Source organism: Streptomyces sp. NPDC051776 (assembly GCF_040681345.1).
GTDB lineage: Bacteria > Actinomycetota > Actinomycetes > Streptomycetales > Streptomycetaceae > Streptomyces.
Genome location: NZ_JBFAYQ010000001.1, coordinates 1 through 56,853, shown reverse-complemented (window position 1 = coordinate 56,853; position 56,853 = coordinate 1). Strand labels below are relative to the sequence as shown.

The following is a 56,853-nucleotide window of genomic DNA, read 5'->3' as shown; positions in this document are numbered from 1 at the left end:
GCCCGAGGTGGGTGGGGATCTCGCTGAAGGTCACGGCGCGGACGCCCCGCGACGCGTTGCGGCGGATCTCGGCGACGGCGAGGTCGATGTCCCAGAGCGGGATGAGGCAGAGCGGGATGAGTCGCCCGCCGCTGTCACCGCACCACTCCTCCACCATCCAGTCGTTGTAGGCGCGCACGCAGGCGAGCGCGACGTCCTTGTCGCCCGCCTCGGCGAAGGTCTGCCCGCAGAAGCGGGGGAAGGTGGGGAAGCAGAGCGAGGCCTCTACGTGGTTGAGGTCCATGTCCGCGAGGCGCGCCTTCGGGTCCCAGCAGCCGCGCCGCATCTCCTCGCGGGTGATGCCATCGAGCGTCATCTCGTCACGGTCGAAGCCGACGGCGGCGATGTTGCGCTTGTACGGGAACTTGAGGTCCTCGTAGATCCACCAGTCGGTCGGTGGCCCTTCCGGGTCCATCGTGATGACGTACTTGCCGCCGATGTACGCCAGTTCGCCGATCCCGGCCGTCAGCGGCTTCGGCCCGCGGTCGCGGTACCGGGCCGGGAGCCAGGTCTCGAAGAGGTGCGTGGGCTCGATCACATGGTCGTCGACGCTGACGATCCGCGGTAGCTCCATCGACCGTCTCCCCTCGTTTCCGGTTGCCCGTTCAGGTCGGCCGTTTCCGGTTGGCCGTTTCCGATCACTGTTTCCGACAAGTATTTCTGATGGTCCGTCAGAAAATGAGGCTAGCCGCGGACCCCTGGACCGACAAGGCGCGTACCCGTACGCTTCCGGGCAAGTGATCTGACGGTTCATCAGATCTGGGGAGTGTCCATGGACGACGCCACGGCCACCGCACGCGAACGCGCCACCTCCGCACCACGCGCCGCAGCCACCGCCACCGCGGCTGCCACCGCACACGAACTGGCCGCGTCCGCGACCCTGTGGGAGCTGGTCGACCGCCGCGCCGGCCTCACCCCAGACGCCCCCGCCCTCCTCCAGGCCGGCGCGTCGGCGGAGGAGGACCGGCGACTCACCTTCGGCGGACTGCGGGACCGGGCGGAGCGGGTGGCCGCCGGGCTGTACGAGCTGGGCGTACGTCCCGGCACACCGTTCGCCTGGCAGCTCCCCACCCGCATCGAGACCGTCGTGCTCTCCCTGGCACTGGCGCGCCTCGGCGCCGTCCAGAGTCCGGTCATCCCCGTCTACCGCGACCGCGAGGTGGGGTTCGCCCTGCGGACGGCCGAGGCGGAGTTCTTCGCGGTGCCGGGCACCTGGCGTGGCTTCGACTACGCGGAGATGGCCCGCCGCCTCCCGTACCCGCCCCGCATCCTCGAGGCGTACGACGCGCTGCCCGAGGCCGGACCCAGGCTGCTCCCCCCGCCCCCGGCCTCCGGCACCGACGTCCGCTGGATCTACTGGACGTCGGGCACCACATCCGACCCCAAAGGCGTTCTGCACACCGACCGCAGCCTGATCGCCGGGGGCTCCTGCCTCGCCCACGCCCTGCGGCTGCGCCCCACGGACGTCGGTTCGATCGCATTCCCGTACGCGCACATCGGCGGGCCCGACTACCTGGTGATGATGCTGCTGTACGGCTTCCCGGCCGTCCTGCTGGAGCAGTTCGCGCTCCCGGCGTCACTGGACGCCTACCGGCGCCACGGCGTGACGGTCGCCGGCGGATCCACGGCCTTCTACTCGATGTTCCTCGCCGAGCAGCGCAAGGACCCCTCGCGCCGGCTCATCCCGTCGCTGCGCCTGCTGGCGGGCGGCGGGGCACCGAAGCCGCCGGAGCTGTACCACGAGGTGGTCGCCGAATTGGGCTGCCGGCTGACCCACGGCTACGGCATGACCGAGGCGCCGATGATCACCATGGGGTCGCCGGACGACACCGACGAGCAACTCGCGCACACGGAGGGGCGTCCGCCCGCAGCGATGGAGATCCGCATCGCCGACGGTGAGGTCCGGCTGCGCGGGGAGGCGGTCTGCCGCGGCTACACCGACCCGGTCCAGACCGCGGCCGCGTTCGACGCGGACGGCTTCTTCATCACGGGCGACCTGGGACACGTACGGGAGGACGGCCATCTCGTCCTCACCGGACGGCTGAAGGACGTCATCATCCGCAAGGGCGAGAACATCTCGGCCAAGGAGATCGAGGAACTCCTCTACCAGCACCCGGCCGTGGGTGACGTGGCCGTCATCGGCCTGCCGGACCCGGCCCGCGGGGAGCGGGTGTGCGCGGTGGTCGAGCAGCCGAGGAACACGGAGCCGCTGACGCTGGAGGCCGTCACCACCTATCTGGGGGACCACGGGCTGTCCGTGCACAAGCTCCCGGAACAGCTCGAGATCGTGGACGCGCTGCCCCGCAACGAGGCGTTGCGCAAGGTGCTCAAGTACCGGCTGCGGGACCGCTTTTCGGCGATGTGACGCCCGGCGGGAGCCGGCGGTCCGCGAACGCGCGGCCGCGCGGGAGTTCCGCGAAGGAGTTCCCCGAAGGGAGTCCTGCGAACGAGTACCGCGAAGGAACTCCCCGAAGGAGTTCTTCGTCACGCAACGGGAACCAGCAGAACCGCGGTCCGGGACTCCCCACCCCCGGACGCGGCCTCGCGAGGGTCCCGAACAGCACGCTTGGTGGCCCCGTCCGCACCCCCGCACCGCACACCACGGCTCTGGACCTGCGGGCAGGTCTGGGGCCGTGGCCGAGCGCGCGAGCGACCCGGTAGCGTGAACCGACGCTTCCGTAAGCACGTTCCGCATCAGGCATGAGGAGTCCCGGTGACGCACAGCGGACAGGGGAACGAGTCGCAGCTCCCTGCGACCCGGCACGCCCATGAGGGCGTCGTGCTGCCCGCAAACGGCGATCCATGGGTGCCCGAGCAGCAGGCCGCCCCTGCGGCCGGTCAGCCATGGGACCGGCCCTGGGGCCCGGATTCGGCTGAGACACCGCCCGCACCGCCGGCCGGGCCCGCCTCGCAGGAGTTGCAGGACCCGGCCGCACCGCAGTCCAACGCCTGGGCGCCGCAGTCCAACGCCTGGGCGCCGCATTCCAGCGCATGGGCGCCGCAGCCCGATACGCAGGCATCCGCGGGCTTGCACGGCGCGCCACAGCAGCCCGCGCAGCTCGACCCGTCCATGCGGCCCGACCCGTCCACGCAGCCCGCCCCGCCCCCGTACCCCGGCTCCTGGGCCCAGGCGACACCGCCGCCCGACCTGCCCGCCGAATCCGGCCCGCCCGCCGAATCCGGCCCGCCCGCGGGGCCCGGGTATCAGGCGCAGCCCACGCAGCCGCTCCCGCTGCCCCCCGAAGGGACGCCCCTCCCCCCGCAACAGACGCCGCAGGCACAGCAGACGCCGCCTCGGCCGGACGCCGGTGCGACGTCCCCCACCGACGCGACCCAGTACATAGCGCCCATAACCGGCGGAGACGCGCTGACTCCCGAGGCCCCTTCCGAGTCCACGACATTCCTCGGCCGCAGACCGCTCCAGCAGCAGGGGGACGGCAATCCCGACGCCGAGGCCACGCAGTACATCCCCCCGGTCCCCGGCGCCTCCGGCCCCGTCCCGCAGCAGCCCAATCCGCAAGGGCAGCCTCCGCGCGACCCCGCCGCGGGTGCCCTGGCCCCGCCCGCGAGCACCCCGTTCGGCATCCGCCCCGGCATGCCCGGCGACCGGCAGCCGCTCGCCGACTTCGACGGCCTGTTCCGGGCAGAGTCCCCGGCCGTGGCGAACACCGAGCCGCCCGGCGCCACCCAGCACCTGCCGCGCTTCACGGAGACTCCGCAGAACGCGCAGCAGCACAGCGTCCACCCGCCGTACGCGACCCAGCAGGGTCACGGCGGCGCCCAGGGTTACGGCAACCAGCCGCCCCCGCACGACTCGTACGAGCCGGAGGCCCGCCGCCGGCGCCTCTCCCCGCTCGCCCTGATCGGCATCGTCATCGCGGGCTGCACCGTCGCGGGGCTCGCGGCCGGTGCCGCGCTGAGCGGTGGTGGTGACGACACGGACACCACCGAGAAGACCGCGCAGGCGAAGGACGCCGGTGCCGGGGACGGCAACAAGTCCTCACCGGCCGCGGATCCGGCCGAGTCCCAGGCCAAGGAGCTCGACGGGCTCCTCGCCGACAGCAACAACAGCCGCGCCACGGTGATCAGGTCCGTCGAGAACATCAAGTCCTGCCGGAACCTCAACCAGGCCGCGCAGGACCTCCGCTCCGCCGCGGGCCAGCGCAACAGCCTCGTGACCCGCCTGGGCAAGATCTCCGTCGACAAGCTCCCCGACCACCGGTCGCTCACGTCCTCGCTCACGAGCGCCTGGAAGGCATCCGCCGCCGCCGACAACCACTACGCGGCCTGGGCGGACCAGGTCGCCAAGGGGCGCAAGAAGTCCTGCCCGGGCGGCAAGGCGCGGGTGACGGGTCAGACGGCCGCCGGCAACCGGGCCAGCGGGAACGCCACCACCGCGAAGAGGCAGGCGTCCCAGCTCTGGAACACGATCGCCGAGAAGTACGCCCTCACCAAGCGCCAGGTCACCCAACTCTGAGGTACGTCCCAGTCCCCCGTACCCGCAGGCTCAGCCCCCGTACCCGCAGGCTCAGCCCCCGTACTCGCCGACTTCGGCCCGCTCCTCCAGCGTCCTCGCGACGTCCACCGAACCGCTTCCGACGGGCACCAGGCGTCCGTCGCGCACGACTTGGTAGGTCACCCGCGCATTCGTGATCCGCGGGAAGCCCCGTACCGCGAGCATGTCCTCGTACCGCCAGCTCAGCTTGGGCGTCAGCCCGCCCGTGTCCACCCCGCCGGTCCCGAGACCGCCGTCCAGCGCCCTGCGCACGGACCTGGCCGTGACCTCGCCGCCGTCCAGCGATTCGATCGCGGACCGCAGCACCGTGTAGGCGATCCAGGTCGTCTGCACACCCGGATCGGCCGGGTCGATGCGGTTGTCGCCGAAGGCGTGCTCGTTGATGACCTTGCGCATCGGCGCCCAGCGCGGGTCGCTCGCCGCCGGGTACCACCCGGTGACGTACGCGCCCTCCAGCGGGCTGGACTTGCCGCCGGTCCGTGTCACCAGCGACTGCTGCACGCTGCCGAGCACCGAGGCGATCGTGACCTTCTCCTTGTCCCCCTGGATGCGGCGGAACGAGTCGAAGAAGCTGTCGGTGCGGTCGCCGAGCGCCGCGGTGACGCAGGCACCGCCGGACGTCGCGGTGTACTCCGCGGTCCCCAGGAGGGCGGGGTCGGCACCCGCGCGCGACAGGGCGCGCTCGGCCTGCGGGGTGTAATCGGTGGCGTCCTCGGGCGCCCGGACGTCGTGGGCGGCCTTCCGGTGGGCCTGCTCCAGACCCGCGTTCATCAGGGAGGGCATCTGGTCGCCGGCGATCGTGTCGGGCCGGACGAGCGAGACCTGGTCACAACTCTTCGCGAGCTGCCGCCCGTTGCCCGCGAGGAGGGTGGCGACGCCCCCGTTGACGGGGTACGACAGCGGGCTGTTGAACTCCTCGTCCGCTATGCCGTATCCGCCGATGTACGGAATCCCCGATGCTTCGAGCTGCGGCATGAAGGAACGGCCGTGTTGGCTGTACGAGCCGACGACCGCGACGACGTTCTCCGCGACGGCCCGCCGCGCACAGCGGCCCGCGTTCACCGACTCGTTGCGGTCGTTGCAGCGGATGACCCTGAGCTCGCGGCCGCCGAGTCCTCCCCGGCTGTTGATCCAGCGGGCGTATGCCTGCGCCATGGCGGGCATGCCTGGCATGTTGGTGGCCTTGGTCCCCTCCGGGGCCATTGTCATGACGACGATCGGATCGGCCGTGCGCGCGGCGCCGGAGAGCGAGCCGCAGCCGGCGAGCACCGCCGCACCCGCCGCCAGCACGGCGACCGATGTGATCGCGGCAGCTTTGACGGATTTGACGGAGTGAGAGGGACGTAGGGGGCTGGAGGGACGAATGGGGCGCGAAGAAGAGGAGTGTCGCCGTCCGGTCATACCGCATAACCCTTCCGTCGGCCCCATAACGGAAGAGTGACGTCCGGCCAACGGCGCGTAGCCCACGAGTGAACAGCAAGGGTCCGCGCACGGGCCACTTGTGAAGAACGTACGATCGGGAGCTGTGCAAGGTAAGGAGAGGTCTTCCCGTCGCGGCCGTCGCTCGACCACCATGGGCGGCATGCCACTCAACGACATGCCGTGGTGGCGCTGGCGCAGCAATGTGCGCTCCGCGCTGCACATGCTCTCGGACCCCGTGTTCCAGAAGGAGTGCTGGCTCGCCGGCCGCGAAGGCTACGGCGACGTCACCGACGCCGTCTACCGGCTCGTCGAGGACACCTGGCTGGACAACTGGTCCGCCGAGAAGTACGTCGGCACGATCTTCCGCGACTCGCAAGAGGCAGCGCTCGTGGACGTCGCCGTGCTGCGCGTGCTGCGGATCATGCACCGGGTGGGCCCGGACGCGCCCGTGACGGCCTATCTGGAGCACCACGGGTGGAGCGAGGCCGTGCGGGCCGCCCGCGAGGCGCACGTACGGCTCGCCGCCAACGACGGCGAGGACCCGGACGCCGCGCCGGTCTCGCTCGACGTACTCGCGATCATGAAGCGGGAGATCGCTTCCGACGCCGTCTGATTCCCGTCTGCACCGCGGCGCCGTTGGGGACGGTCCCCGGTGATGTGACCGTCTCCGACCACCCGCCGGAACCGTCGGCCCGGAAGCGGGCCCGGTGGGGACGGGCGGACTCGGTCGGGGCTCCGCCGGGGCCACGGTTCGGGGCCGTCGGGGCTCCGCCGGGGCCACGGTTCGGGTCGGTCGGAGTTCGGTCGGGGCCACGATTCGGGCTCGGTGCGGGTGAGCCGCGCAGTTGTGCAACGCTATGGGGTCATGAACGAGTCCCCGTCCGCCGCCCCGCACGACCCCGAGCAGTACGTCCTCACGCTCTCCTGCCCGGACAAGCAGGGCATTGTGCACGCCGTGTCCAGCTACCTCTTCATGACCGGCTGCAACATCGAGGACAGCCAGCAGTTCGGCGACCACGACACGGGACTGTTCTTCATGCGGGTGCACTTTTCCGCCGAGCAGCCCGTGACGCTGGAGAAGCTGCGGGCCAGTTTCGCCGCGATCGGCGACCGCTTCGGAATGGACTGGCAGATCCACCGGCCCGAGGAGAAGATGCGGGTCGTCCTCATGGTCAGCAAGTTCGGTCACTGCCTGAACGATCTGCTGTTCCGTACGCGGATCGGCGCCCTGCCGGTGGAGATCGCGGCCGTGGTCTCCAACCACACCGACTTCGCCGAACTCGTCGCCGGATACGACATCCCCTTCCACCACATTCCGGTGACCAAGGAGAACAAGCAGGAGGCCGAGGCGCAGTTGCTGAGGATCGTCGAGAACGAGAGCGTCGAGCTGGTCGTGCTCGCCCGCTACATGCAGGTGCTCTCGGACGATCTGTGCAAGGCCCTGTCGGGGCGGATCATCAACATCCACCACTCGTTCCTGCCGAGTTTCAAGGGCGCGAAGCCGTACCACCAGGCGCACGCCCGTGGTGTGAAGCTGATCGGCGCCACTGCGCACTACGTGACCGCGGACCTCGACGAGGGCCCGATCATCGAGCAGGAGGTCGAGCGCGTGGGGCACTGGGTCACACCGGACCAGCTCGTCGCGATCGGCCGCGATGTGGAGTGCCAGGCACTGGCCCGCGCTGTGAAGTGGCACAGCGAGCACCGTGTCCTTCTCAACGGCAGCCGCACGGTCGTCTTCGCCTGACGCACCCCCGGGCCCGGCGCACCGCGACACTCCGGGGCAGTACGGCACCGGCGGGGCCCGACGTCAGAGGCGCGAAAGCGCGGCGGCCGCGGAGAGAACCTCGCGGATCGCCTCCCGGTCGCCCTCCTGCCCCGCCGCCGCGTCCTCCGGCAGGATGTGCCCGGCCGCGAGCTGGCAGAACTCGGTGGCGTCCAGCGCCACCCGCGCCACTTCCTCCTCCGGGGTCGCCACAGCGCCCGGCGAGTCCAGCGGGATGTACCAGTGGCCGCCGCCCTTGCCCTCCACCTCCAAGTGCAGGGTGCGGCCCGGCTTTCCGGCCGCGCCGAGGCGGCGCACCGGCCCGGCGAGCCCGGCCCTGCGCCGCCCGGCGAGCGCCTCCGGCAGCAGCCGCACGGCAAGGTCGATCATCAGGTGCAGATGCGGGGCCGCCGGGGGCCCGTACGGATAGTCCACGGCCTCGGCTATGTCCCAGGCGTGCATCCAGCACTCGAAGGCCCGGTCCAGGAAGGAGTCGCGCAGGGGCAGCCCGAACTCCCCGTACGGTACGTGCTGTTCGGCGGCCGGGCCGCCCGCGAAGCCGACCGTGCGGACCATCGAGCGGGCCTGGTCGCGCCACAGGTCGCGCACCGAGCCCGGTGGCTCCGGCATCTGCGACCGCCAGTACGCCTCGGTGCGGGAGGCCGGTGACTCCGGCGGGGTGCCGGGCCCGGCGAATTCCCCGAGCCCGGCCAGTGGATCCGGCAGTCCCAGCGCCACGGCCGCCGTGCCGTCGACCGCCATCAGATGCCCCAGCACCCCGGCGACGGTGGCCTCGCGCTCGACGCCGCGGCTCCCCTCGTACCAGCGCAGCCGGACCGGAGTGCGCCACTCCGACTCGCCCATGTCGTTGAGCAGCGCGTCCAGCCGCGCTGTCTCCGCGTCGTACGGCGCAGCCCACTCGGGCACCGGGATACGCGCCGGGCGCCGCTCCAGGCACCCGGCCAGCGTGCGGGAGCGCAGCATGGGATCGAGATCGAGGTTGTCCTCCTTGTGCAGGAGGCCGACCGCATCACGCAGCCGTACGGCTTCGTCCGCGCACATCGCGCAGTCGGTCAGATGCGCCTCGACGGCCGCGGTCTCCTCGACGGAGCAGGCCGACAGGGCCCACGCACCCAACAGTGATTTCAGGACCTTGTGGTTGAGCGGAATCACCGGAGGGCCAGTCCGAACAGGCGCCTCCGGCTCAGGCGGAACCGGCTGCGGGGTCTGCCCCGGAACGGGTTCCGCGGGCGGTGGCATCGCCGGCTCCGGGTCCGGCAGCGGGCCGCGGTCCTCGGCCGCGGCCCGCGGGGGAGGTATGCGCGGGCGCTCCTCCGCCGGGCCGTTGTCCGGCCCTCCGGGCAGGTCGGGTCCGAACGGGCCGTTCACAACGCACGTCCCGGACCGGCGTGCGGCAGCGGCGCGGACTGCCCCGGCACCTGGTGCGCCGTGGACAGCAACTGCAGGCCGAGCCGCAGCCGGCGCCGGGCCTCGTCCTCGGTGACGCCCAGGTCGGCGGCGGTCTGCCGGTAGTCCAGGTGCTTGAAGTACGCCAGCTCCAGCGCGGCGCGGAGCGACGCGGGCATGGAGTTCCTGATGTAGTCGGCCCGAGCCGCGGCGGATGCCGCCCTGACCTTCTTCTCTATGCGTTCGGGCGCCGCGTCCTCGCCGAGGAACTGCGCCTCGCTCTCGCGCAGCCGCCGCACCGCCTGCCGGTGGGCGATCGAGGCGATCCAGGAGCGCAGCGGGCCCTGGTTGGCGTCGTACGCCTCCGGGTGCTCCCAGATCTGCACGAAGATGTCCCGCGTGACGCGGTCGGCGGCCTCCTCGTCGTCGAGCACGCGGTGGGCGAGACCGTGAACGAGGGAAGCGAACCGGTCGTACAGCTCACCGAGCGCGGCTGCCTCGCCGCGCACCAGCCTCTGCTGCATCTTCCGGTCCCAGCGGGGAGATGCGTCGTTCGCCATCCGGCCCCCATCCCTCTGCCGTCGTTCCCATCGAATGTAGTGGGCTCTACGCATATCGCACTCCCTTTGGGCAATGTGCACCCCGGAAGCGATCGGAGCTGATATAGATCCGGTCACTTTGCCGGTCGCTCCTGAGACTGGTGTTCCCGAATGCGCATAGGGTCGTCATGAGCGACGACCGAGTCGCGTGTTTCAAGGGGGGACGGTCGGGCAGCCGCAGCCGGAAGGGCTGCTTCCGTATAAGCGATCGCAAGCGAAGGGACGTCGGGCGCGTGACATTGAAGGTGATGGAAGCCGAGCAGGGCGACTGGGCGGTGCTACGGATCTCCGGCGAAATGGACCTGGTGACCTCCCCCGCCGTGCGCCAGCACGTGCACGAGGCGGTGGCCGACGGCCGCCGCAGCCTTGTGCTCGACCTCTCCGGAGTACGCTTCTGCGACTCCAGCGGGGTCGGGGTGCTCATCGCCTCCCGCAGACTGATGCGCTCCTGCCAGGGCCGGCTGCGGCTGATCCTTCCCGCGCGCGGGGCCGAGGACGGTTCGCATGTGAACCGCGTCCTCGCCGCCCTCGGCGTCCGCCGCCTCTTCGAGGTCTACTCGGACGTCGCCTCGGCGCTCGACGAGTCGGCGCGCCCGCTTTCCGCGTAATCCTCCGTCGCCGGGAACTCGCACCAGACCACCTTCCCGCGCACCGGTCGCTCGTAGCAGCCCCAGCCCTTCCCCAGCGCAGCCACGATCGCCAGGCCCCGACCGCCGCAGCTCTCCGTGTCCGGTACGCCCGGCAAGCCTTCCGGCCACCGCGGCGGCGTCCGCGCCGGATCCCCGACCTCCACCCGCAGCCGCCCGTCCCCCGACCACAGCGCCAGCGCGATCACGCCGCGTGTGCAGCCGCACGGGCACACGGCGTGCCGTACGGCGTTCGTGACCAGCTCGCTCGCCACGAGCTCCACCGACTCGGCCAGTTCGCCGCCGCCGAACCCCCAGGTCGCGAGCACGTCCCGGACGTGACGGCGTGCCTGGGCGGCGGCCAGCGGACTGTGCGGCAGAGGCAACCTGCTGATGTGCAGGCCACGTTCGGTTTCGTGATTCACATCACCACTGTCACCCCGGATGGCTACTCTCGGCTACAGGGTGGTTGCTGACAGCGGCCACTGTTGCAGTGCCGTACGTCCAGGGGGCCCGCTCATGCCGAACACGACCGACCTCGATCCGTCCAAGTCACCTCTCGCGTTCTTCGGCTCCGAGGTGCGCCGCCACCGCGAGAAGACGGACATGACCCAGAAGGACCTCGGCAAGAAGCTGTACTGCTCGGGCGCGCTGGTGGGGTACATCGAGACGGCGAAGCGCTTCCCGACTGACGAGTTCGCCGAGGGTTGCGACAAGATCTTCGAGACGGACGGCTCGTTCGGGCGGCTCTGGCCCCTGGTGGCCAGGTTGGCGCTCCCGTCCTGGTTTCGGGAGTACACGGAGTTCGAGGCCGCGGCGACATCGATCCGTACGTACCAGGCGCAGACGCTCTACGGCCTTCTGCAGACAGAGGACTACGCCCGCGCCGTTATGCGCACAAGCCGTCATCACGATCTGGACGGCCTGGTAGCGGCACGCATGGACCGTCAGCGCATCCTGACGCGGGCGAATCCACCCCGGATCTGGGTGGTTCTTGACGAGGCGGCACTGCGCAGGCGCACGGCCGACGAGGACGTCATGCGCGCTCAACTCCAACGGCTGTTGAGTTACCGCTACGACCCCAACATGATCATCCAAGTCCTTCCTTTCAGCGCAGGATTTCCGGCCTCGTTGGACGGTTCGTTCACGCTTCTCGACATGGACGAGGGCGCAGACTTCGTCTACAGCGAGGGCGTGGCTACTGCTCATGTAATGGCTCATCCGGACGAGTTCAGGCAGGCAGCGTTCCGATACGATCTTCTGCGGACCGCCGCGCTGTCCGCGGAGGACTCGGCGGAGCTGATCGCTTCACTCCTGGAGGAGCTATGAGCACCAATTGGCGGAAGTCGAGCTACAGCAGCGGCCAGGGCGGGGACTGCGTCGAATGCGCCCCGCTCGGAGTCTCCGAGTGGCGTAAGTCCAGTTACAGCAGCGGCCAGGGTGGCGAGTGTGTCGAGATGACCCGGCTCGCCGGCGCAGCCGTAGCCGTGCGTGACTCCAAGGATCCGGACGGTCCGCGACTCCACTTTTCGGCTGATGCATGGCACACGTTTCTGAACTTCGCCTCCGGCCAGGACGTACGTACTATCTGACCCCGGTACCCGACGCAAACGTGAGGCCGACCGTGGATCCCGCTGAATACCAAGCAAAGATCGCCCGCCGCTTCGCCACCTTCGACCAGGACGGCAACGGCTATATCTCCCGCGAGGACTTCAACGCCGCCGCTGCCGCCGTACTGGCGGAGTTCGACGTGACGGCCCGCTCGATGAAGGGGCAGTCCCTCTACGAGGGTGCCGAGGCGTTCTGGCAGGGGATGGCAGCGATCGCCGACACGGACGGCGATCAGCACGTCACGCGGGAGGAGTTCGTCAACGGTGCCGTGAAGCGGCTCAGCGACAACGCGAAGCGGTTCGCCGAGATCGCGAGACCCTTTCTGCGATCGGTGATCCGGATCGCCGACACCGACGGCGACGGTGTGATCACCCCCGGGGAGGCCGAGCGCGTGGTGCGAGCGCTCGGGGTCCCGCCCGACGCGTGCGCCCGGGTCGCCGCCGCGCTCGACGACAACAAGGACGGCAGGATCACCGAGGAGGAGATCATCGCCGCCTTCGCGCTCTACTACACCACGCCCGAGCCGACCGTCTGAGCGCCCGTACCCGACCGCCTGAGCCCCTACTCGTAGTCGGCGCCTGAGCCCGTGCTCGTACGGGCCCGGCCCGTCCGCGCATGGCTCCGCCCACCCGCCCCTGTGAAGGGCGGGTGGGCGGACGTCTTTGCGGTGGGCGGTGGGCGGTGGGCGCCCGGTCTCAGGCCGCGACCGTGTCCAGGCGTGCCCCGAATTCCCGTACCACCGGCTCGTCCTTGAAAGGTGCAAGCCGCTGCTGCAGATCCTCCAGGTACTCCGTGCCGCGGTTGGAGCGCAGCCCGGTGAGGAGTTCGAGGGCCCGCGTGCCCGTCGCGCACGCCAACTCGATCTCCCTCTGCTGCACTTGGGCCGAGGCGAGCAGCGCCAGCCCGATGGCGCGCCGCCGCGCCCGTGACTCCGGGTGCCCGGCGAGCGCTTCCTCCGCCCACCGCCCAGCGGCCTCGGCCTGTCCCAGATCACGGTGGCAGTGCGCCAACTCGTCTGCCAGATAGGCACGGTCGTAGTGCGCGATCCACGTCGGGTCGTCGCCCGTGCCGTCCGGTGACGAGCCGTCAGCCTTCTCCATCGCGGACTCGGCCCGCGCCGCCACGGTCTGGAACGCGCCTCCGTCCCCGAGGAGGGCGTGCCCGCGCGCCTCCGCAGCGAGGAACATGGCCTGGGCCCGCGGCGTGACCTGACCGCGCGAACCCTCCTGGGCGGCGCGGGCGAGTTGGGCGATCTCGCGGGGGTTGCCGAGCGCCGCCGCGAGATGGCTCATGCTCGCCGCGAGCACATAGCCGCCGTAACCCCGGTCGCCGGCCGCCTGGGCCAGGCGCAGCGCCTGGATGTAGTAGCGCTGGGCGAGGCCGGGCTGGCCCGTGTCGACGGCCATGTAGCCGGCGAGTTCGGTGAGGCGGGCGACGGCCGCGAAGAGATCGCGGCCGACGGCCTCCCGGTAGGAGCCGCCGAGCAGTCCGGCCACGACGCTGTTGAGGTAGTGCACGACCACCGGCCGTACGTGGCCGCTGCCGAACCGGTGGTCGAGGTCGACGAGCGCCTGGGTCATGGAGCGTACGGCGTCCACGTCGGTCCGCCCGACACGCGCCCCCGCGGTGCGCGCCACGTGCGGGTCCGTCTCCGTGATGAGCCAGTCGCGGCTGGGCTCGACGAGCGCCGAGGCGGCGACCGAGGAGCCGGCGAGGAAGTCACGGCGCCCGACGTCGCTCCGCCACAACTCGCAGACCTGCTCGATCGCACCCGCGACCGTGGGCGAGAACTGCAGCCCGACACCGGAGGCGAGGTTCTTGCCGTTGGCCATGCCGATCTCGTCGATCGTGACCGTGCGTCCGAGCTTCCGGCCGAGCGCCTCGGCGATGATGGCGGGGGCGCGGCCCCGTGGTTGCTGACCACGCAGCCAGCGTGCGACGGACGTCTTGTCGTAGCGCAGGTCGAGGCCGTGCTCGGCGCCGCACATGTTGACCCTGCGTGCCAGGCCGGCGTTGGAGCAGGCGGCCTCCTGGATCAGCGCCTGGAGTCGTTCGTTGGGCTGACGCGCTACGAGTGGCCTGGCGGCCATGGCACTACCCCCTTCATCGACGCTACCGATCTCTTCCCTGTCGTTATCTTGTAAATTCGTGATATTTCTGCCGTTCAGTTCTCCAAACGGACTCTCAGGAACCGAGCGGGCCTTCCGGATGTCTGGTGCGCAAAGCGCCGCACTACCCAGTACCCGCTCTTCGCGGACCCCTCTCGCGCGCGCCCCCGTCCGTGCTTCTGTGCGCCCCGCCCGCGGAAACGATGCTGCCGGTCAACCTCCCGGAGGCCCGTAACCCTTGGGCACAGCGGGAGTTGTCATGAACGTGGACGAGACCATGGGAGTCACCGGAACGGGCAGCGGCCGCGTGACCGGCATCGGCGTGGGCGTGGGCGCGGGCGTGAGTGTGGACGCGGGCGTGAGTGTGGACGCGGGCGTGAGTGTGGGCGCGGGTACGGACCCGGGAGCGGTTACTGTCACCGGCGCCGCGGCGGTCGCAGACGTCGCGGCGGACGCGCACGACAGCACGCCCCGCTTCCCCCGGCAGCGCGGCGATGCGCTCGTCGACGTCGCGGCGGCCTACGTGAAAGAGCGGCAGTGGGACGTGTTCCCCGGCACGTGGCTCGAGATCGTCCGGGGAGCGGAGCGCTGCTCGTGCGCGGACGTCAACTGCCCTTCGCCGGGCGGGCATCCGGCACGGCCCGACTGGGCGGCGCAGGCCACGGGCAGCGCGGTCGTGGCGCGGCGGCTCTGGTCGAAGCAGCCGATGGCGTCGATCCTGCTGCCGACGGGCCGTACGTTCGACGCTCTGGACGTGCCCGAGGCGTCGGGCTGCCTGGCGCTGGCCCGGATGGAGCGCCTGGAGCTGTCGCTCGGGCCGGTGGCATCGACCCCGGACGGGCGGATGCTGTTCTTCGTGCAGCCGGGCGCGGCGGCCAAAGTCCCGGATCTCGTACGTCAATTGGGCTGGACCCCGAGCACGCTCGATCTCGCCGCACGGGGTGTGGGCGGGTACGTGGCGGCGCCGCCGACGCGGATCGGGGGGCGCGGTCCGGTGCAGTGGGTGCGGCGCCCGACGGCAGTGAACCTCTGGCTTCCGGATGCGGAGGAGCTGATCTGCCCGCTGGCGTACGCGTGCGGGCGCGACGCCGCCGCCGTCCGCCTGCGCAGGGCCGGGGTCTGAAGCTCGGCGCGCGGGCAGAGCGCGTGATGCGGGCACGGCACGCGGACGTGGCCGAGGCGGGGGAGCTCCGACGGCGGCTGGAGCGGCCGATCCGCACCTACCACGCCGCGGCTGAGCGGCGGGGGAAGCAATTCCCCTGCTGATAAGGGCGGTTCAGGGGCTGTCCCGGGTGCGGTGACCGTCCTCTCCGGGGGTGAAGCGCTCCCATGTGCCGTCGGGCAGTCCGGGCCCGGACCTTCGCCCGGTAGGTGGTGCCCGGCCCCTCCGCCACAGAGAACCGACCCCTCCGCCACGGAGAAGCTGTGGCGGACCGTGCCCTTGGGCAGGGCCGCGCCCCACGTGAGCGTGGTGGCGAACGCACCGTTGATGTGGATCTCGTACGCCGGGACATCTCCGCCCGTCCTCGGCGGGACCCAGAACAGTTCGAGCGGGTTCGCGCCCGCAGCCGTGGAACGGGCGCGCGCCCGGAAGTCCGGTGGGCGCCGTGGCGGTCGGGTTCGCGCCCGCCGCCGTGGTACAGGCGCGCGCCCGGAAGCCAGCCGAAAGCTCCGCAGACGGGGGCGACCGTGGAGCAGAGGGGGAGGCAGACCGCCCGGCGAACGGGGCGGCGGCGTGGCGAGGGTGGTAATGGTCCGGGGGGGGCGGTCGCCTCACGGTCCTGCCTTCCACTCGGGGGCCTCGGCGAGAGCGACCCCTAGGGAACGACCTGGACGATTGGTCTGGACATATACGGCACAGGAGGCCGTTCCCATCGACGGCCCAGTGCGCGAACACGACGCCCACGACGGCTCGGGGGCGCCTCCGGTACGGCTCAACGCACCGCGTGTGCAAGGGCTCCCGTGCTGCCGGGGCGTGGGCCCGTGGGATGCCGGCGCCTGGACTCGGACCAGGGCTCGTACGGCTGGTCAGGGGCAGGAGGAGTCGGCACGGCCCCTGCCCGCCTCGATCCACCCCCCCGTATCGTGGGCCGCGGAGCGGGAGCCGACGCCCGGCCCCGACGGGGACACCGAAAGGCACCACACGTGGCACGGGAGCCAGAGCACACCGACCGGGCACCGACGTCGACGGCAGCGGTGGACGCGCCGCCCGCTGTCCGTATCGAGGGCCTGTGGAAGCGGTTCGGAGAGCAGATCGCGGTCGCCGGGATCGATCTCGAACTGCCCGCCGGCAAGTTCATCGGGCTCGTCGGCCCGAACGGCGCGGGCAAGACGACCACACTGTCGATGGTCACCGGTCTGCTCCGGCCCGACTCCGGCCGCGTCGAGATAGGCGGCCACGACGTCTGGCAGGATCCGGTCGCCGTCAAGAGCCGGATCGGTGTCCTGCCCGAAGGGCTGCGGCTCTTCGAGCGCCTGTCCGGCCGCGAGCTCCTCGCCTACACGGGGCGGCTGCGCGGCCTGCCGGGCGAGGAGGTGGACCGGCGCGCGACCCAGCTCCTGGACGTCCTCGATCTGGCCGGCGCCCAGAACAAACTGGTCGTCGACTACTCGACCGGCATGCGGAAGAAGATCGGCCTCGCGGTCGCGCTCCTCCACAACCCTCAAGTCCTCTTCCTCGACGAGCCGTTCGAGGGCGTCGACCCGGTATCGGCGCAGACCATCCGCGGTGTGCTGGAGCGATACACCGGCTCCGGCGCGACCGTCGTCTTCTCCAGCCATGTGATGGAGCTGGTGGAGAGCCTGTGCGACTGGGTCGCGGTGATGGCCGCCGGGCGCATCCGGTCGCAGGGGGCTCTGGCGGACGTACGGGGCGACGCGCCGTCGCTCCAGGCGGCGTTCCTGGAACTGGTCGGCGCGAACGGCCGCCCCTCCGGCGAGAGCCTCGAATGGCTGGGCGGCGGCGCCCGATGACCACCGCCTCCGCATCCGCCACCGCTCCGTCCGGCCCCGCGGCCGCCGCGCCACCGCCCCCGCCGCTGTCCACGGTCACGCCCGTCTTCGTACGGCTGAAGCTCACGCTGCTGCGGAACGGGCTGCGGCAGTCATCGGGCCGTAGGGCGGCGTTCGTCGCATCCGTCATCGTCACCCTGCTGTTCGCCGCCGGGCAGCTGCTGGGCCTGATCGCACTGCGCGGCAACGCCCACGCCCCCGCGCTGGTCGTGACGGTCATCGCCCTCATCGCGGTCGGCTGGGCCGTCATGCCGCTGTTCTTCCCCAGCGGCGACGAGACACTGGATCCCACGCGGCTGGTGATGCTGCCGCTGCATCCGCGCCCGATCGTCGTCTCCCTGCTCGTCTCATCGCTCATCGGCGTCGGGCCGCTGTTCACCCTCACCCTCGCGCTCGGCTCGGTGATCGCGGTCGCGCACGGCGGAGCGGCCGTCGCGCTGGGCATGATCGCCGTGCCGCTGGTGATGCTGGTCTGCGTGACGCTCTCGCGAGCGGTCGCGGCCGGCAACATCCGGCTGCTCACCAGCCGCAAGGGCCGCGATCTCGCGGTGCTCAGCGGCCTGGTCATCGCGGTGGGCGCCCAGTTCGTCAACCTCGGCGCGCAGAAACTGGCGCGCCCGGACGGCCTGAGCGTTCTGGAGCCCGTGGCCGATGTGGTGCGCTGGGTGCCACCGGCCTCGGCCGTGGACGCGGTACAGGCGGCGGGCGAGGGCGCGTACGCCCGGGCCGCGGTCCAGCTGCTGGCCAATGCAGCCGCGCTGGTGCTGCTCCTCCGCTGGTGGCAGCACAGCCTCAACCTCCTGATGACCGCCCCCGACGGCTCGACCCTGCAGGCGTCAACCGGCACCGAGGAGAAGGCGACGGGCCGCTCCGCAGGCCTCACCCGCCTGCTCCCGCCCGGCCGCACGGGCACGGTCATGCTGCGCACCCTGCGCTACGCCTGGCGCGACCCGAAGGTGAAGGCGGCCTGGGCGACATCGCTGGCGATCGGACTGATGCTGCCCATCGTCACGGCGGTGCAGGGCGGCGGCAGCGTCTACACGGCGTGCTGGTCGGCCGGGCTGCTCGGCATGCAGATGTACAACCAGTTCGGGCAGGACGCCTCCGCGTTCTGGATCGTCGCCCAGACGATCTCCTCACCACGCGACGCCTACCTCGAACTCCGCGGCCGCGCCCTGGCGCTCGGCGCAGTGGCAGTGCCGTACGTGACGCTGGTCGTCCTGGGCACGGCGGCCTTCCTGGACCAGTGGAACGCCTTCCCCGAAGCGCTCGGCATCTCGCTGGGCCTCCTCGGCGCGCTGCTGGCCACCGGCTCGACGGCCTCGGCTCTGTTCCCGTACTCCACCCCCCAGGACAGCGGCTACAAGAACGTCGCAGCGGGGCAGGTCGGGCTCGCCTGGCTCAGCATCATGGGCGGCATGATCGTCGGCGGGCTGCTGTGCGCGCCGCTGCTGGGCCTGACGATCTGGCTCCATATGACGGGCGGCCACGCCTGGCTGTGGCTGGTCCTCCCCCTGGGCGCGGCCTACGGCCTCACGCTCTCCGCCCTGGGCCTCCGCTTCGCCGCCCCCCGCACGGCGGCCCGCTTGCCGGAGATCCTGACGGCGGTGAGCAGGGGCTGAGGGACGGAGCTTGGGGGGCGCGCTTCGCCATGTACGAACCATGCCCGCAGCCGCGGCGCCGGACACGGTGTACACCGCCGCACAAGGGCCGTTGAGGGCGAGCCGGCATCGCAGTTCGTCGGAGCCGCAGACCGAAGAGGATCTGCGGTCGGCCGCCGAACGACATCAGGACGACCGCGGCGTTCGGGCCCACCACCGTCATACGGAGATGGGCCCCCAATGCGAGCCGGATACGGCTCAGTTCGCCGCCGCCTCCCTCGTGCGCCACGTCGGGAGCAGTTCGTCGAGCAGCGCTTCCGTGCGGGGCGGGAGACCGCGGGTGCCGCCGCTGATCGCGCGGCTGCGTTCGATCAGCGCGTCCGCCGTGGAGGCCAGGAGCACCGTGTCGCCGGTGGCGTGGACCGCGCGCAGCAGCTCGTTCCAGAGGCGCTCGTCGGACGGGGCCGACACCAGCGAGGTGTTGAGTGCCTCGATGGCCGCCGAGGGGTTCTCCGCCTCCAGGTGGTGGGCCGACAGCGCCAGCGCGACGTCCGCGACCAGCAACGGGAGCTGGGCCTCGATGATCTCGTGGGACAGCCAGCCGTAACGCCCCTCCGGGCGGTCCGCCAGCAGCGGGCCGCGGGCGAGCGCGAGGGCGTCGGTGAGGAGCCGCTCGCGTACGGATGCGCGCCGCGCGCCGCGGCCGGCCGTGGCCTCGTGGTGCAGCGTGCGCAGCACATCCAGGTCCGAGACGACGGACGGGGCCAGGGTCAGCCGCCCGGTGTCGTCGGCGCGCAGACGCGGCGCACCATCCTGGTCCTGGCCCAGCCAGGTGCGCAGACGCTCGATCAGCGCGTCCCGCACGTCCTCCGTCGCGCCCCGCGGCCACAGGCCGGACGACAGGACGCGCGGATGCACTCCCTCGCGGTGCAGCAGCAGCATGGCGAGGGCCTCGTGGAGCAGCGGGCTGCGCTCGCCGTCGGGGTCGTCGAGGCCCATGACCTCGTACGGACCGACCAGTCGCGCGTACACCGCGGGCCGGCCGCGCTCGGTGATGTCCACCAGGAACGGCAGCCTGGACGGGTCCGCGGGCGCACCCTCGCCCCCGCCCTCGCCCTCGCTCTCCGGGTCGAAGTCGGCGGAGCTGAAGAGCTCGACCACGGCGGCGTGCAGCTCCTGCGGGAGCCGCTGGGCGGTGAGTTCGAGGCCGAGCAGCGGCGCGAGCAGGCGGCCGTCGGCGGTGATCTCCAGCTCCCACGTGGCGCCGGGGATGCCGTCGTCGGTGGCGCCGACGAGGTAGCCGATGCCCAACCGGCCGGAGTCAGCGGCGAGTTCGGCTATGCGTACGGCCTGCTCGTCGGTCGGTTCGGCGGCCATCAGCACCAGATGAGGCGCCCACTGGGTGTGCCGGGCCTGGCCGGTGCGGCCGGTGAGCACCGAGTCGTGGCCGGCGTTTCCGAGGGCGCGGCGCCGCTGGCCGGTCTCGGCCTCCATGGTCTCCAGCAGGGCGTCGACGTCCTCGACGTGCCGTATGCGGGTGGGGGCCAGGGCGCCCAGTTCGGCGCCGAAGCCGACGAGCGTCACGGTCAGGCGGTCCGACCAGCCATTGGTGGCGAGTTCGGCGGCGACGGACGCGAAGACCGCCGCACGGTCCGCTGCCGCACCGGACAGCGAGACGATACCGGGGACGGCCTCCAGATTGAGCAGCAGGCGGGCGTCGTCGAGCGTGCCGAGGCTGACGAGGCCGGGGTACGGCGCCGCCGCGTCCTCCACGCCCTCCAGAGCCCGTACGTCCGCGCGCGGCACTCGCCAGAACGTCTGGTCCTGCCCCAACTGCCAGGGCGCGGGCGGCTGTCCGGAGGGTTGGGCGAGCTGCAGGTGCAACTCGGTGTCGGTGAGCCAGGCGGCGTAGACGGTCGGCAGCGTCTTGGACTCGGCGCCCAGGGCAGCGGCCAGCCCGCGCAGCGCGCGGTCCAGGTCGCGTACGGCGTCGGGGTCGGCGCCGACGAACAGCGAATCCTGGACGTCGGCGGCGGCACCGGTCGGCGTGGCCAGGTCGGGCGTACGGCCACCGACGGCCCGCATCGCCGACTGCCACAGCGTGGCGCGGCGGCGCCGGCCGAGCGCGGCGAGCAGGCCGGCGGCGAGCAGCGGGGCACCCATGAGGGCGTCGGAGAGGCCGAACGAGGAGCCGGACTGGGCGGTGGGCGCGGCGTGCTCCCCCGACTGCGAGGGGCCGGGGTCCGCCGGAGCCTGCTCGGGGGTGCTCGGGGCCTCGGGCGTGCTCGGGGCCTCCGGCGTGACGGCGATGGGCTGCGTCACATGGTCACCGACCTGCTGCTGAGCGTTGGGGCCCGACTTGCCGTAATCGGCGATCTGGTCGCGGACGTTGTCCGGGACCTTCGGCGACTCGTCTGGCATCTCGACGAGTTCACCGCCGTGCGCGTCCGCGGGCATCTCCATGATCCAGCCGGGCCGGATGAGGCTGGCCTGCGAGAGCCGCGAGCCATCGGGCTGCACACGGTCCTTGTTGAGCTCGAAGATCTCCTTGTAGCGCCGGCCGTCGTCGAGATGGCGCTCGGCGATCTCCCAGAGCGAGTCGTGGTGGCGGCCCTCCGGTGGGTGGATGCGGTAGTACTTCGTACCGCCCTGCTCCATACGCGCCTTCTGCCCGCCCTGCACCTCCGTGTTGTCCATCTGCTCGGCCGCCTGCTGGGCGGCCGCCTCTGCCTGCTGGGCCGCGAACTGGCCGGGCGTCTGCTGGGCGGCGGCCACGGTCGGGCGCTGGTTGTTCTCCAGGCTCTGGCCGAGCTGGGACAGGCCGGGTGTCAGGCTCGCGGCGGTCGCGCCGACGAGCAGCAGCGCGGCGACGAGCTGACGGGCAAGCATCTGGCTCGGCCCCGCGCCCGGGATGCGCGCGGGCACGCCCACGCCGGACAGCTCGGCCTTGGCCTCGACGAGCACGCACGCGGTGAACTGCGCCCACGCAACCCACACGACGACCGTCAGCACCTTGACGAAGACGGTCGTGGTGATCTCTTGCTGCAGGGTGTCGAGCGACGGCATGGTGCGCGGCAACGGCCAGCCGACCAGCGACGCCAGCGCAACCGGCACGCCGACCAGCAGCACGGACAGCGCAATGAACGCGAAGAACGCCTTGACGAAGTCACCGGCGGTGCGCCGGCGTCCGATCCGGACGGGAGTTGGGTTGCTGGACGCCATGGGCGGGGTTCCTATGCCTTCGTTGGGTGGCAGTTGGGGGGCGGCTGAGTGTCGTGGGATGAGCCTAGTCAGCGGGTGTCACGGCAGTCGACGTGCCAAGGGTTCATCCTGGTTTCAGAGGCTACGAGACTACGCTGGGCATGATCAGCAGCTGCCTCCTGTCTTTGACGGTCCCGGACGCTCTGTGCCACATGGTTGCGCGCGCAACGCGCCAACGCTTCCATGACGATGGGCTTTTGCGGGAAGGCGTTAGTGGTCAATTGTGGGCACGTCGGACTCGTACACCGGCTTCCCGGAGAGCGTCAATGATGGACTGCGGCTCGGTGGAGCGGATCTGCAAGGCTTGGCCATCGCACTGGAGTAGCTCTATGTCGTGACGTGGCACGCGCAGGACCACCGCGCCGAGAAGGTCCGAGAAAGGGACCTCGTGTGACGCACCATCGGTTCGACACAGAAGAAGTGAGTCTTCTCCAAGAACCAATCCGGATACCCTCGGCGGACCGAAGTCCCAGCTCTCCAGGCCTCTGTTCGGCACGAGGTTCTCGGGCTGAAGGCCATGCCGGACAGGGAACACCTCACCTGGGCAATGGGCCGCAATGGAGGTGGCCACCACCCTGAACTGCCGCTGCTCACGGAAGCGCGAACTCGAGATCACGACTACCCCGAGGGCAAGGACGATACCCGATACCGAAGCAGCTACGGCATAGCCGGTTGCGTCGTCAGGTCTATTGGTGATGTACCCAACTCCGACGACTATCAATGGAAGGGCGAACCACACGATCTCTGATGGAAACCGCTTCGCGGGGACGGAAATCTCATCCGAAGCATGACCCGCCAGCAACGCCGCGCTACGCTCCATGCGGGATTCCTCGAGGCGTCGCAACCTGCGCTCATCGCTACACCAACCACTTCGCGTCCCCACCTTGTTCACGACACTGCCCATGCAAAGTGCGAACACGCCGAGTGCCACAGCGAGGCCGATGCGGGGAGGGTCCTTGATGCCCTCGACGGCGATGACGACAATAACGAGCATCACGCTCGTCACACACAACACAACGGCGGTCAGCCATCGGATGTGCGGGAACTGGCCCGAACCGTACTCCTCCGGCACTTCAACACCCTTCGTTGGGGTGCCCTCTCGAACGTTGCCCTGCCGCAGGTCATAGGGCAAGGCAAGCGACTCGGGGATGTTGCCTGCTGGTAGAGCGCGAGCCTCCGGATGACGGTCCAACACAACCCAGCGCTGGATGGCAGACCAGCGGTGCCGACTCCGGCCGCGCATGCGATGCAGAGTCAGAGCCGGTATCACCCCGAAAACCCCCAATGCAGTGGCGGTCAGGGTGAATGCAACAGCAAGTTCCGTGGCCGTGGAGTCATCTCCCGCAATCGCATCGACGAACAAGCCCGGAGCGAGTACGGGAAAGCAGGACATCGCGACCGCGCAGAGCAGAAAGAGAAGGGCACGCGGACGCGAGAGATCGGCCCTGATCAGTACCCTGAGCGAGTCGGCACGATCGCGGAGGAGGGCCGCACGGTCCGGGTACGAGGACACGGGCCGCAGCTCGGCGGAAGGGAGGCGATATGTCATGATGCGCGTTCCTTGACGGCTTCGGTCGGCTGATTTGCGGCTGGATCATTGAAGGTTGATCGACCCGCGATGGCAGAGACCAGGCCGGCCAGCTGCCATACCTGTTCAGCCGCGAGGCTGATCCCTATGACAAGGATTCCCTTGTCGCCGCCCGGTGGACAAGAGAGTGCGCCCACAAGGCCGATCTGCGTCTCAGATGCGTAGCTTTCACCGTCGCCCGGAACGGGGACGGTGGGCTGGGAGATGAACCCGAACCCGATACCCATGTCAGTGGTAAATGATTCCTGATATGTCGCCCCGTTCTGTCGCTCGCCAAAAGTCTTGGCGAGCAGGGCCCCGAGGTCCACTTCGGCCAATCCTGGGGAGACATCTACCACGCCTGCGAGAACCTGCCAGTGCGCAGTTTCCGTGGTGTCCTGTGACAGTGGGGAAGAGACGATTCCGTAGAGCAGCAACCCACTCTTGAGCAGTTGCTCGTACCAGGCCATCAGGGCGCCGGTAATTTCGTTGCGCCGAGGTTGCGACATCCTCGGATACGTCAGCCGCACGATCTCGGTGCACCGATTCCGGGTCGCCTCCCTGTTGGGCCCGTCTTCCAGCAGGTCGAACCAATCCTGCGGGACGAAGAGGTTGATCGTTCCCAAGGGGGCGGCGTTCGTCATTTGTCCCCCCTAGGCTCTTGGGTGAGAGGGCCGAATTTTGCTCCGGTGAAGAGTACGTTCCCGGTCTCGATCAGGCCATCGGTGCCCATAGCCGTGAGGACATTGCCCGTCCAAGTTGTAAAGAATTGAGCACCGCGCCAGGCCATATCCGTGTTGGTCACGTTGTACGACAGATTGCGACCCAGTTGGAAATAGCCCATAGGCAGCTCTTCCACCGCGTTGATGCCGAGGCGGGAGACTCCTCGCAAATTCGCCAAACCCATTGTCTGCTGTGCAACGCTCCTCACAGCCCCGGCAGCGCGTGCTTGCTTCATCACCATTTCTCCCACCTTGAGTGCGCCCACTCCCACAGCCAAGCCAGCCGCATCGAGTATGACGTCCTTGTCGGTGAGAGCCTTGAGGAAACTTCCGGTCTTTCCCACAGCGGAGAGATAGTGCGCAACTAGCGCAATGCCTGCCAAGGCCAGCGATATTCCGCCCAGCCACTGGAGTCCCGGAATCAGTGCCATGAGACCAAGGATCGGGCTGATGAACCCAGCGATGTCGCCAATAACCTTCAGCAGCGGCGCGATCTTGGACAGAAGCTCCGTGGGGTTGGTGACCGCCCATGCGATGTCCTCCATCGCATCACCGATCGCATCACCAAGTTCTTCCCAAAAACCGGGCTCATTCGGAGCGATTTCGCTCGCATGCTGCAAGCGTCTGGCTATGCGCCCGCCTTCCTCCTCGTACTGGCTACGGAGGGAACGAGCGTGCTTCCGTATCTCCTCGACTGCATTCGCATCCTCGCCGCACGACGCTTCCTTACTGCCACCCTTCCCGTGGCCATCCTCGGCGTTCTTCTTGGAGTCGCTCTTTTGCGCCTCGGCAGCTTGCCGTTCCAGTTCGCGAGCCTTCTTCTGATGGGTGAGCATGTACGCAGCCCAGTCAGTGAGGGCCTTCTTGGCCTGAGTGAAAGATTTGTACGCGTCGTCGACCTTGGGTCGGAAGTCGTCGGCGAGGAGATCTCGGAAGGCTTCGGCCGTCTTGCCGCGCCAATCACCCTTGGCGGCACCGCGGAGCACTCGACTGATCTCACCCAATGCTTCCGTGGTGTCTTTCAAAACATAGACTACGTCGGTCACCGTGGTGTGGTCTCCGGGGCAAGGAACGAAGCCGAGGACGGGAAAGTTCTCGACCGTCGGTGCGGTCACTTCCTCTTCGCCGCCTTACTGAGAGCCTCCGCCAGGTCTTTTTCGAGGACCTTGAAGCCATTCTCGATCTCGCCGAGGGCTTTCACAGCCTCCTTCGAGAACTTCTTCAACTGCCCAATGCCGTACTCCCACTCATCACCAAACGAATCCATGCGCTTCTCAAGCTCCGAAACCCCCATTGCTTTGGCGTCGACCCGGCCCATCGCCCGGGAGGGCTTCTCCAGAAGTTCCCCGATTTTCGCTAGGTTGCTGCGAACGCGCTCCAGCATTGCACCGTCTATATACAAGTCGCTCATGTATCCCCGCCTCCACGATTCACCTACACAGTTTGGGTAATCCTCGCCACTTAAGTTCTCACCCCCAGGAAGGTAACGAGACTTTCGTATGCGCAGCCGAAATCTTCACTAAGCTGTGACGCGTGAGGAATGGTCAACATTCCTGGGTACGTGCGTGGCACCGCGAGCCACGGCCATGGGCGGTCTAAGAGTTAGAACATGCCGAAAGGCGGCCGTTGGTCTGGGAAGGGCGGAGGCCCTGTACACCGCCTGACCGAAGTGCCGGTGCGCCCGATGTGGAAGAGGAAGTGCCGAAGACCGCGCAATACGTGCGTATCGCCGCCGACTGTCCCCCATCTAGCTCCTCTCCCGACAGGCAACACGACCTGAGCAAGTGCTGACTTGCCGACCTCGCCTGGTTCTGTCCTCGGCACTTGACGCCCACGGTGACTGAGAGGCCGACGAACTCATCGACGATAGCCCGTCGTTCATCCAGACGCTAACCTGTCAACGACGACACATCGGCCTCATAGCAGAGCCGCTCGTCGCGGGTCCCTGTGTCCGTGCTCGCCGGCGCGGCTCGCGTGGGCCGAGGAGTCATCGGAAAGCCTCGAAGCGGCTGACAGCATCGGAAATGCCGGAGGCTGTACGGTCCTCTGCCCCGTCCACGACCGTTGGGGCAAGAGAGCGGGTACATCGCCTATCCGTATGCTGGCTGAGTGGTCCTGGATAGGTCTGGTCCCAACAACTGCTCATCGCCGAACGACCGAGCTTCTCGGCACGGACGGCGATCCTGGATGCCAGACAGCAAGCCTCATGACCGCCACGGGGTGGAAGATCATCCGAGCAAGGAAGACAGCAGGAGCACCGGGAGAGCAGGGCAGGAGCAACATCGACTGAGGGATCGATCCCATCGGTTGTGCGCCCATTCCTGTCCCCTTGGTGTGTGGTCTCGTTGAAACACCGCCAGGAGAATGTGCGCCTCATTGGCGCGCCGTAGAGACGTCCAGGAGCCGATGAGTCATGACCCAATCCGCCAAAGAGGAGCGTCAACGGCGGCGCGACCGACTGAAATCCGCGGAGCCTGGCATTACCGTACGTCCGGGCACCAACGTGTTTCTCTTCTACGCAATCTGCTCGGGTAGCGCGGTTGCGGTGGCCTTGGCCTACTTCATCCTGCAGCCGAATGGGATGCCTGAAGTCGGTGTCGCAGCCGCCATCGCATCTGTGGTCGCGCCGCTACCCCTGCAATTTATGCTCGTGAACCGCTGGCGTGCCCGATCGCTCCTCCGACGCGTAGGGAAGGCGGTCGGACGCGACCTCGCGGGCCAGGGCCATCCCGTGCGCTACGGCCTCAACGCCGGGCAGTCCACGTTCTCCCCCTGGGACGACGGTCCCCAACGCACCGGAGTACTGATCGTGACCAGCGAAGGCATCCGACTGTTCGGCACGGATAGCACCACCCTGGACCTACCTCTCAATGGTGTCCTTGGGGCTGTACTCCTGCCGGGCCGAAGTCCCGTGTCTTCGTCCGTGATAGATGTGCACCTTTGTTCCGGCGAGGCAATTGAAATCGGAACAACACAGCTCAAAGAGCTGGGAATTGCCTTGTCCGGAGCAGGGGTACGACTGCTGCAAGACGTCTGACCTCCAACCGAGCCAACTCAAGCTACCGCCCGGCATCGCTGTCCCGCCCGCCGACCTCAGCAACTGCCGCGTTCAGTGGTTGATGGACTGGACCTCTTGGACAACCAAATCCTGAGTGGTGCCGAAGGTGCCGTCAGGAAGGGCGCCACCAGCCCCGCCGGTGCCTGTCCAGTTGATCTTCCAACTGATCGTGGCCTTGAACTCGTACGTGCGGCTGCTGCCAGAGGCACGGAGGTACGTCAGGCCGCAAGGCGGCGTCTGGTCACCTGAACCCTTGGTGTAGGGGGTGCCGATGCTGCCGTCCTTGTTGATGGGGCATTCGCCGGAGGCCGGGTGGAGTTCGGCATCTTCGGTACCGGGCTCCAACTTGAGAGAAACCGGCCGGGCCGTCGCCGTTGCCTCGATGCCGAGAACGGGGACGGAGGCCGTAACGGAGACGGGTTTGAACTCTGCCTTATCGAGCCAGGCCCAAGTGGGCAGGTTGACCGTCTGCTTCCGGGCCGGAGACATGTCGACTTCGGTATCCGGGACGCGGATCTCGGCATACGCGAGCTGGGCAAGGATCTTTGGGGTGACAGCCTCGGGAACGTCAGCCGGTGGCGGATCACCCTTGTCCACCCAGAATATCGGCTTGTCACAGGATGTTGCCCCGGGTTCGCCGATACGCGTCTCGTTGACGTGGGAATCCCACCAGTAGCCTTTGCCAGCCTTGCCGAGGTTGAAGTTCTTGTAGGGCTCGCCGCCGACGTACCGCTTACGCTGCTGCGCGTCCCACTGATACCCGGTGGACTCGGACTCCCAGATCGGCTCGACGTGCTTCTTAAACTGCACCGGAGAGTACTTGGGCGCGTACCAACACGCGGGCGGCGCCCAATTACTGGGCGGCGCCAGTGCCCCAGCCGCACTTCCCGAGCCATTCTTGGAATGGTCGAAGACAACACTGCCCGCATGCGCGGCTAGAGTAGGACCCTTGGCTTCTGCCCCGGTGTCGATTTCGGTCTCCGATTCACCGGGCCCCTTCGCTGAAGCGACGCCAGGGGTCAGAGAGAAGATGATCGCGAAAATGCCGACGACCACGATACGTCCGGACCGGATTATGACGCGCAAGATTTGTCCCCCCTCTTCGACAAGACCTTCGTGGTCTGCCAGACGCCCTTATCGCTCTTTTCAAGGCGTGTGTTGTAGAGCACGTACGGATTCTCACCGGAAGGCGACTTATCGACCTTGCGGGTCTTGCGATTCTTATCGTAGGCTTTGCTCTCATCAGCACAGTACACGACGCTTGCCGATGTCTTGCCCGACATTTGGATCTTGGGAGCGTAATAGCGCGTGATACCTGTGAATGTGAGGTCCTCGTCCAGCCACGCCTGGATCCATTTGGAGGCGCTGGCGGCGGCTTCCCCTTTGCGGTAGTAAGAGACCGCAGGTGAGTCAACGTCGCCACGAAGAATCGCATCGTCAACGGCGTTTACGGTTCGCGAGACGTCGGCCAGGACCGCATCCTTCGTCGGCTCCCCTGTCTCCCAGCCTTCGAAGACGTTCCTAACGTCCTTGGGGAACGTGATTGTGGGGCGGTTGGCCGTACCCGATGGACCGGTTTTCGGCGACTCAGTCGCTTTGTGACCCTTGTCGGCACCAGCGATCTTGTCGTCCTTCTGCTCGCTCTCACCACCGCAGGCGGTCAGCAAGAGACCGGCGGTAGCAGCGACGGCCATAGCAGCCACGCGCAGACTCCGGGCTTTCAAAGCATCCCCTTTCAGTACGCCAACACTCGTAGTGCTATGCTACTGCACACGCCTGTCATTTCAGCAACGATATCTGTACAAGTCGTGGCGTTTTCTAGGGACTTGACCCCATCCTCATGTTTACGGAGCCACGCCTTCCGAGTTCGGGGCCGAGACACCCGACCATCCCTCGGAGTGCTCGATCAAACGGAAGCATCTCTCCGCCATCGCTCAGCCACAGATGCGGCACAGATGAATCGTGGCCGACAAGCCGACCTCTACGCGCTTGATGTCACCAGAGCTGTAGATGCTCTTGGGGCCGAACTGCGTTCTCCGGCTCCCCCCTCTTCTTCAGATCACCTCGTCGACGAGCTTCTGCCATGAACTCGCAGGAACTCGTGCGTTCCGAGAGGCGGGTGGGGGCTAATTTCCGGCCGGGGTGATGGCACCCGTCCCTGAGCCCGAACCGTTCTTCGAACGATCGAAAACCACGCCGCCAGCGGTGGCAGAGAGCGTGCCATCGTCCTCGGCGTTGCCCGAGGTGTTGGTGTCGGAGGACCCGTTCGCACTGCCTCCGTGCCCATTGTCAGCCCATGCTGATCCAGCTATGAGCAGCAATGAAGCCGCAGCCATGGCGCCGACTACGAGAGTTCTTTCCCGGGTTACCGCTGACATGCGGCGCTCCCCCTCTGAGACGTCAGCTCCTCGGTGACCCAGATGCCGTCCTTGTTTGTGCGAAGCCGACTGCTATAGACAACGAAGCTGTTCTTGGTGACAGACGTCTTGTCAACTTTGCCCGTCTTGAGGCTCTTGTTGTACGACCTGCTCTGGTCTTCGCAGTAGACGAGGGACGCCGTTCCGTCACGCTTGATCCCCACGCGCGGTCCGTAGAACCGCTTGCTCCCGGTGATCGTGTCCTTGTAATCGACGAACTCCTGGATGAACTTCTCACTCCCGGCTGCTGCTTCGCCTTCGGAGTAGAAGCGGTACGCCTTGTGAAGGGGGTTCTGCTCGACAATGGCCAGATCAACGGCTTTGACGAATTGCTCCGTGTCGTGGAGAACGGCGTCCTTGTCCTTGTCGCCGGTCTTGGCCCATTCGAAGTCGTACTTCAGGTCGGACGGCAAGTCGATCCTTGGGCGACCGGCGGCAGGTGAACTGGACACCTTCGGCGACTCGGAGGCCTTGTCCCCGTTGCCCTGCTCGGCGCCAGCGATCTTTTCGTCCTTAGGCTCGCTCTCCCCGCCGCACGCGGTCAGCAAGATGCTGGCAACAACCCCAAGGGCCGTAGCAGTTACGCGCAGACTCCGGGCAGTCACAGTCGCCCCTCCAATACTCGGTACACGAAGTGCCCACGCTACTGCACGCACTTGTCGGTCCAGCAACAGGCCGCCGGATCCGCTGTCGCTGCCGCTGCGGGATTCCGGCTATCGCCGCTGGTTTGGATCTGCAGTTCCTCTAGCATGACCGGCCATTGAGTCCGCCGCCATGGCGGTCTGCAAGCGGAATCACCATCGCGGAGGTCACGAGAACGGAGCTCGCGCGGCGGCCCATCAGGCGTCGTTCTGGCATGACTTGCTCCCCTCAAGACGCTGCTCATCGATGACTGTCCAGGCACCCGTGCCGCTCTTCTTCAGCTGCGCACGAAGCTCGAAGAAAGACTTCAGGCTCGGCTTGGTCTTCTCGACCTTGCCGGTTTTCACGATCTTGTCGAATGTCCGGCGCTGGTCCTCGCAGAAGGTGACCAGAGCCTTCCCGCCCTCCACGGACTTGACTTCACGGCCGTAGAAGCGGTCCGTTCCGGTAATCGTGGCGCCGTCTCTCTCGTAGAGTTTGAAGTTCGCCGCGTACTCGGCATGGGCTTCTTCTGCCCAGTAGCGGTTGAAGTTGTTCGTCGCCTTGGCCTTGGCGAAGGACTCCTCCATCGCCATCAGCGCATAGCCGTGATCTTTGAGGACCTCGTCCTTCGCCTTGTCACCGGTCTTGTCGTCGTCGATGACGACCTTGACGTCCGGCGGCAGATTGAACTTCGGTGCAGCTTTCTTTGCGGGCGACGGGGAAGTCGACCGCTGTTCGTCCTTCTTCCCCGCGCCCGCGTTCTCGTCTCCGGCCTTGCTTCCGCCTCCGCCGTCGTCGCTCCCGCATGCAGTCAGCAGCAGAATTCCGGCCGTTGCCACGGCCGCGGCGCCTGCGAATCGGATCCTCATCGGGTAATGGCTCCCGTTGCGTTCATGGTCGGTTCGGCGATGACACTGCTGGACCGCACAACGCTGACTCGGCCGCCGAGTGCTCGGCCTCATCGCGTAGGTCGCGAGCCCGGAACTGTCAGCGGACGATCGCCTGAACCTCCTTGACGGTGACGTCCTGCTCATTCGTCGACAGTCCGTCCGGCAGCGCAGGCGCTTGAGGGGCGCCGTCGGGGTCGGCCGATGCGGTCCAGTGGACATCCCAGACGAGCTCGCTCGTGAGGGTGTACGTGCCGTCCCCCGAGGACTTCTTGTACTCGATGTTGCAGTCCGAGCCCCTGCTGTCGACCTCGTAGCCGCCCTTGCCCTTCACCAGGTCGTACTCACAGGTCTGCGGATCGGCGTACTCCGTACCGGCGTTGATCCGCAGCTTGCTGGGAGTGGCGACGGTCGTCGCGGCGATGTGCAGGTCCGCTTGGTCGTTGTCCAGGCTCGCAGTGACCCACACGCGGTTCAGCGGCTCGGCGAACTTGACCTGGGTGCCGAGGTTGACGATCTGCTTCTCCGGGCCGGGACGCAGCTGCACTGGCGGTGCCGGCAGCTCCGTGCGCTTGTACGCGAGACCGGCGAGGATCTCGGGGTCGATCGCTTCCGCGGGGGCGGGTTTCTGGGGCTCGACCCAGACCCAGAGCTCACCGATTTCGCAGGACCGGGGCGACATGACCGGGGTGCGCTCGTACCACATCCCCTTCTTGCCCTTGTACGCGTCCGTCTCCTCTTTCCGACGCTCCGCCGTGTCGTGGTCGATGCCCTCGAACGGGCCCTTGTCCTCGAGTTCCTTGTTGTGCTTGGCGAGTTCCTCGTTGGTGTATCGCGGCTCGAACCAGCACACCGGCGGGGACCAGGAGGAGCTTGAGCTGGTCATCGGCTTGCCGCTGCCGTTGTTCGTCACCTTGTACTGAACCTGCGAGCCGATGTCACCGCCGCCGGATTGCGGAGCGCTCTGCTGGTTGGGGTCCGGCGTCCCCGTGCCCTTGCCCCGGCCCGCCATGGCGTCCGCCGCCATGGCGGTCTGCAGCCCCACCACCATCGCGGAAGCCACGAGAACCGAGGCCGCGCGGCGGCCCCTCAGGCGTCCTTCTGGCATGACTTACTCCCCCTCTGCCCCAAGTATTCGGTGATTTTCCAGTCCCCGGCGCTGCCCTTCTCGAGTACAGTCCGAATCTCGATGAAGGAATCCAGGCTGGGCTCGTCCCGACTGACCTTTTTGCTCTTCACGTCCTTGTCGAACGCCTTGCGCTGGTCCTCGCAGAAGGTGACGAGCGCTTTCTTACGCTCGTGCGACATCACGGCCCGACCGTAGAACCGGTCGGTTCCGGTGATCGTCGTGCCGCCCTTTCGGTATCCGTCGAAGACCGCCCGGAACTTGGAGGCGGCCTCTCCCTGCCAGTAGCGGTCGAAGTTGCCGGTGGCCTTCGCCTTCGCGTAGGCCTCCTGCATCGCCATCAGCGCGTATCCGTGGTCCTTCAGGACCTCGTCCTTGGCCTTGTCGCCGGTCTTGTCGTCGTCGATGACGACCTTGACATCCGACGGGAGGTCGAACTTCGGAGCACCCTTCTCCTCAGGGGACGCGGAAGCCGACGGCTCCTTGTCCTTCTTCTCCGCGCCCGCGATCTCGTCTCCGGCCTTGCTGCCGTCGTCGTCGCTCCCGCACGCGGTCAGCAGTAGAATTCCGGCCGTTGCCACGGCCGCGGCGCCTGCGAATCGGATCCTCATCGAGTAAGTGCTCCCCTTGCGTTCGTGGTCGGTTGGAAGGTGACTCTTGTGGACTGCACAACGCTTACTCGGCCGCGGAGTGTTCGTCCCGGACCCGCCAGGTCGAGGTCACGAAGGCGGCGGTGGATTGCCGTCATGGACACCCCCCTCAGCCCGTACGGACTTCGGCGCGGGCCTGACCGCGGACCGTGAGGGAGCCGTTGTAGAAAAGGCCCGTCAGGACGGGCTGATACGTCAACTGCACCTCGACCTCGACGAATTCGGGCGAACCGTCCAAGCACCTGGCAGCCCCCACGTCGTTGCCCGAGAGGCCCTCCTCCCGGACGAACGCCTGCACGCGCGCGCCGCAGTTCTGGTAGTTGATCGGGGCCGCCTCGTCTGAGTTCTCGCGCAGCGCCTCCTCGTCGAGGTCCTGGGCGGCGTAGCGGGCGGCCTGTTCCGCGATGTCCGCCGCGCGCTCGCGCTGGGAGATCGACAGGCCGCCGTCGACGACGAACGCGGCGAGGGTCAGGAACAGGACCGCGAAGATGATGACGGCTGCCGCGCCCGAGCCGCGGTCGTCCATGCGGCCCCGCGGATCCAGCCGCTCCCACGCGGCGCGCAGGGGTCGGTGGGCGCATGGGCGGCCCAGTACGGGCGGCCGGGCCGCGGTCACCGCGGGCGGTACGGCCGGAGCGGGCGGTGCGGCCGGAGCGGCCCCCCGGGCGCCCGTACGCCCCTGAGGGCCCGTGCTCGCGGGACCCGGCGGATTCGGCGCGGCCGTACGGCAGTCGGGACGGTTCACGCTGCCCTCCGGTACGGGTCGAGGGGCGATGTGGAGCGACCTGTCAGCTCGGTCGGGATGTCCAGGCCGAGCATGCTGAGGCCGCGGATCTGACAGCTCACCTCCACCGTGAAGAGCCCGCCGGGTTTGAAGCCCGCGCTGGTCTTCCTGACGTCGACGCCGCCCACGCACACATCGGTGAGCCCCGCCTCCGCCGCCTTGCGCCCCTCGGCCATGGCTGTCGGCAGTTCCTTCTGAATCGAACCCGCACGCGCGGCGTCGCGGGCCGCGCCGTCCACCGCACCGCGGCCGTCGACGAGTTGGCCGAAGGCCACCAGCACCAGGATGAACATGATCATCACCGGGGCGAGGATGACGACCTCGACCGTCGACAGACCCGAGTCCCGGCCGCGGGTGGGACGTTGGCCCGGCCACTCGGCCGACTCGCCCCGCCCAACCGGCACCTCGACCGTCGACAGACCCGAGTCCCGGCCGCGGGTGGGACGTTGGCCCGGCCACTCGGCCGGCTCGCCCCGCCCAACCGACTCGCCCCGCCCAACCGACTCGCCCCGCCGAACCGACTCGCCCCGGCCAGCCGACTCGCCCCGTTCTGCGGGGTCGGCGGGCCCCGGCCCGGACCGCGTGGCCCTCGTCCGGCTGTCCCGCAGCCGTGTCGTTATGTCGTCCATGGGTCCTCAGTCCTCCACGAACCGCTCGACCGGGCCACGCGACTGTGCGTACACCGTCAAGTCGAGACCCGGGAAGACCGAGGGCACGTCCGCCTCGACCTCGATGCCCACCGTGTTCGGCTCGGGCGCGATGGCTCGCGTCTCCGGGCCGATCAGCAGGTTGGGGCCGAGCTGTTCGATGTAGTCGTCGGCCTTGGTCGTGGCCAGGCCGCGCCAGCCTCCCGGGTTCTCGTCCGCCTGGGCGCGGGCCTCGCGCGCGCCCGCCTGGGCTGCCGCCTGGGCGACGTGGTCCGCGAAGAAGTACAGCGCGAACTGCACCGTCGCGAAGATCATGAAGAACATTACGGGGGTCAGGAGCACGAACTCGATCGCCGTCATCCCGCGATCGTCCGTACGCCGCACGCCACAGCGCCATACGCCACGGCGCCGTACGCCACCCTGCCGCGCGGATGGACGGCGTGCGCCACAGGAGCGCCCGTCACATGCCCCGCCGTCACACGCCTGCCCGTCACATGCCCGCGCTGTGCGTTCGCCCACCCCGCTGTCGCCGCGGGCGGCGTCGAGCCGGCGGCGTACGGCGGTGCGCACGGCGCCGCCTGCGCAACGGCGACGCGGCCGCGCCTCACGCCGTGCCTCGGTGCGTCTCATGATGCGAATCCCCGTTGTTTTCCGATGACTTCGGAGAGCGGTGACTCAACGTCCCCACTCGTACCGCGGGTCGGCGTGCGGATGCCACAACAGCCCCCGCGCGCAACCCGGTTCGCCAAGCGGCGGAAGAGCGTCAGCAGGTCTTGCTCGCGCTGGCGCCCTTGATACAGTCGCCGACCTTGTTCGCGCCGTCGCTCAGTGCGGTGTTGATGATCGCGGCGACCACGCCGACGATCGCCACGACCACCGCCGAGATGATCACCCACTCCACCGCCGAGGCGCCGCGGTCCGTCTCACTGGAGCGGGCGCGCTCGACGCGTGCGCTCAGGAAGGTGAGCAGGAAGTCGACAGCAGGGTGCCGGCGCAGTCCGGCGAAACCGCCGAAACGCGATTCGGAGTTCATGGTTACGTGTGTCCTTTCGACATGTGGGGTCAGAAGGGGACCTGTACAAGTGTCCGGGCCGGATACGACTGACGCGGCATCAGACCTGGAACACCCGCATGGCCGCCGGGAAGATCAGGAAGACCAGGAAGCCTGCGCACAGCAGCAACTGGGCCACGAGCATCGACTGCGATTTCTCACCGGCTGCCCCCTCGATCTCCGCCAGTTCACGGTGCCGCATCGTCTCGGCGCGCGATGCGAGCGACTCCCGTACCTTCGCGCCGTCGTCGGCCACGAGCGCCAGCGACGACGAGAGGTCCTTCAGTTCTTCCACGCCCAGTTCCCCACCGAGGTTCCCGAGCGCCTGCCACTGACTCGTACCCGTGATCCGGGCGTCCGCAAGGCAGTTGCGGATACGGCGCAGTGCCCAGCCGTCGCTGACCTCGGACGCCGCCATCAGTGCCTCGGGCAGGCCGCGCCCGCCGGCGAGGTTCATCGAGACCAGGTCCAGGTACGCGCCCACGACGCGCCTCAGGTCGCGCCGCTTGTTCGCCGCGTCCCGCCGTACCTCCAGGTCCGGCAGCATGAAGAAGATTCCGGCGAAGACCAGCGCCAGCCAGATCGGGATGACCGGGCCGCTGCCGAATCCGAGCGTCCAGACGACGGCGAAGACGAGCGGGCCGAAGAACAGGCCCATCGCGCTCAGCAGTACCTTCGTCGCCAGGAAGGATTCCCAGCTCCGTCCGAGTACGGCCAGGTCCGCGCGCAGCGACCGCTGCTCCCAGCCCTGCTGGAGGTAGATCTCGGCGACGCGCTGCCCGATGCGGGCCCGCATAGGCGCGAGCCGCCCGCCGCCGTCGCTCTTCTGATCGGTCGCGGCGTGCGTCGTGCCGCGCGCCCGCAGCGCGTCGATCTGCGCGACGGCCGAGACCGCGCTGCGCCGGGACGGCATCAGCGCCCGGACCAGTACGTAGAGACCGAGGCCGAAGAGCGCCCCGATCAGCACCGTTTCGGTCATCGCGGCGCCACCTCCTCCTGCGCGTCCGTTGCGGACCGGCCGCGCTGTGCCCCGCTCTGACCGGACGGCGCGCCGGAGCGCGGCCGGACGAACGTGACCGCCGGCTGCTCCCTGACCAGGAAGCGGTCCGGGGTGTCGATGCTGGAGAGCTTGCGAAGCCACCAGAAGCCCATCGCGAACAGCCCGCAGACACAGGCCAGGACGACCTGGCCGACCGGTGTGCCGTACGGCTCGACGAAGTCCCGGTTGAAGACCGAGAGTCCGAGGACGAACGCGATCGAGACACCGACGACGATCTGCACACTGCGCCGGGTGCTGGAGCGCTGTGCCATGACGCGCTGGCGCATGTCGACCTCTTCGCGGGCCGACTTGGCCAGCGCACCGAGGACCTCGCGCAGACCCGGGCCGCGCAGCCGCGCGTTGAGGATGAGCGCCGCGATGATGATGTCGGCCGACGCGTCGTCGATCTCGTCGGCGAGGTGCTGCAGGGCGTCCGGCAGCGGCGTACGGGAGCGCAGCCGGTCGACGAGCGCGTCGAGGTGCGGCCGGAGCGCGGGGGTGGCGGCGCGCGCGGAGGCCGGGATGGCCTGCTCCAGGCCGACGGCCCCCGCGATGGTGTCGCGCAGCGACTCGGTCCACGCCGCCAGGCCCTCGACCCGCCGCATCGCGGCCCGCTCCTCCGCGGCACCGCCGAAGAGCTTGTCCCAGGTGAAGACCAGGATGCCCGCGGCCGCGCCGGCGACGGGCCATCGGGTCAGCAGCAGGACGACGAGGCCGACACCTACGGCGATGGAGCCACGGCGGGAGGCGAACCGGGCGAGTTCCGAGGCACGTTCGCTCGCCTTGGCCTTCTCGTGCGCGGGCTTCGCGGGCAGCCCGCGGATTGCGGCGATCAGCAGTGCGAGGCCGCCGCCGGCACCGACGCCGCACAGCAGCGCGTACAGCACGGGCAGCGAGAAGATCCCGCCCATGGAAGTAAGGGAACTCATACGGCTCAGGTCACCCCCAGGTCCCTGTCGGCCGGTAGCCGTGGACGGTCAGTTCATCGAGGCAGGTGATGGGCGCGTGCGGTACGACCCGCCCGTCGGGCATCTCGGCGAACACCTCGCTGGACAGCACGCGGCCGTCCACGCCGTTGACCTCGCGGATGGAGCTGACGGTACGGCGCAGCCGCCCGCCGCTCTGGTAGTTGTTGCGGCGCTCGATGAAGACGACGAAGTTGATGGCGCCGGCGATGAGCATCTGGCTGGCCTCGATGGGCAGCCGCTCGTTCGCCTGGAGCGCGTAGGTCGAGATGCGGTTGAAGACCTCGCTGGAGCTGTTGGCGTGGATCGTGGACAGCGAGCCGTCGTTGCCCTGCGACATCGCGTTGAGCATGGTGACGATCTCGTCGCCGAGGACCTCACCGACGATGACGCGCGAGGGGTTCATACGGAGGGAACGCCGTACGAGCTCGGCCATGGTGATCGCGCCCTGGCCCTCGGAGTTGGGCAACCGCTCCTCGAACGCGACGACGTTCGGGTGCAGGTCCCGGAAGGTGTCCAGGCCGAGCTCGAGTGCACGCTCGACGGTGATGAGACGCTCGTGCGGCGGGATCTCGTTGGCGAGCGCACGCAGCAGCGTGGTCTTGCCTGCGTTCGTGGCGCCCGCGATCATCACGTTCTTGCGGGCCCGTACGGCGCAGGCCAGGAAGTTGCCGACCTCGGGCGTGAGCGTGCCGTTGCCCACGAGGTCGGACATGAAGACCTTGCCCATGCGCGCGCGGCGGATGGAGAGCGCCGGGCGCCGCGTGACGTCCATGACGGCCGACAGACGCGAACCGTCCGGCAGGCGGAGGTCGAGCTGCGGGTTGGCCGAGTCGAACGGGCGGGAGGACAGGCCGGAGTAGGCACCGAGCACCTGAATCAGCTCGATGAGCTCCTCGTCGGTCTCTGCGACGGGCGAACCGTGTACCTCGCGGCCGTCGGCATAGCCGACGAAGACCTGGTCGCACCCGTTGATGTCGATGTTCTCGACCTCGGGGTCGTCGAGCAGCGGCTGGAGGCGGCCGACGCCGAAGAGCGCGGCGTGCACGGCCGCGGCGTACGCCTCCTCGGTCTCCGCGTCCAGCGGGGTTCGCCCGTGGTTGATCTCGGAGCGGGCGTAGTCCTCCAGGATCTGGGCTATGACGGCGCGGGCGTACTGGCGCTCGTCCTCGGTCGACATGGGGGCGACGCCGGACGCCTGGTCCATGCGGCGCTGCTCGGCGATGCGGTCACCGGCCTCCTGCCGAAACCGCTTGACGAGGGAGTGGTCGACCTCGCTGCGGGACTGCTGTCCGCCGGAGCCGCCGAGGTTGCGGCCCCGCCCCATGGTCTGCCCCGTGCCGGCGCTCATCGCGGCTCACCCGCGGGACCGCCGCCGCCCGGCGGCAAGGTGGTGCCGTATCCGCCGCGGGGCATGTGCTGACCGGCGTGGGGCTGGCCCTGACCGGCATGAGCCTGGCCCTGACCGGCATGAGCCTGGCCCTGACCAGCGTGAGCCTGGCCCTGACCGGCATGACCACCGTGGGCGACGCCCTGCGCCTGGCCCTGGGTCGGGTGCCCCTGAGCCGCGTGGCCTTGAGCCGTGTGACCCTGAGCCGCATGCCCCTGAGTTTGCACGCCTGTGGGCATGCCGCCCCGGCCGCCCGCCGCCATGGGCGACGGCCCGGACCATGCGGCGCCGAACTGCTGGTGCAGATCGCCCACCACCTTGCGGGCGGAGCGGATCAGCAGCGACTTCTCCAGCCTGCCGCGCTTGCGGCCCGCCAACTGGTCGGCCCCCGTGGGGTCGTACGCGATGGTGCCGACGACGCGCGCGCCCGCCTGCGCCGCCACCAGCATGTCGTTGACCTGCCCCGCGATACGGGTGTTGCCCGCGTCCGCGATGAGCAGTACGCCGATCAGCGGGAGCCCGAGCTGGGCGGCGCCGCGGTGCGAACCGTGCAGCTTGGCCGACAGCGCGGCGGCCCGGTCCCTTATGCGGGCCAGGTGCTCCGGCTCCGTACGGGCGATCAGCAGCACAAGGGCCGCGTGTCCGAACATCTCGATCGCGGCCGAGTCCGGGCCGATACGGCCGCAGTCGGCCACCACGTCAGCGGCGCCCTGCGCGGAGTCGGCGAGCCCGGTGAACGCCCGGCCGAGAGTCGGCCAGAGCCCGGAGAGACCGGCGGCCTGCTCCGAACTGCCCAGCCCGACCAGGACGTCGAGCCCGCCCGACATGGGCTGGGCGTGGTCCCAGAGCTGCTCCGCGACCAGACCGCGGCGTGCCGTGGCGGCCACGGAGAGCATGCCGATGTTCGGGTCGAGCGGTCCACCGTGTGCGGCGGCACTGCGGTACACGAGGTCCCCGCCCGCCTGGTCCGCCTCCGCCAGCAGCACGCGACGCGGCCAGACCGCGGAGAGCGCGACGGCTGTCGTGGTGACTCCTGGCGAACCTTTGTCGGCGGCGAGAGCGATGAGCGCCATGTCCTTTTGTCCCTGTCCCCTAGCTGCGCCGGAGGGCGCAATCCCCCGGTGCCCTTGTCAGTTGGCGCTCTTCGGCACCCGTACGACAGCGACTTCCTGGACGGAGGCCGCGGGCGTCACGAGCTGCGCCTCGTCCTGGCTGACGAGCACGGACACGGGGAGGTCGCCGCTACTGATGGTCTCACCGCCGTCGGCGGAGGCGACTTCGCTGACCCGTGCGTTCTGCACGAGCAGGTTGTTGTCGCCGGTGCTGCCGGAGTCGGTGGAGTCGGAGTTGCCGGAGCCGGACTTGGCGGCGTCGCTGCCGACCCGGTACAGGGCCACGGTGTCACCGGCCTTGAGCCCGGCCGGGTACTGGCCGTCCTTGAGGTTGAGGCCGACGAGCGCCTTCCCGTCGGAAATGTCCGACTTACCGGTCAGCATCGAGCCGACGAGCAGCGAACCCTCGGTGAGATCGGTCGCGGCCCAGTAGTCGGTGTTGAGCAGATCACGCTGATCCCAGGTCACGTATTGAACGCCGGAATCCTTCGCGACCATCACGGACTCGATCGCGCTCGCCGGAACGCGCTTGCCGGCGGGCACTGGTTCCGTAATCTTCACAACTTCAACGCGTTCTCCCGCGCGCAGCACCAGAACAGTGGTGCCCAGCGCGCCGATGAGAATGAGAAGCACGGCAAGTGCGGCAAGCGCCGGCTTGCGCTCACGGGGCGCCGTGGGGAGCCTGTCCCCCACCGGCTGACCGGCCCCCGAAGCCCTGTGACTCCCCGCCCCCGCACGCTCCTGGACCTTCACGTCACCCGTCCCCGTAACTCTGACAACATTCGGGCATCCACGCCAAACCAGCCTCACCCGGCGCGAATTGCACTGCGGAGTGAGGCTGTCAAGTCATCGCACCGTATCAGCAGCACATAAGCGCCTCAAGGCGAGTCGCCATCTGTGGACAACCGGCACCAAGGTCGTTATCGGAACGCAAACAACGGAGAGGAAGCGGCCTTCGTGCTCATGCCATGATCCTCTGACGACCGCTTGAAGGCACAACACGTTCACGGGGGCAATGTGAGGGTCTGGAGACCGATACGCACTCGAACCGCCCTGGCCGCAGCCACCTTCATAGCGGCGGCCATCTCCGTACCCGCCAACTCCGGTAATGCCGCCGCGGACACCTCCGGACCGGACCCCTCCCAGGTGACATATTTCGCCCGGCAACTCGGACGAAATTCCGTTTACGTCAGCGACCAGATGCCCCGCCAACTTCCACGCTCCGCCGCACCGGCAATCGCGGAAACGGCGAAGCGACTCGATGCGCCCGTCTACGTCCTGGCCCTGCCCGGCGGTACGGTCCGGGGGACTCAGGAGGCGCTGCTGGACGCCGTGCACGCACGTCTCGGCCGGGACGGCGTGTACGTGTTGCTCGATGAGACCAGCGTGGGCGCGGCACGGCCCTACGGTGTCGCTCACTCCGCTCGGGAGGTGCGGGACGCCGCATACGCCGTCACCTATGAGTTGCCCTCCGACGCGAGCGCCCAACGCGGCTTCCGGCGATTCGTCGAGATCCTCGACTCCGGTCAGGCCCATCAGCGTTACGAGACAGCTCGGGTCGAGTTCGATCACGCGTCGGGACGGGAACCCGATCCGCTCCACCCGTCCCCGAGCGAACGGAAGAACCAGAGCCTCCTCACAGGCATTGCCGTTGCCGGAGTACCAGTACTGCTCCTGACCCTCATCCCCTATATACGGCACTGGCGCCGGACCCTTCGGGTGGCGGGAAGGGAAGACCGCGCATGAGCAGTGAACTTCGCACACACGGGGACACGCCTCCGGCCTCCCCCCCACGGCCGGGTTCCGGCAGCGGCCGGTTCCCCGCCGTGCTGTTGACCGTGGCCGCTCTCACAGCCGTCCTCTTCGCCCTGGCCGCGCACTGGCGGTTCGACGACACCACATCGACCGACAGCACCCCGCCCACGGCCGCGGACATGACCTCTCGCCTCGACCGGGTCGCCGAGGGGCTGCGTCACGCACCGATCTACACCGACCCCGAGAGCCCCGACCCCTTCGAACACCGCGAGCGCTCCGCGCTCCGCGATCGCATCGAAGCACTCGACGTGCCGGTCCACCTGGCCGCAGTTCCCTCGGCCTACGAGGACGAGTCGGCGGGCGACAGCCTGCTTTTCGCCCACAGCCTGCACAAGGCCTTGGGGCGGGACGGCCTCTACGTGATCGCCGACCCGGTCGAGGGCGACATCGAACTCGCCAACTACGGGGCGCGGCTGGACACCGCGTATCTGGAGGCCGTCCCCGACAGCATCACCGGCCCCGACTACGACGCCCCGGCGAACGATCCGAAGCTGGCCGAACGTCTGGACAAGCTGGTGTCGTACCTCGCCAAGTCCCCCTCCGGGCCGCCCGGTTCGGTCCCCTACGAACCGCTCTCCGCGCCCGACCCGGTCGAGGAGGACGCACTGCCCGGCCCCTTCTCCGGCGATTTCGTCCCCGGTGTATTGCTGGGGATCTTCGGCGCGTCGGCCTTCACCGGACTGGCCGCCGTGGTGCTCTGGGCCGTACGTCAGTACCTCGTGGGGCGCGCCGCGGCCAGGGCTCCCGGTGTGCGGCTGAGCAAGGACGCCGTGGAGTGGTCCGCCCCGCACAGCAAGCTGCTGCGCCGCGTCGCTGCCACCGTGGCAGCCGTCGTTGGCCTCGTGCTGACGATTCTCGCCGCCAACTCCCCCGAGTCGTTCGGTCTCGGGGCTTCCCCGGCACTCTTCGAGGCGGTGTCCGACCGCGGCCGGGCACTCGAAGGCATCATCATCGGCTGGTATCTGATCACCGTGCCGCTCGCGGGCCTTCTGCAGACAGCGGTGGCACTCTATCGACGCGCGCGGATCGGCACGGGCTGGACCCTCCTCGTCCTGTACTGGGCCATCGGCCTGCTGGTGGCTGTCGCCGCGTGGTACGTGGCCGACGCGTTCCCCGCGCACGGCGGAAGGGGCAGGAGCGGCGGCCTGTTCGGCGCGGCACTCACCTTGGTGCTCGGCGTACCGGCCGTGTACGCGTGCTCCGGAGCCGTCTTCGTACGGCGGCAGGCGGAAGGCGGGGAAGCGGCCGGACTCATCAGGGGACAGATCGGCAGGGTGGCGCTCGGTGTGCTGGGCATGGCCGGGTTGTTCGGCGGAATGATCAGTGCCACGCTGGCGGTACCGAAGCAAGGTGCGTACGCGATGTTCTGGCCGGGCGCCGGCTGGGGCGGGGCACTGGGGGCATCGTTCGCCCTTGCCCTCTGCGGGGCTGCCGAGGTGGACCCGTCGCGGCGGGAGCAGCGCCGGGAACTGCTCCTCAACGCGGCGCGCTGGGCACGCCTCAGCGCGTTGATCTTCGCCGTGGCGTTGAGTGTCGCGCAGCTCGGCTGGTTCCTGCCTGCCGCTCTGGTGGGGCTGGCCTCGGTACCGGCGGTCGTCGCCGCGCTGATCGTGCTGTCGAGGCGGACCCGGCTCAGGGGATGGTTCCACGTCTCCCTGCCGCAGCCGCGGCGGGACCAAGTGGACTGAGCATGCCGGAGAGCGTCTAGCCTCCGTATGCACGTACCCGTTCAAGGCGTCCCTGACGTGGAGGGTGACATGGACGAACGGAGCCGGCCCGGACGGCCCTCCCCAGAAGCCGGCCCTTCCGTACCGGTTGTCCGCGGACGACGAGGACGTGGTGGTGAAGGACCGTCCCGCCGTGGGCACTCGCGGAGACCTGAGCGGACGACCTGCCTTCAGACCGTTGGGCACTGCGCAGATTCGAGGGGCCCATGGGCGAAAGTCTGCCGAGCTTCAGGGAGAACGGTCGCACCGTGCCCAGCGCCATCTCGGAGCGCCACAGAAGGCCGCGAGTGGCGCCAAAAGTACCCCTTGGGCCGGGAACCGTTCGGAGGCTATTCTCAGCGAACCCGCATCCCAGGCAGAGGACACGCATACACCATGGCCCAGCCGTCTCCGGCCTCTGACCAGCAGCAGATGTCAACATGGGGGAAGCTCGGCTTCGCTCTGGCCATGATCGTGATCGTCGCGGCCATGGCTGCAGGAGCCATCAGCGGTATGTGGATCATGGCCACTGCCAGCAAAGGCCCTCTTTCGCCTGTCCTGCCCGAAGACGGGCGTGGGGCCACTGTGGTTGGGGGCCTTGCCGCCGGAGGGTTGGCGGGGATCCTGGTTCCCGTGATTCTGTTGTCCGTCGTCAAACCGGACTCCCGCGGGGATCGGGCAACGCCTTCACAAGCCGCCTGGCGCCTGATCGGCGTAGGTATGATTACGGCCTACTTGGCAGTCATCTCGCTGATTGTAGCGCAACTGGGATGGATTCTACCGATGACAGCGACGATTGCTATCGCCATTCCACTGATCGGCCTGAGTTGGATCCCTGCGGGCATTCTGACAACATCGGACCGGTTTCAGGATTCTCGCCTCGGGCGCCTACTCCCGAAGTCACGTCAGTAGCGCTGAGGCTGCAATCCTGTCCGCCATCTCTTCGAGGACACCTCCCAAACCAGGGGTGTGCCAGATCATCACCAACTCGATCGCGACTCCCGGACATTGGCTGGGCAAGACATAGTGTGCCACGCCTTCGAGAACACCCGTTGAATCGCTGTCCGGATCAATCGGTTCCACGCGATGCACTCGCATGGCAGGGCCCAGGGGCAGATCCACTGAAGAAGTCTGCGGCTCTCTGAAAAAGGGCCCCTCGATCAATTCGGCTTCGGCCCTCAGTGCTTCCACCTGCCAGGACTCGACAGGTATGCGCATCTCACGGACTTGCAGAAAAGCCACGGGCGGCCCGCCGACCGGCGCCAGGACAGCCGCAGACATTGCCCCATTGGACAGGGCTGTCTCAGCTGCCTGCGTCAAGTAGCCAGCGAGCGCGTGACGGAGGGTGTCCGCAGCACCCTCGCCGAGATGCCGACGTGCCAATTCGAGCGCCCAAGCATCTGACTTGTCACGGGCCAGATCCAGCATCAACCACTGGTCCGGCTCGGGTAGGGCCACCGTGCATGCGCCCCAGGCCTTCCCCTCTGCCCCACTCAACGCCAACTACCCTCTTGTGAGAGCACTATCGGATCCGGTGACATCAAGACCGGAGCGACCAAGTAGAAATTCATCCACGACCGATCCCGAAGCATCCAGAGAGGCCTTTACCGCACTGAACGAATCCGAAAAACCGCCAACCGCCATTGCCCCCATTGAAAACCCGCTGTACGCCGCGCTCTGCCGAAAAGCATCCGGGGCTCCAATCCTCGCCAGTGTCTCGGAGCTGATGGCCTTCATCTTCCCCAATTCATCCACCATACCCGGTCCGGTGTACATGCTACCGATTCCCCGCAGCCCGCCAGATTGCCATGCCTGCTTGATCGCCTCACCCTGGCCACTGAAATTGTAGATCTCGCGCCAATTATTTCGGATGGTGGCAAGATCGTCTGCAAACCCCCCGCGTAGCCCCTTGAAAGCCGCTCCGAACGACACATCGGGGCGGGCAGCGTCCCAGCTCCGTGCGCCTGCTCGCCTGCCTACCATTTCGATCACACGCATACGGCGCTGTGCGGAGTTCAGGTGCGGTGCTGTCGTCCGTACGAAGCGGTTCGCCGCGTCCCACACCCGGCTACGGCCCAGGGTCGCGGCCAGCTTGGAAGCACTGGAGAAGACGCGCCCGATCCCGAAGGTGGCCAAGCCAAGGACGTCCATCGCAAGGTCCGTCCACTCGGCGTCGCCGTTGATGAACAGCAGCAGGTGACAGATGAGCGAGACGGCCGTAGCCACGAGGGCGATCGTTCCGAGGATGCCCGCCAGGGCCTGGCCGATGACGGGTATCCAGCCGACGAGTAGCGAGAGGATGCCACAGACCGCGGCGATCGCTCCTGCGATGTTGGCGATTGCGTTGAGGGCATCACGCAGCTCGTCCAGCCAGGAGTCGTTGAGGTCGTCGTTCTCGGTCACCTCGTGGATCCGGTCGGCGGCCTTCTTCCCCGCGTTTCCGTGGCGGGTCTTCAGCTTGCCGAGCTGCGAACGCAGCTCGGCAAGGTGGCCCTGGGCCGTCTCGACCTTGTCGTCGAGGTCCTTCTGGCCCTTGTCGTCCGTCCCCTCCGGCGGGTTGTCCGCCTTCCGCTGCGCAGAGGTCACATCGCCCGCGGCGGTCTCGGCCTGCTCCAGCAGCCGGTCGGCCTCGCGCTGGATCTCCTCGAGATCGGTCCAGTACTCCTTGAGCGCCTTGCCCGCCTCGTCGTATCGCTTGTGCGCCTTGCTGACGGTGTGCGCGGTCTCCTTCGCCTTTTCGGCGAACTCCTTGCCGGCATCGGAGTCCCAGCTCTTGAGATCGCCGATGCGGCGCAGCGCGGCGGCGGACTTGGAGATGGTCTCGGCGGTCTTGGTGAAGCGCGTCGCGAGCGACTTGAGGTCGTAGACGTCTCCGGGTACGGGGTCGGAGCTCTCGCCCAGCGGCTCCCACTTCCAGTCGGCGGGCCTGCTCACTTCTCTCCTCCCTTCCCCTTGCCGTTCTTGCCTTTGCCCAGGAGGGCGTTCGTCAGCTGCGTATCAATCTCTTCGTAGGCCTCGCCCGCCTTCTGGGCGGCCTCACCAAGGCCCTTGATCTCCTCGATCATCTTGGTGCGGTTGTCGTTCCAGCCGTCGGAGAAGTCCTGCAGCCGCTCCTGGAGCAGGTCATGGCCGACGGTTTGGCGGTCGTACGTCTCCATGAGCTTGTCGAGGCCCTCGAACTCCGTGGCCACGGTGCGGAGTCCACCGCCCGCCGTGCGCAGGTCCTCGGTGTTGACTTTCAGCTTGTCGCCCACGCCGCTCCCCCGTTCCTATTCATCCTCGTTGTCATCATTCGGCCAGCGGAGCGTCCCCGCGACGGCGTCGAACAGCTCGGCCATGGCGTCCGCGATCGGCTCCAGCGGCGTGCTGAAGGTGAGCATCAGCGTCTCGTCGCGGTCCGGCACGGGCACGAAGTATTCGACGACGGTATCGGCGAACTCCGTTCCCATGCGACGGGATTCCTTGCTCCGCTCCGTACGCCGCCGCCGTGCGGCGGGCCCCGCGGGCAGCTTCACGGGCTCCACCTCGCCCAGGCCTTCCCTGGCGAGTGCGGCGACGGTGTCGATCGCGCGGAAGCGCTCCGCGACGACGGAGACCAGGAGCGAGGCGGACAGCGGTACGCCGCCCACCTCCATGAAGGAGAGGTACAGGACCACCCCGCCCTTCTCCACGCCGGCCTCCGCGACGCCGTGCAGCGTCTCCTCGGACTCGCGTCGCAGGATGGGCTGATCGTCGACGCCCTTGAACTGCCGCTCGATGAGGGCCTTCACGGACGCCTCGCGCCGCTGGGGCGGGTGCAGCGGGATGCGGTACCAGTCCTGTGGCGTGAGCAGCCCGAAGCCCCTGCCCCGGGGGCGTATGCCTGCGCGGGCGGCCTCTGCGGAGTCGTCCGGCCGACGTGTCATGAGTAGCCTCCGCACCGCCTGCGGACGGCCCGTAGATGCGATCCATGGAACAGTGGCCGCCTGACGCGGTGGGGGGCGCGGCCGCTGGACGAGCCACTCTACGGGAATGTTTTCGGCCACACATGGGCCACAGAAGTGACCTGTCGGTCATGCGGGGGCGAAAGGGTCGGTGGCGCCCGCGGAACGCACGGGAGCCGGGACCCATGCGTCGGCCCCAACTCCCGTTGCGCGATACCCGAACCGTCAGCGGTTGATCGCCTGGACTTCCTGGACGGTCATGTCCTTATCGGTCTCAAAGGTGCCGTCCGGCAGATCGCCGCTGGCCCCGCCCGAGCCCTCCCAGGAGATCTCCCACGTCACGGAAGCGTTGAGCTTGTACGGCTCGTCGCTCGCCCGCAGGTACGTGATCCCGCAGGGCGGGGCCTCCTTGGCCTTGCCCTTGGTGTACGGCGTCCCGATGCTGCCGTCGTCATTGATCTTGCACTGACCGGAGGCCGGGTGCAGCTTGGCGTCCTCGGTCCCGGGATCCAGGTTGAGACTTACGGGCTTGGCGGTCGTCTCGGCCCACAGCCCGGTGTTGGGCAATTCTGCACGGACTTTGACGTTCTTGAATGTGCCCTTGTCCAGCCACACCCACGTGGGCAGGTTGACGGTCGACTTGGTCTCGGGATTCAGCTCGACCTCGGTGTCAGGCACGCGGATCTTGTCGTAGGCGTACCCCGCGAGAGTCTTCGGCGTGGGGGCGTGCGGGACATCAGGGACCTCACCGGCGTTCTGCCAGAACATGATCCTGCCGCAGTCCCAGGAGTCAGGGTGGCTGTCATCCGGCGCAACACTGCGCCAGAAATAGCCGTCCTTGCCGATGTTGTAGTTCTTGTACCCCGGAGCCTTCGACCATTCGTCGTCCAGGTTGCTGCTGGCCTTACCGTCCTTGTAGTGGTCCGTCCAGAGCCCCTTGCCATACCAGGATTCGTGGATGCCCACGTCGCCATGGCCGTCGGTCTTGTCGACGAATGCCTTGAGTTGTCCGGGTGAGAAGACCGGCTCGTACCAGCAGACCGGTGGCTCCCAATTCGTGTCGACCGGTGCCAGGTTGCCCTTCTCGCCGTCGGTCGCACCACTCTTCTGCTTGACCACGATCCGGGACTGCGTGGCGGAGGCGGCGATGTTTCCCTTGCCGTCCGAGCCGCCCTTCGTCCCGCCGCCCCCGATGGCAAGGGCAGGTGCCGAAGCGAGAAGGAGTGCCGCCGCCGACACACACACGGACAACGGCACGATCCGCATCACGTGCATCAGGAGCAACCGCCCCTCTTGGAGTCGACGGACACCGTCTGCCAGACGCCCTGTTCGCTCTGCTTCAGCGTGGTCGTGTAGAGCACCTTGGAGTTGGTACCCGCAGGAGTGCCTTCGACCTTGCCGGTCTTGCGGTTCTTCGAGTACGCCTTGCTCTCGTCCATGCAATAGGAGAGGGACGCTGCCCTCTTCTTCTCACCCACGACAGTGGCTTTGGCGTTGTACACCGGCGCCTTGCCGATGACGGTGAGGTCCTTGTCCGTATACGTCTTGATCCACTCGCGGTCCTGCGCCAGACCGGTCTTCGTGTCGTAGAAAGCGAGTGCCGTGGAACCAGGGTCGTTCGCGATGATGGCGGCATACCCCGCGCGCACCTGCTCCTTGCCGTCGTTGAGAACAGCCTGTTCGATGGGATCGCTGCTCGTCCAGCCCCGGAAGTCCAGCGCGAAGGATTTCGGCAGCTTCACCTCAGGTCGCTTGACGGAGTCCGGTGCGTCCGCGGAGGGACTGGCAGATGTCCCCTTGTCAGCACCTTCGATCTTCTCCGGCGACTCATCGCCATCGCCGCAGGCGGTCAGCACAAGCGCAGCACCAGCAGTGAACGCGGCAGCGGTTGTCAGGATACGACGGGCCACGGTTGCCGTCCCCCTCGGTTCGGTACGTGTCACAACTTCCAAGCGAAGCTATCAGCCTGACGCCGTCAGACCTCCCGGGGCTCATCGCGAAACGGGACACCACGAAACGGGCTCGATAGCGAGCCAGTGGAACGCTCGCTTGCTTTTCCTGTGTTCAACCGGCCATCACTACCCGCCGGGGTCGGTCTCCACCGACCTGGTCTTCCGCACGCCCTCGATGTCCTTGCCGAGCGCAGTGCGGTACTGCACCCTTGGGCTTGCCCCCTTCCGGAGTGCCCTCCTTTTTCTCGGTCTTGAGGTCCTTGCTATGCGCCTTGCTCTCATCAACTCAGTAGCCGCCATCTGCCATCATTCAGGACGTTCTGGAGTTTCGTCTCGCTGTGCGTCCATCCCTCGAAGTTCGCCTGGGAGGAAGGGGGAAGCTTGATCTCGGGACCCTCCTCCGCGAACGCATGCTCCGTCGCAGCGGCGGACGAGTCAGCACCTTGGCGCGCATCATTCCCCGTATCGGACGGGTCTATCCTCCTCCGTGCTACTGCAGGCAGTCGCCAAAGGGCCGGCAAGTAAGAGCGGCAGCGGTGGTCAGGGGCGACGTGCCACGATTGCCGTCTCCTCCGTCATCGGACTCGAGTTCGTGATGAAGTTACCAGCCGGATGTCGACGGCGGAGACCTGTGCCGTCAGTCCATCCGTACGTCGTCACCGGCGCTACCGCGCGCCTACGGGGCACACTTGTCGTGTCCTCGTCGTGAAACAAGCCTCGTCGTTTGCCAGACGCCCTCCTTGTTCTTCTCGAGTCGCGTGTCGTAGAGGACATACGAGTTGTCAGTGGCCGGTGTCTTCTCGACCTCGCCGGTCTTGAGGTCCTTGTTGTAAGCCTTGCTCTCGTCTACACAGAACACCAGGCTGGCTGACCTGTCGTCGAACATTGTGAGATCAGGGGCGAAGTACCGGACTGTCCCCGTGTACGAAAGCCGGTCCTTCACGAAGGACTGAACCCAGTCCTTGCCCCCCACGAGGGCTTCGCCCTGCCGGTAGAAAGCCATGGCAGAATCTTCCGGATTGCCCTTGATGATGGCGTAGTTGGTGGCAGTCTGTGCCCGTGCGGCATCGGCTAGGACCTGATCCTTCACCGAATCGCCGGTCTCCCAGCCCTCGAAGACGTCCTTGACGTCGCTCGGCAAAGCGATCTTTGGACGCCCGGCGGAGCCAGATGGGCTGGCCGTCGGCGACGCTTTCTGAGCACCCTGCTCCGCATCCGCCGCCCGGTCATTGGTTTTCGGCATGCCGTCGCTGCCGCCGCAAGCCGTCAGCAGCAGGGCCGCGGCCGCCGTCAGTGCGGCAGCGGCAACGGGCAGAGAGCGATGGTTCACCGACTACTCCCAGTGGGGCGATGTGTGGTCATGAAGCGAAACTGTCGCCGCTACTCATCGCATCCTTGGGCCGGCCGGCGCGATCGCATGGACAGGACCGGAGAGCCCAGACGAATAGGGACGAACAGACTTGTTCGAGGCGCACTGGCCCCTGTGATCAGCATCCCCTCGCTTCCCCTCCACCGATCGCGTCTTCCACACGCCGCCCGGGCTCTTCATCAGGCTTTTCCTGTAGTACACATGCGGATTGATGTTCTTGGGAGTTCCCTCCGCATCCCGGTCTTTCGGTCCTTGGTGAACCCCTTGCTCTCATCCAGGCAGTAGAAGGGCGTGGCGCGGTTCTTGCCGAGGAGGGTCACTTCGGGATCGAAGACGCGAGCCTTGCCGATGAGCGTGAGGTTCTTGTCGGTGTACCCCTTGATGTCGGAACGGTCAGCGCTGCACCACCGCTGTAGAAGGCCAGATAGTCCGCTTGGGGATCGTCGTCAATGACGGCGGCGTGAACGGCACGCACCTGCTCCTTGCCGTCGCCCCGCAACGGCTGCTTCCTCGAGTCGGCGCTCGTCCATCCGTCGAAGGGTCATCTAGAACGACTTCGGCAGCGTGGCTTCCGGGCGTCCCGCACCCCTCGACGCCCCCGTCGGTGGAGCGGACGACGCGGTCCTGTCCTCGTCCCCGGCATGACCCGGCGCGGCACCGTCACCCCCGCCACATCCGGTCGGTACGAGCACACCAGCAGCGAACGTTGCCGCGGCGGTCCGGACGCGGCGGGACACAGATGCCCCCTCCCCCTCGATTTCACCGTGTATGACAACCTTCCGGCGAAGCTACCAGCCTGACGGCATACAACGTCCCGGCGGCTTGACCTGAATGCGACACGACGGACGAGCCACCCAGGTGATCGAGCAGCGCCGTTCTACTAGGCTCCGACGCGGCCTCAGATGCGTCCCCACCAGCCCTCAACGGCGTTGCGGCCCGCGCATTCGACCGCAGACCGACTGGAAGGCGACATGAGCGATCTACGGCTTGAAGGCACCGTCTTCGAGCACCTGCGGAAGACCCTCTCGACTGTTGCTGACCGGATGGACCACGCTCGGCGTGCGCTGCGCCATGCGGACGGCTCGGTCGTCGGCGCGGGCAAACTCGTCGAAGATCTCCACGACTTCGCCGACGAATGGGGGTACGGCATGAAGCAGCTCGGCAAGCACGCGGACGACGCCGTCAGGATGATCGACAAGATCGACCAAGCATTCAGCGATCTGGACAAAGAGCTCGCGGAGTCCATGAAGCCCAAGAAGAAGGGGAAATGACGTGGGCCGCCCTGCTTTCCCATACATCGGCTGGGACCCGACCCCCGGTGACATATCGGAGACCCGGGAGCTGTCCAAGAAACTCGGCGGGCTCGCCACGGATCTCGGGACGACCTTGCGCGAGCTCAAAAAGATCGAAGCCGGCGGCTGGAAAGGCAAGACCGCAGTCGCGTTCAGCGACCATCTCTCGGACGACGTCATACCACTCATCGAGAAGAGCCATGACTCCTTCGAGAAGGCAGCGCGAGCGCTTCGCCGATGGGCCGGGGAGCTCGAGGACTTCCAGGACGAGGCCGACCGGCTGGAGAAGGCGGCGGGTGAGAAGCTCGGCGACCTGTCGGACGCCAAGGCCAAGGATGAAGACGGCAACGGCGGCAAGGAAACCGGGGAGGCTTCCGCGGCTGTCGACGAGGTGACGGGCAAGGTCCATGACCTCGAGAAGCGCTATGCCGATGCCGCAGCGCTCATATGCAAGGAACTCGACAAGGCTGGCGACATCGCACCGAATGAGCCGGGACTCTTCGACAAGATCATGGGCGAGGTCGCGGATGCGGTCGAATGGGTCAAGGACCACGCCGATGTCATCGCACTGATCGGCGACCTCCTGAGCGATCTGACGGGCATCTTGGGGTTCCTCGCGATTGTGACTCTCCCGTTCCCTCCACTCGCCGCAATCTTCGGCACCGCCGCCCTGATCACGGGCGGTCTCGCTCTGCTGTCACATGGCCTCGCAAAGGCTGCCGGTGCCGACGTGAGTTGGATGTCGATCGGCCTGGACGCCATTGGGCTCCTCCCGGGCATCGGGGCGTTCGGCAAGGGGATCAAGGTCATGAAACAAGGCGAGGAACTGGCCAAGGCGGCAGGCAAGTTCGGAAGGGGTTTCAGGTCCACCAATCTCGATTCTGCCCGCAAGCTCTTCGCCGTGGGCAAGACGACTGACGACGTCACCGGGGGGATCAACCTCGGCGGCAAGGTGGTCCTCGGCGGAAAGACGTCCAAAATGGGCGAGATCGCACATGAGAGCAGTGGGGCTATGACCCGCATGGCCGGTGTGGCCAACGCGGGTTACCACCAAGGACAGTGGGTGGGAAGCAGGGGGTTGAATCTGGTGACCGGAGGAAGGATGTCCCTCGATCCGTTTTCCCAATCGGCGATTGCTCTGGACGCCGGACTCAAGATTGCCCCCAAAGTAGTCACGATCCCCCAGCACGTTGGTGACGCCGTCAACCCAGGCGACCGATTCCAAGAGTCCGCTTCCGCACACTGAGGTTCGCAGCATGCCGATCTGGCAACCCGACCCTGACGAGACCTTCCTCTCCCGAACACCCATCATGTTTGCGACGGGGGCGGCTTCAGCCGTATCCGGCATGAGGTGGTTCCGCGACACCGGCCGAAACGACATTCAGTCCGAGCTTCCCGGCTGGCCGGAAGGGCCCGCGTACGCGGTCAGGTCCGCCGTTTCCCGAGGAGCTCGAAGCGCAGGAAGAACCGCCGTACGCAGCTTGGGCGCAGCCTTCCTCGCCGCCATCACCGGAGGTGGTGGAGTCGGTCCTGACATCAAGACGTTGGGGCGTCCGCAGGATCCGGAGAATGAAGTCGAGGACTTTCCTGTCATGTGGGCCGCCCAGGGCACGCTCGCCCGTACGTTGCCCTGGCAGCTCGACCCTGCGCGCCGCGGCGACGGGTATCGCACCCACCTAGTCGTCACGGACCATCGCGCTGTGATCGTAGGGTTGCGGGACCGAGAGTACGTCGAGAACGACGAGTACCTCTGGGAAACAGATGTCGGCAACATCACCAGGGTCACACCCAAGGACTTCAGCCCTGCCCAGCGGGATTTCGCTATCGACTTCACAGATGGTTCCTGGTGTCGCCTTACCTCGAACTGTCGCGCGGACATCTGCCAATATCTGGCTCGCCCCCTCAGGTTGATCAAGCTTGAAGACCTCACGCCTGGGCAACGCGAGAGGGTGGAGTCCTTCAACGCCGGCAAGACATCGATTGGTGACCCTGTGATCACCCGTCTTCCCAGCGGTAACTACCTCATTGAGATCAGGACATCGGAGGAGATCACAGTCGCCACGGGCGCCGTTACGACGTCAGAAGTCATGGGACCGGACGGCGGGAACCCGGTCTTCTGACGCAATCATCCCGAACGGAATTGAACTCCATGACCACCGCAAAGCCCGTTGCACCGAACGAGAACCACGAAACCGACGAAATACCGCCGCTCTGGTTCGACGTCCCTGAGGGGTTCTTCAGTCTCCCTCTCGCCGCCACCCCTGAGGAGCGTTCAGCCTCCGCACACGACTTTGTACGTGGGCTGTACTCACAGGGTGACGAGTCCATTTGGACCCCGGCAGCCCCCTACTACGCAGCCATCTCTGAGTTCCTGGTCGACGGTGGACTCTCGTACTCGGCCGTGGGCCTCTTCTCAACCGAGGAGGAGGGTGCAGCCCAATGCGCCTTCACGGTCGCCGCCTTGCAGAACGACCTACCCGACCCCGCCACAGCCGCGGAAGGCATCCTGACGGTCCTCAGCAGCGATCCACTCAACGATGCCCGCCCGATGGATCTCCCCTGTGGGCCGGCAGTCTCGTGCATTACGCTCCGTGAGATCGTCGTGAGCCCCGACATCTCGGCCACTGGCGAAGAGTCCAAGCTCCTCACGGGGCAAATCCAAGTGCACATCCCGTTCCCTACAGGGCCGTACACAGCGATCTTCACCCTGCACACCGCGTCGATGGACTACTGGGGGGAGTTCTGCGACATGACGACGGCGATTCTGCAGACGGTTTCCTTCACGGATCCGGATCCAGCTTCGGCGGAGGACGTTGGAGCTACGCCCGCCGCTCTCACGCTTTCGCCGGCACAGCCCTCGTAGGGACTCGACCGTCACCCCGCACGGCCAACATGCCGTGCCGCACGTTCCGGGTAAGAAGGCTCCGCCGGTCAGCGTAGGCACTTCTTGCTTCCCCTCTCGGAGGTGAGCACGGTGGTCTGCCAGACACCGAGCTCGTTCTTGTCGAGCCGGGTGTTGTAGAGGACGTAAGAGTCGTCGTTCACAGGCGACTTGTCCACCTTCTTGGTCTTACGGTCCTTGTTGAAGGCCTTACTTTCGTCCGAACAGTAGAAGAGGCCGACTGCCGTCTTGCTGTACTTCGTCACCTTGGGGCTGAAGTAGCGTGTCGTTCCCGTGATGGACAGGCCGTCGTTCTTGTACCCCTGAATCCACTCCGCGGCGCCCAAGAGGGCATCACCCTTGTAGTAGAAGGGAATCGCCTTCGATTCCGCGTCATCACTCGCGATGGCGGCATCAGTGGCGTTGATCCGTCGACCGGCGTCCGCCAGGACCGCGTTCTCGACCGGATCGCCCGCCTTCCAGTTCACGAAGACATTCTCGACGTCGCCGGGCAGCTTGATGCTGGGACGCTTGACGCCATCCGTCGGAGCCCCCTTGGGTGAAGCCGGCTTCTTCGTACCACTCTCGTCCGCGCCCGCGACCTTGCCGTTGTCTTTCGGCTCGTCGCCGCTGCCGCAGCCCGTCAGCAGGAGGGCCGCGGTCGCGGCAAACGCGGCGGCAACGGGCACAGAGCGATGATTCACTGGCGATCTCCGGTAGGGCAAGGGTGTTGTCATGGGCGAACTGTTCATCGCAGACAATTCTTGTGCCCTCTCTTCGACACGAGCCTGGTGGTCTGCCAGACACCCTGGTTGCTCTTGTCGAGACGGGTATTCTACAGCACGTAGGAGTTGTCGGTCGTCGGTGTCCTGTCGACTTTGTGCGTGCTCCGGTCCTTGTTGAACGCCCGGCTCTCGTCTTCGCAGAAGGCCAGCCCGGCGGGACGTGCTGTCGAAAACCTTCAGATCAGGGGCGAAGTAGCGGACGCTGCCGGTGAACGTGAGCCCGTCGTCAACGATCGTCTTCACCCAGTCCTGACTGCCGGTGAGGGCGTCCTTCCGGTAGTAGAAGTGCAGAGCCTGGTCTTCCGGGTCCCCTTTGACAACGGCGTCAGTGACCGCCGATTGCGCGCGTCCGGCGTCGGCCAGAATCGCGTCCCTCGTACGGTCCCCGGTCTTCCATCCGTCGAACTTCTCCGTGATGTCCCGAGGCAGGGTGATCTCCGGGCGTCCTGTCGCGTCCGCGTCGCCCGGTGTCGGCGACGTCTTCGCAGCGCTCTCTTCAGCATCCGCATCCGCGATCCGGCCGTCGGCCTTCGGTTTGTCGTCGTTGCCGACGCAGGCCGTCGTAAGAAGGGATACAGCCACCACAAGCGCGGCGGCATGCGACACGGATTGGAACTTCACAGGTCCCCCGGGGCAGGCGAGTGTTGTTGCGATCGAACTGACGCTATCCATCCCATGGAAGGCTTCGTCGACGCGACCCCCTGGACAAGGCCGGAAAGCCTCGGCGAATGCGGGCGAATACGACGTTCCCTTCCGGTCAGGAGGCCGCGGAAGTCGTCCGGTCGTTTCGTCCGCTAACCTCGCCGTTTCGGTTGGGGTGATGAGGCGTCGTTGAGGGGGGAACTGTCGGGTGGCCGACAGGATTTCGGTGTTCGGACATGGTGGAGACCCGGCGCGGTGGTCGGGTTCTCCGAGGTCCTTTGGGTCGTGGGCGGTCAGGGGTTTGCTGGTCAGTCGGCGGGACGGGGCAGTGCGGCGAGGCGATGGAAGGCCGTGGCCAGTTCGTTTCTCCAGGGCCAGGTCGCCGATATCCGCAAGCGCAGGCGGCGGCCGCCGCGGGTGAGGCGGGCGGCGACGTGCAGCAGCCGGTAGCGGAGCTTCTTCGGCTCGGCAGTGGTCAGCTC

Annotated in this window: 54 protein-coding genes (1 of these 54 only partly in view); 19 read left to right on the top strand and 35 right to left on the bottom strand. The window is 67.7% G+C overall.

Going from position 1 to position 56,853, the window contains the following annotated elements:
- Window positions 1-613, bottom strand: partial view of an amidohydrolase family protein gene (locus tag AB0M26_RS00270; protein ID WP_365252036.1) — the beginning only. Its footprint begins 626 nt before the window's first position; 613 of the gene's 1,239 nt are visible here — the first part of the coding sequence; the start codon lies at window positions 611-613; its stop codon lies off the left edge, out of view.
- 198 nt (window positions 614-811) lie between these two features.
- On the opposite strand from AB0M26_RS00270, the gene AB0M26_RS00265 reads away from it, so the two are divergent.
- Window positions 812-2,404, top strand: coding sequence for an AMP-binding protein (locus tag AB0M26_RS00265; RefSeq protein ID WP_365252033.1), 1,593 nt, complete (start codon window positions 812-814; stop codon window positions 2,402-2,404).
- Between the two features lie 348 nt (window positions 2,405-2,752).
- A complete protein-coding gene (locus tag AB0M26_RS00260) occupies window positions 2,753-4,516 on the top strand; it encodes a hypothetical protein (protein ID WP_365252030.1) in 1,764 nt (587 codons plus the stop codon).
- Between the two features lie 51 nt (window positions 4,517-4,567).
- Here AB0M26_RS00260 and AB0M26_RS00255 read toward each other — a convergent pair whose 3' ends face one another.
- Complete coding sequence (locus AB0M26_RS00255) at window positions 4,568-5,956, bottom strand: ABC transporter substrate-binding protein (RefSeq protein WP_365252027.1); 1,389 nt, start codon at window positions 5,954-5,956, stop codon at window positions 4,568-4,570.
- A 181-nt stretch (window positions 5,957-6,137) separates the two neighbouring features.
- Between AB0M26_RS00255 and AB0M26_RS00250 the strand changes: the two genes are divergently transcribed.
- On the top strand, window positions 6,138-6,590 hold the full coding sequence (locus AB0M26_RS00250) for a hypothetical protein (RefSeq protein WP_365252024.1): 453 nt from the start codon (window positions 6,138-6,140) through the stop codon (window positions 6,588-6,590).
- Between the two features lie 252 nt (window positions 6,591-6,842).
- Window positions 6,843-7,724, top strand: a complete 882-nt coding sequence (purU, locus tag AB0M26_RS00245) for a formyltetrahydrofolate deformylase (protein WP_365252021.1) — start codon at window positions 6,843-6,845, stop codon at window positions 7,722-7,724.
- Between the two features lie 63 nt (window positions 7,725-7,787).
- On the opposite strand, the gene AB0M26_RS00240 is transcribed toward purU, so the two are convergent.
- Together AB0M26_RS00240 and AB0M26_RS00235 are read right to left on the bottom strand one after the other, a co-directional pair.
- Window positions 7,788-9,107 (bottom strand): maleylpyruvate isomerase family mycothiol-dependent enzyme, encoded by a 1,320-nt coding sequence (locus AB0M26_RS00240; protein WP_365252947.1) that lies wholly within the window; start codon window positions 9,105-9,107, stop codon window positions 7,788-7,790.
- Window positions 9,108-9,127: 20 nt separating this feature from the next.
- A complete protein-coding gene (locus AB0M26_RS00235) occupies window positions 9,128-9,709 on the bottom strand; it encodes a sigma-70 family RNA polymerase sigma factor (RefSeq protein ID WP_365252019.1) in 582 nt (193 codons plus the stop codon).
- Window positions 9,710-9,981: 272 nt separating this feature from the next.
- Between AB0M26_RS00235 and AB0M26_RS00230 the strand changes: the two genes are divergently transcribed.
- Window positions 9,982-10,356 (top strand): STAS domain-containing protein, encoded by a 375-nt coding sequence (locus AB0M26_RS00230; RefSeq protein ID WP_365252017.1) that lies wholly within the window; start codon window positions 9,982-9,984, stop codon window positions 10,354-10,356.
- Here the strand turns inward: AB0M26_RS00230 and AB0M26_RS00225 are convergent.
- Window positions 10,302-10,799, bottom strand: a complete 498-nt coding sequence (locus AB0M26_RS00225; RefSeq protein WP_365252014.1) for an ATP-binding protein — start codon at window positions 10,797-10,799, stop codon at window positions 10,302-10,304. The genes AB0M26_RS00230 and AB0M26_RS00225 overlap by 55 nt on opposite strands.
- Window positions 10,800-10,893: 94 nt before the next feature.
- Here AB0M26_RS00225 and AB0M26_RS00220 point away from each other — a divergent pair, with 94 nt between their 5' ends.
- From AB0M26_RS00220 to AB0M26_RS00210, 3 genes are read left to right on the top strand one after another with little or no spacing between them, the layout of a single operon-like run.
- Window positions 10,894-11,703: a helix-turn-helix transcriptional regulator gene (locus AB0M26_RS00220; protein ID WP_365252011.1), complete on the top strand. Its 810-nt coding sequence runs from the start codon at window positions 10,894-10,896 to the stop codon at window positions 11,701-11,703.
- Entirely contained in the window at window positions 11,700-11,966 is a 267-nt protein-coding gene (locus tag AB0M26_RS00215; protein ID WP_365252008.1) for a DUF397 domain-containing protein, read from the top strand. The genes AB0M26_RS00220 and AB0M26_RS00215 overlap by 4 nt, the downstream gene beginning before the upstream one ends.
- Window positions 11,967-11,998: 32 nt before the next feature.
- Window positions 11,999-12,520, top strand: a complete 522-nt coding sequence (locus tag AB0M26_RS00210; RefSeq protein WP_365252005.1) for an EF-hand domain-containing protein — start codon at window positions 11,999-12,001, stop codon at window positions 12,518-12,520.
- A 160-nt stretch (window positions 12,521-12,680) separates the two neighbouring features.
- On the opposite strand, the gene AB0M26_RS00205 is transcribed toward AB0M26_RS00210, so the two are convergent.
- Complete coding sequence (locus AB0M26_RS00205; RefSeq protein WP_365252002.1) at window positions 12,681-14,075, bottom strand: transcriptional regulator; 1,395 nt, start codon at window positions 14,073-14,075, stop codon at window positions 12,681-12,683.
- A 400-nt stretch (window positions 14,076-14,475) separates the two neighbouring features.
- Here AB0M26_RS00205 and AB0M26_RS00200 point away from each other — a divergent pair, with 400 nt between their 5' ends.
- The 3 genes from AB0M26_RS00200 to AB0M26_RS00190 all read left to right on the top strand — a co-directional run bounded on the left by AB0M26_RS00200 (window position 14,476) and on the right by AB0M26_RS00190 (window position 18,727).
- Window positions 14,476-15,216, top strand: coding sequence for a bifunctional DNA primase/polymerase (locus AB0M26_RS00200; RefSeq protein ID WP_365252945.1), 741 nt, complete (start codon window positions 14,476-14,478; stop codon window positions 15,214-15,216).
- 1,073 nt (window positions 15,217-16,289) lie between these two features.
- Window positions 16,290-17,066, top strand: coding sequence for an ABC transporter ATP-binding protein (locus AB0M26_RS00195; protein ID WP_365252942.1), 777 nt, complete (start codon window positions 16,290-16,292; stop codon window positions 17,064-17,066).
- The gene (locus AB0M26_RS00190) at window positions 17,063-18,727 is read left to right on the top strand and encodes a transporter (protein ID WP_365251999.1); all 1,665 of its coding nucleotides are present in this window, start codon (window positions 17,063-17,065) and stop codon (window positions 18,725-18,727) included. Before AB0M26_RS00195 ends, AB0M26_RS00190 begins: the two co-directional genes overlap by 4 nt.
- Before the next feature lie 237 nt (window positions 18,728-18,964).
- On the opposite strand, the gene AB0M26_RS00185 is transcribed toward AB0M26_RS00190, so the two are convergent.
- The 5 genes from AB0M26_RS00185 to AB0M26_RS00165 form a co-directional block, all read right to left on the bottom strand.
- Window positions 18,965-21,928, bottom strand: a complete 2,964-nt coding sequence (locus tag AB0M26_RS00185) for a BTAD domain-containing putative transcriptional regulator (RefSeq protein WP_365251996.1) — start codon at window positions 21,926-21,928, stop codon at window positions 18,965-18,967.
- 256 nt (window positions 21,929-22,184) lie between these two features.
- Window positions 22,185-23,516, bottom strand: coding sequence for a hypothetical protein (locus tag AB0M26_RS00180; protein ID WP_365251993.1), 1,332 nt, complete (start codon window positions 23,514-23,516; stop codon window positions 22,185-22,187).
- Window positions 23,513-24,178, bottom strand: a complete 666-nt coding sequence (locus AB0M26_RS00175; RefSeq protein ID WP_365251990.1) for a hypothetical protein — start codon at window positions 24,176-24,178, stop codon at window positions 23,513-23,515. Before AB0M26_RS00175 ends, AB0M26_RS00180 begins: the two co-directional genes overlap by 4 nt.
- On the bottom strand, window positions 24,175-25,371 hold the full coding sequence (locus tag AB0M26_RS00170; protein ID WP_365251987.1) for a putative T7SS-secreted protein: 1,197 nt from the start codon (window positions 25,369-25,371) through the stop codon (window positions 24,175-24,177). Before AB0M26_RS00170 ends, AB0M26_RS00175 begins: the two co-directional genes overlap by 4 nt.
- Window positions 25,368-25,667, bottom strand: a complete 300-nt coding sequence (locus tag AB0M26_RS00165; RefSeq protein WP_365251984.1) for a hypothetical protein — start codon at window positions 25,665-25,667, stop codon at window positions 25,368-25,370. Before AB0M26_RS00165 ends, AB0M26_RS00170 begins: the two co-directional genes overlap by 4 nt.
- A 1,002-nt stretch (window positions 25,668-26,669) precedes the next feature.
- Between AB0M26_RS00165 and AB0M26_RS00160 the strand changes: the two genes are divergently transcribed.
- Window positions 26,670-27,293, top strand: coding sequence for a hypothetical protein (locus AB0M26_RS00160; protein ID WP_365251981.1), 624 nt, complete (start codon window positions 26,670-26,672; stop codon window positions 27,291-27,293).
- Between the two features lie 72 nt (window positions 27,294-27,365).
- On the opposite strand, the gene AB0M26_RS00155 is transcribed toward AB0M26_RS00160, so the two are convergent.
- The 15 genes from AB0M26_RS00155 to AB0M26_RS00085 form a co-directional block, all read right to left on the bottom strand.
- Window positions 27,366-28,286, bottom strand: coding sequence for a hypothetical protein (locus tag AB0M26_RS00155; RefSeq protein WP_365252939.1), 921 nt, complete (start codon window positions 28,284-28,286; stop codon window positions 27,366-27,368).
- Between the two features lie 101 nt (window positions 28,287-28,387).
- A complete protein-coding gene (locus AB0M26_RS00150) occupies window positions 28,388-29,008 on the bottom strand; it encodes a hypothetical protein (protein WP_365252937.1) in 621 nt (206 codons plus the stop codon).
- A 671-nt stretch (window positions 29,009-29,679) separates the two neighbouring features.
- Entirely contained in the window at window positions 29,680-30,336 is a 657-nt protein-coding gene (locus AB0M26_RS00145; RefSeq protein WP_365251978.1) for a hypothetical protein, read from the bottom strand.
- A 234-nt stretch (window positions 30,337-30,570) separates the two neighbouring features.
- Window positions 30,571-31,224 carry a hypothetical protein gene (locus AB0M26_RS00140; RefSeq protein ID WP_365251975.1) on the bottom strand — a complete coding sequence of 218 codons (654 nt, stop codon included), beginning with the start codon at window positions 31,222-31,224 and terminating at the stop codon, window positions 30,571-30,573.
- A 118-nt stretch (window positions 31,225-31,342) separates the two neighbouring features.
- Window positions 31,343-32,350: a hypothetical protein gene (locus tag AB0M26_RS00135; protein WP_365251972.1), complete on the bottom strand. Its 1,008-nt coding sequence runs from the start codon at window positions 32,348-32,350 to the stop codon at window positions 31,343-31,345.
- Window positions 32,332-32,979: a hypothetical protein gene (locus AB0M26_RS00130; protein ID WP_365251969.1), complete on the bottom strand. Its 648-nt coding sequence runs from the start codon at window positions 32,977-32,979 to the stop codon at window positions 32,332-32,334. Before AB0M26_RS00130 ends, AB0M26_RS00135 begins: the two co-directional genes overlap by 19 nt.
- Window positions 32,980-33,127: 148 nt before the next feature.
- Window positions 33,128-33,544 carry a pilus assembly protein TadG-related protein gene (locus tag AB0M26_RS00125; protein ID WP_365252934.1) on the bottom strand — a complete coding sequence of 139 codons (417 nt, stop codon included), beginning with the start codon at window positions 33,542-33,544 and terminating at the stop codon, window positions 33,128-33,130.
- Between the two features lie 215 nt (window positions 33,545-33,759).
- Window positions 33,760-34,137 (bottom strand): TadE/TadG family type IV pilus assembly protein, encoded by a 378-nt coding sequence (locus tag AB0M26_RS00120; RefSeq protein ID WP_365252931.1) that lies wholly within the window; start codon window positions 34,135-34,137, stop codon window positions 33,760-33,762.
- 300 nt (window positions 34,138-34,437) lie between these two features.
- Window positions 34,438-34,833: a TadE family protein gene (locus AB0M26_RS00115; protein ID WP_365251966.1), complete on the bottom strand. Its 396-nt coding sequence runs from the start codon at window positions 34,831-34,833 to the stop codon at window positions 34,438-34,440.
- Between the two features lie 379 nt (window positions 34,834-35,212).
- Window positions 35,213-35,482 (bottom strand): hypothetical protein, encoded by a 270-nt coding sequence (locus tag AB0M26_RS00110; RefSeq protein ID WP_365251964.1) that lies wholly within the window; start codon window positions 35,480-35,482, stop codon window positions 35,213-35,215.
- A gap of 79 nt (window positions 35,483-35,561) precedes the next feature.
- The gene (locus tag AB0M26_RS00105) at window positions 35,562-36,479 is read right to left on the bottom strand and encodes a type II secretion system F family protein (protein WP_365251961.1); all 918 of its coding nucleotides are present in this window, start codon (window positions 36,477-36,479) and stop codon (window positions 35,562-35,564) included.
- Window positions 36,476-37,468, bottom strand: a complete 993-nt coding sequence (locus AB0M26_RS00100) for a type II secretion system F family protein (RefSeq protein ID WP_365251958.1) — start codon at window positions 37,466-37,468, stop codon at window positions 36,476-36,478. Before AB0M26_RS00100 ends, AB0M26_RS00105 begins: the two co-directional genes overlap by 4 nt.
- A gap of 10 nt (window positions 37,469-37,478) precedes the next feature.
- On the bottom strand, window positions 37,479-38,831 hold the full coding sequence (locus tag AB0M26_RS00095) for an ATPase, T2SS/T4P/T4SS family (RefSeq protein ID WP_365252928.1): 1,353 nt from the start codon (window positions 38,829-38,831) through the stop codon (window positions 37,479-37,481).
- Window positions 38,832-38,851: 20 nt separating this feature from the next.
- Window positions 38,852-39,967: a hypothetical protein gene (locus AB0M26_RS00090; protein ID WP_365251955.1), complete on the bottom strand. Its 1,116-nt coding sequence runs from the start codon at window positions 39,965-39,967 to the stop codon at window positions 38,852-38,854.
- 57 nt (window positions 39,968-40,024) lie between these two features.
- Window positions 40,025-40,639, bottom strand: a complete 615-nt coding sequence (locus AB0M26_RS00085) for a hypothetical protein (protein WP_365251952.1) — start codon at window positions 40,637-40,639, stop codon at window positions 40,025-40,027.
- Window positions 40,640-41,023: 384 nt separating this feature from the next.
- Here AB0M26_RS00085 and AB0M26_RS00080 point away from each other — a divergent pair, with 384 nt between their 5' ends.
- The 3 genes from AB0M26_RS00080 to AB0M26_RS00070 all read left to right on the top strand — a co-directional run bounded on the left by AB0M26_RS00080 (window position 41,024) and on the right by AB0M26_RS00070 (window position 44,439).
- A complete protein-coding gene (locus AB0M26_RS00080) occupies window positions 41,024-41,752 on the top strand; it encodes a hypothetical protein (protein ID WP_365251949.1) in 729 nt (242 codons plus the stop codon).
- The gene (locus AB0M26_RS00075) at window positions 41,749-43,509 is read left to right on the top strand and encodes a hypothetical protein (protein WP_365251946.1); all 1,761 of its coding nucleotides are present in this window, start codon (window positions 41,749-41,751) and stop codon (window positions 43,507-43,509) included. The genes AB0M26_RS00080 and AB0M26_RS00075 overlap by 4 nt, the downstream gene beginning before the upstream one ends.
- A gap of 486 nt (window positions 43,510-43,995) precedes the next feature.
- A complete protein-coding gene (locus AB0M26_RS00070) occupies window positions 43,996-44,439 on the top strand; it encodes a hypothetical protein (protein WP_365251943.1) in 444 nt (147 codons plus the stop codon).
- On the opposite strand, the gene AB0M26_RS00065 is transcribed toward AB0M26_RS00070, so the two are convergent.
- From AB0M26_RS00065 to AB0M26_RS00035, 7 genes are all read right to left on the bottom strand, one after another.
- Window positions 44,428-44,985, bottom strand: a complete 558-nt coding sequence (locus AB0M26_RS00065; protein WP_365251940.1) for a hypothetical protein — start codon at window positions 44,983-44,985, stop codon at window positions 44,428-44,430. The genes AB0M26_RS00070 and AB0M26_RS00065 overlap by 12 nt on opposite strands.
- 45 nt (window positions 44,986-45,030) lie before the next feature.
- Complete coding sequence (locus AB0M26_RS00060; protein WP_365251937.1) at window positions 45,031-46,461, bottom strand: hypothetical protein; 1,431 nt, start codon at window positions 46,459-46,461, stop codon at window positions 45,031-45,033.
- On the bottom strand, window positions 46,458-46,781 hold the full coding sequence (locus tag AB0M26_RS00055; RefSeq protein ID WP_365251934.1) for a hypothetical protein: 324 nt from the start codon (window positions 46,779-46,781) through the stop codon (window positions 46,458-46,460). Before AB0M26_RS00055 ends, AB0M26_RS00060 begins: the two co-directional genes overlap by 4 nt.
- Before the next feature lie 15 nt (window positions 46,782-46,796).
- On the bottom strand, window positions 46,797-47,432 hold the full coding sequence (locus AB0M26_RS00050; RefSeq protein ID WP_365251931.1) for a hypothetical protein: 636 nt from the start codon (window positions 47,430-47,432) through the stop codon (window positions 46,797-46,799).
- Between the two features lie 243 nt (window positions 47,433-47,675).
- Complete coding sequence (locus AB0M26_RS00045; protein ID WP_365251928.1) at window positions 47,676-48,725, bottom strand: hypothetical protein; 1,050 nt, start codon at window positions 48,723-48,725, stop codon at window positions 47,676-47,678.
- Window positions 48,725-49,360, bottom strand: coding sequence for a hypothetical protein (locus AB0M26_RS00040; protein ID WP_365251926.1), 636 nt, complete (start codon window positions 49,358-49,360; stop codon window positions 48,725-48,727). Before AB0M26_RS00040 ends, AB0M26_RS00045 begins: the two co-directional genes overlap by 1 nt.
- A 718-nt stretch (window positions 49,361-50,078) precedes the next feature.
- Window positions 50,079-50,732 carry a hypothetical protein gene (locus tag AB0M26_RS00035; protein WP_365251923.1) on the bottom strand — a complete coding sequence of 218 codons (654 nt, stop codon included), beginning with the start codon at window positions 50,730-50,732 and terminating at the stop codon, window positions 50,079-50,081.
- Between the two features lie 1,010 nt (window positions 50,733-51,742).
- Here AB0M26_RS00035 and AB0M26_RS00030 point away from each other — a divergent pair.
- From AB0M26_RS00030 to AB0M26_RS00015, 4 genes are read left to right on the top strand one after another with little or no spacing between them, the layout of a single operon-like run.
- Complete coding sequence (locus AB0M26_RS00030) at window positions 51,743-52,042, top strand: hypothetical protein (RefSeq protein WP_365251920.1); 300 nt, start codon at window positions 51,743-51,745, stop codon at window positions 52,040-52,042.
- 1 nt (window position 52,043) lies between these two features.
- Window positions 52,044-53,309: a putative T7SS-secreted protein gene (locus AB0M26_RS00025; protein WP_365251917.1), complete on the top strand. Its 1,266-nt coding sequence runs from the start codon at window positions 52,044-52,046 to the stop codon at window positions 53,307-53,309.
- A gap of 10 nt (window positions 53,310-53,319) precedes the next feature.
- Entirely contained in the window at window positions 53,320-54,183 is an 864-nt protein-coding gene (locus AB0M26_RS00020) for a hypothetical protein (RefSeq protein WP_365251914.1), read from the top strand.
- 29 nt (window positions 54,184-54,212) lie between these two features.
- Entirely contained in the window at window positions 54,213-54,926 is a 714-nt protein-coding gene (locus AB0M26_RS00015; RefSeq protein ID WP_365251912.1) for a hypothetical protein, read from the top strand.
- Between the two features lie 68 nt (window positions 54,927-54,994).
- Here the strand turns inward: AB0M26_RS00015 and AB0M26_RS00010 are convergent, their stop codons facing one another.
- Both AB0M26_RS00010 and AB0M26_RS00005 read right to left on the bottom strand, forming a co-directional pair.
- Window positions 54,995-56,335 carry a hypothetical protein gene (locus tag AB0M26_RS00010; protein WP_365251910.1) on the bottom strand — a complete coding sequence of 447 codons (1,341 nt, stop codon included), beginning with the start codon at window positions 56,333-56,335 and terminating at the stop codon, window positions 54,995-54,997.
- Window positions 56,336-56,679: 344 nt separating this feature from the next.
- Window positions 56,680-56,853 (bottom strand): transposase (locus AB0M26_RS00005; RefSeq protein ID WP_365252925.1); only part of this gene is annotated, 174 nt, incomplete at its 5' end.

Bases quoted from the DNA above. Each gene is read 5' to 3' on its own strand.
- AB0M26_RS00265 (WP_365252033.1), top strand. From the start codon at position 812: ATGGACGACGCCACGGCCACCGCACGCGAACGCGCCACCTCCGCACCA.
- AB0M26_RS00255 (WP_365252027.1), bottom strand. From the start codon at position 5,956: ATGACCGGACGGCGACACTCCTCTTCTTCGCGCCCCATTCGTCCCTCC.
- AB0M26_RS00250 (WP_365252024.1), top strand. From the start codon at position 6,138: ATGCCACTCAACGACATGCCGTGGTGGCGCTGGCGCAGCAATGTGCGC.
- purU (WP_365252021.1), top strand. From the start codon at position 6,843: ATGAACGAGTCCCCGTCCGCCGCCCCGCACGACCCCGAGCAGTACGTC.
- AB0M26_RS00235 (WP_365252019.1), bottom strand. From the start codon at position 9,709: ATGGCGAACGACGCATCTCCCCGCTGGGACCGGAAGATGCAGCAGAGG.
- AB0M26_RS00220 (WP_365252011.1), top strand. From the start codon at position 10,894: ATGCCGAACACGACCGACCTCGATCCGTCCAAGTCACCTCTCGCGTTC.
- AB0M26_RS00215 (WP_365252008.1), top strand. From the start codon at position 11,700: ATGAGCACCAATTGGCGGAAGTCGAGCTACAGCAGCGGCCAGGGCGGG.
- AB0M26_RS00205 (WP_365252002.1), bottom strand. From the start codon at position 14,075: ATGGCCGCCAGGCCACTCGTAGCGCGTCAGCCCAACGAACGACTCCAG.
- AB0M26_RS00190 (WP_365251999.1), top strand. From the start codon at position 17,063: ATGACCACCGCCTCCGCATCCGCCACCGCTCCGTCCGGCCCCGCGGCC.
- AB0M26_RS00185 (WP_365251996.1), bottom strand. From the start codon at position 21,928: ATGGCGTCCAGCAACCCAACTCCCGTCCGGATCGGACGCCGGCGCACC.
- AB0M26_RS00180 (WP_365251993.1), bottom strand. From the start codon at position 23,516: ATGACATATCGCCTCCCTTCCGCCGAGCTGCGGCCCGTGTCCTCGTAC.
- AB0M26_RS00175 (WP_365251990.1), bottom strand. From the start codon at position 24,178: ATGACGAACGCCGCCCCCTTGGGAACGATCAACCTCTTCGTCCCGCAG.
- AB0M26_RS00165 (WP_365251984.1), bottom strand. From the start codon at position 25,667: ATGAGCGACTTGTATATAGACGGTGCAATGCTGGAGCGCGTTCGCAGC.
- AB0M26_RS00160 (WP_365251981.1), top strand. From the start codon at position 26,670: ATGACCCAATCCGCCAAAGAGGAGCGTCAACGGCGGCGCGACCGACTG.
- AB0M26_RS00150 (WP_365252937.1), bottom strand. From the start codon at position 29,008: ATGGCCGTCGCTGCTACCGCCGGTCTCTTGCTGACCGCCTGCGGTGGT.
- AB0M26_RS00140 (WP_365251975.1), bottom strand. From the start codon at position 31,224: ATGAGGATCCGATTCGCAGGCGCCGCGGCCGTGGCAACGGCCGGAATT.
- AB0M26_RS00135 (WP_365251972.1), bottom strand. From the start codon at position 32,350: ATGCCAGAAGGACGCCTGAGGGGCCGCCGCGCGGCCTCGGTTCTCGTG.
- AB0M26_RS00130 (WP_365251969.1), bottom strand. From the start codon at position 32,979: ATGAGGATCCGATTCGCAGGCGCCGCGGCCGTGGCAACGGCCGGAATT.
- AB0M26_RS00125 (WP_365252934.1), bottom strand. From the start codon at position 33,544: ATGGACGACCGCGGCTCGGGCGCGGCAGCCGTCATCATCTTCGCGGTC.
- AB0M26_RS00110 (WP_365251964.1), bottom strand. From the start codon at position 35,482: ATGAACTCCGAATCGCGTTTCGGCGGTTTCGCCGGACTGCGCCGGCAC.
- AB0M26_RS00105 (WP_365251961.1), bottom strand. From the start codon at position 36,479: ATGACCGAAACGGTGCTGATCGGGGCGCTCTTCGGCCTCGGTCTCTAC.
- AB0M26_RS00100 (WP_365251958.1), bottom strand. From the start codon at position 37,468: ATGAGTTCCCTTACTTCCATGGGCGGGATCTTCTCGCTGCCCGTGCTG.
- AB0M26_RS00095 (WP_365252928.1), bottom strand. From the start codon at position 38,831: ATGGGGCGGGGCCGCAACCTCGGCGGCTCCGGCGGACAGCAGTCCCGC.
- AB0M26_RS00090 (WP_365251955.1), bottom strand. From the start codon at position 39,967: ATGGCGCTCATCGCTCTCGCCGCCGACAAAGGTTCGCCAGGAGTCACC.
- AB0M26_RS00075 (WP_365251946.1), top strand. From the start codon at position 41,749: ATGAGCAGTGAACTTCGCACACACGGGGACACGCCTCCGGCCTCCCCC.
- AB0M26_RS00070 (WP_365251943.1), top strand. From the start codon at position 43,996: ATGATCGTGATCGTCGCGGCCATGGCTGCAGGAGCCATCAGCGGTATG.
- AB0M26_RS00050 (WP_365251931.1), bottom strand. From the start codon at position 47,432: ATGACACGTCGGCCGGACGACTCCGCAGAGGCCGCCCGCGCAGGCATA.
- AB0M26_RS00045 (WP_365251928.1), bottom strand. From the start codon at position 48,725: ATGCACGTGATGCGGATCGTGCCGTTGTCCGTGTGTGTGTCGGCGGCG.
- AB0M26_RS00030 (WP_365251920.1), top strand. From the start codon at position 51,743: ATGAGCGATCTACGGCTTGAAGGCACCGTCTTCGAGCACCTGCGGAAG.
- AB0M26_RS00020 (WP_365251914.1), top strand. From the start codon at position 53,320: ATGCCGATCTGGCAACCCGACCCTGACGAGACCTTCCTCTCCCGAACA.
- AB0M26_RS00015 (WP_365251912.1), top strand. From the start codon at position 54,213: ATGACCACCGCAAAGCCCGTTGCACCGAACGAGAACCACGAAACCGAC.